The following is a 57,671-nucleotide window of genomic DNA, read 5'->3' on the forward strand; positions in this document are numbered from 1 at the left end:
TTGATATAAATATCAATTAACGTGTTAGTCACTCTTCAAGACTTTAACTTCAAATAATACTTTTTTGATAGTGTCTTGTGAGTGCCCACACAGATTGTCTGATAAATTGTTAAAGAGCGTTGCAACTTAATCTTTCGATGTCGACACCAAATTCTGTGAATCAGGTCGTTGTTGCGAGGTGTGTATATTACGTTTTTCTTTCAGAAAGTCAAGTAGTTATTTTCAACTTTATCTTTCTTTTTTCACCTCTTACTGTCATCGGGGTTATTTTTCAAACCTCACCACCGAAGCGGTTTGCCGTGTCAGTGGATGCGCATTATAGGGAGTCAGAAAATTCGCGCAATAGTTTTTTTGCATTTTTTAGTTCAACTGCTGCAATCCACAGCAAAATCCCCACTTATACTTTTTTATCCACAAATTTATCCACAGATAGAAAAATATTCAAAATTTAGCGCGCATTACGCAAACGTTTGCGCTACAATTAGCGCGAAAAATCAGCATTAATTTTATGTTTATGTTCTGAAATTGTTAGTGACTTATATATAGCTATTGAAGAAGTCTCAATATTCAGCTTTTATAGATAGCGATATAAGAAGAGCCTTAGGCTCTTTAACTCATTTGATACGCTCTAATTCTTTCTTATCCAAGGGATCTATTTCATGCAACTGCTTCGTCCAATTCGCCGTGCCCTGCTTAGTGTGTCTGATAAAACAGGGGTTGTTGAATTCGCTAAGGCGCTTTCTCACCGAGGAGTTGAGCTTCTCTCTACTGGTGGAACTGCAAAACTATTAGCAGAATCAGGCCTGAAGGTTACAGAGGTTTCGGATTACACGGGTTTTCCTGAAATGATGGACGGACGTGTTAAAACACTACATCCGAAAATTCATGGTGGGATCTTAGGTCGTCGTGGGACTGATGATGCCATCATGCAAGAACATAATATTGAACCCATCGATATGGTTGTCGTCAATTTATATCCTTTTGCACAAACTGTCGCGAAACCCAATTGTACATTAGAAGATGCTGTCGAAAATATCGATATTGGTGGCCCAACAATGGTGCGCTCCGCAGCAAAAAACCATAAAGATGTAGCAATTGTGGTTAACAGTAATGACTACCAAATTGTCATTGATGAAATGGATAACCATGATAACTCGCTGAATTGGTCAACTCGCTTTGACTTAGCGATTAAAGCTTTTGAACATACTGCTGCTTATGACAGTATGATTGCGAACTACTTTGGTGAACTTGTTGCCCCTTATTATGGTGACACCACTCAACCTTCTGGTCGCTTCCCTCGAACCTTGAATTTAAACTTTATTAAAAAACAAGATATGCGTTATGGCGAGAATAGTCATCAAGATGCCGCTTTCTATATAGAAGAAAATCCAAAAGAAGCGTCCATCGCAACGGCAACTCAAATTCAAGGCAAAGCATTATCCTACAATAATATTGCAGATACTGATGCTGCTCTTGAATGTGTAAAATCATTTGATGAAGCAGCTTGCGTGATCGTTAAGCACGCTAACCCTTGTGGTGTCGCTATTGGCAATAATATTTTTACTGCTTATGACCGAGCATTTAAAACTGACCCGACATCTGCATTTGGTGGAATTATTGCCTTTAACCGTCCACTAGATAAAAATACAGCCCAAGCTATAGTTGACCGTCAATTCGTTGAAGTCATTATTGCCCCTTCAGTTGATCAAGATGCATTACCTATACTGGAAACTAAGCAAAACGTTCGAGTTCTTATTTGCGGTAAATGGGAAAAACCTATCACAGGCTTAGATTTTAAACGTGCGAATGGCGGTTTACTGGTTCAAGATCGTGATTTAGGCATGGTAAAAGAAGATGAGTTACGCGTTGTCACTAAACGCCAGCCTACTGAGCGCGAAATGAAAGATGCTCTTTTTTGCTGGAAGGTTGCTAAATTTGTTAAATCAAATGCCATCGTATATTCGAAAAATGATATGACTATCGGTATCGGGGCTGGGCAAATGAGCCGTGTCTATTCCGCAAAAATTGCAGGTATTAAAGCCGCAGATGAAGGTTTAGAAGTTGCCGGCTGTGCAATGGCATCAGATGCATTCTTCCCTTTCCGTGATGGTATCGATGCGGCAGCAGCTGTTGGCGTGACTTGTGTTATCCAACCTGGCGGCTCTATTCGAGATAATGAAGTTATCGATGCGGCAAATGAACATGGCATCGCGATGATCTTTACCAATATGCGTCACTTCCGTCATTAATTATTAAAGGTGTATTGATGAATATATTAATTATTGGTGGCGGTGGTCGTGAACACGCACTAGCGTGGAAAGCCGCACAATCACCACTTGCAGATAAAGTTTATGTCGCGCCAGGTAATGCAGGAACGGCACTCGAGCCGACATTAGAAAATGTGGATATTGCAGCAACAGATATCGATGCATTACTTCAATTCGCAAAAGACAAACAAATTGATTTAACGATTGTTGGTCCTGAAGCACCATTAGTCATTGGTATTGTTAATCAATTCCAAAATGCAGGATTAACCATTTTTGGCCCGACTCAAGGTGCTGCTCAGCTTGAAGGCTCAAAAGCATTTACTAAAGACTTCCTAGATCGCCATAACATTCCAACGGCTGACTATCAAAATTTTACTGAGATTGAGCCAGCGCTCGCTTATTTAGATAAAGTTGGTGCTCCAATTGTTATCAAAGCCGATGGACTTGCGGCCGGTAAAGGCGTGATTGTCGCCATGACATTGCAAGAAGCTAAAAATGCCGTGCATGATATGCTTGCAGGTAATGCTTTTGGTGATGCAGGACATCGTATTGTAATCGAGGAATTTCTTGACGGTGAAGAAGCTAGTTTCATTGTCATGGTTGATGGTGAAAATGTCATTCCAATGGCAACCAGCCAAGATCATAAACGTGTTGGTGATGGTGATACAGGCCTTAATACCGGTGGTATGGGTGCATATTCACCTGCTCCTGTTGTTACAGATGAAGTTCATCAGAAAGTAATGCAACAAGTGATTTATCCAACGGTTAAAGGAATGGATAAAGAAGGAAACCGCTATCAAGGTTTTCTATATGCAGGTTTAATGATTGATAAATTAGGTAATCCTAAAGTTATCGAATTTAACTGCCGCTTTGGTGATCCTGAAACACAGCCAATTATGATGCGTTTACAATCTGATTTAGTCGCATTATGCCTTGCCGGTGCTAAAGGTGAACTTGCAGGAAAAGATTCACTTTGGGATGAGCGTCCTGCACTTGGTGTTGTTATTGCCGCAGGCGGCTACCCCGGCGATTATCATAATGGTGATATCATTTCAGGATTACCTACTGAAGAATTTACTGATAGTAAAGTTTTCCATGCAGGTACAACGATGAAAGATAGTGAGGTTGTCACTGCCGGTGGACGTGTCCTTTGTGTTACCGCACTCGGCGCTGATATCGCAAAAGCACAAGCTAAAGCTTATGAAGCTGCCAAAACTATTCATTGGGATAATAGCTTTTATCGTAATGACATCGGTTATCGCGCAATTTCTCGTATTAAATAGCCTTTAATTATCATGACACCGAAAGCTGATACATCGTTATCAGCTTTTTTATTCTCAATACTTGTGTTTGATTTTTGCCTCTACTCAGAGTCAGCGCTTCTAAGTATTTTGAATTACAACTAGACGGAAAAATTACTTACATCTAAGGTAAGCTACTGAAATCAATAACGTTGTAGTTTGGAAGGCGACGAGCGGTGAGGTTATAAGCTCTCTTTAGAAGGTTCCCAGCGACAAAAATCGGTATCAGCGACCATCAACAACTGGTTTCCCTCTGGAGACTCCAGCCAGGCGATATTCAACTGGTTATGCCAAATTTTTGATCGGCTCTGTAACCAATCCTCTGCATAAGACTCAAATTTCACCTCGCGTACATCGCCTTGGCAAGTTGTGACTTTACCTTGCTGCCAACGTCCTTGATAAAGTTCAACTTTACCCACAATTAATGCAGTATTTGTCTCAAGAATACGCTCAGCCTCAAAACGCCAGCGAGTAATTTCATCTTCTGTCAGTGGAATTTTATTATTTGCTTGCTCGCGCTGCATAAAAATAATGTCATTATTTTTATTGAAACGTAGCTGCTCCATAATATTCCCGTCACCTTGACTCATGATTTGGCTACGAATTTGCCAAAGTTTTCCCATTCGGTATTCGAAAAAATTAACAGAAGTATCTGTGCCTTTATAAGGGCTATAAACAACCATTAAGACGAGGGGTTCGCTTTTATCATTATTGAGTCGCCACATACGAATTACGCCATCATCGGCAATAAATCCGCTTGCACTGAACTCCGGGAGTTTAGGCGAATTAGAGGAGCAGGCGCTTAGCATTGAGAGAGCTCCCAATACCAGCAACCCTTTTCGAATAAACAAAAGGGGTAGTTTTGTACCCCCTCTGATAACTCTTGTATACAACGTACTTATTTTACTGCTTCTTTCAATGCTTTACCGGCAGAGAAAGCAGGTACAGTTGTAGCTGGAATTGTGATTTCTTCACGAGTCTGAGGGTTACGACCAGTACGTTCTGCACGATGGCTGACTTTGAAAGTACCGAAACCGACCAGTTGTACTTGCTCGCCTTTTTTCAGCGTGTCAGAAATAGCACTCAGAGTAGATTCTAATGCTGCTTTTGCCTGAACTTTGGTCAGGTCTGCTGATTCTGCGATAGCATCAACTAATTCAGTCTTATTCATAAATTATCCTTACACAGTGTGTTTATCGTTTGCAAAGCATCGAGTGCGTCGGATATGCCAAATTGACAGCCCTGATACACGCCCCCGATAGCCACTTCTTCTCGCCCCTAAATGTAGACTAGATTAGGGGCATATGTGAAGCCTTAGTACTCAGCATTACTGCGTCAAGTCACGCTTTCGTTAACGAAAGTATAAAAATCAGCCTAATGTAATGCCTATATTGCTAACCCCCGCTTCGCGAAGGTCAGATTTTAATCCTTTAATTAACTCTAAGTCTCGTTCTTCACAAGCTGCCAGTAAACGGAAAATATCCCATTGGATATCCCATTCCTCTTCAACAGAAGATAATTCTTTGAGCTCTTGCTCAGTCATTTCTCGCCCAGCTTGAGTCATTTCAAGCATAGCCACTGTACGGATGGATGTTTCGCTAACCGCTATTGCATGCTCTAATGTTTCACCACTCAATTTTGAGTGAATAACTTCGCCTAAAGCAACACATGCATCAATGGCAGGGTACACGCCATATATATCGAAATCATCCGCGACAGGAATAATTTCTTCTAATTTTTCTAACTGACTGTCAAAATTGACTTTGCTATCTTTTATGATCAAGGTTTCCCAAACTAAATCGAGTATAGAGCGGTAAACTTTTTCATGCGCAAATTCAGTTTGCTGGCAAAACATTTGAAAATTGGGATACATTCTTTCACACAGGCAAGCCATAAAAGTGACATGCTGCCAGCTTTCTAATTTTTCCAACCTCAAATGAATGGGATTTTTTAACATAATTTCTGACTCATCAATCTCAATACTTCGCAGTTTACCTGAAAATCCGCCAATGCCACATATTTTGCTGATAATTAGCCAATTTTCTTATTCATTCGCTTAAAAAATATGCGATTAGATGCAATTCCGTCAGCAAAACGGGTAGGTTCAGGTAGCCGATACCCTTGCAAGCACCGCGTTACCCACTCTAGCGACGACAATAAACTGACTTTATGTCCCGGAGAAATAAACAAAGGGTTACAGCGTTTTTTGCTACGCAGTACCCAGCCTAATTGATTTCCATTTTGCATTAGAGGTAGATAGCTACCTTGTTCTTCGGCGAGTACAACGTCATCACCACATAAACGACTTTTTGCGACGCCAATCGTTGGAACATTCGCTTGTAATCCAAAATGACAAGCAACACCAAAGCGCCTTGGGTGAGCAATACCTTGACCATCCACAAGAACCAAATCAGGCTTTTGTTTTATTTGTGTCCACGCCGCCATTAACCCAGGCACTTCTCGAAAGGAAAGTAACCCAGGAATATAAGGTAATTGAGTCGGGACTCGTGCTATCTGGTATTCAACTAATTCCAATTGTGGCCATGACAACACGACAATAGCAGCTCGAGTAATGCTACCTTGTTGTTCAAAACCCACATCAGCCCCGCCAATAAAGCGAGGCTGTTGGTATTCATCAGCTAAAATAACTTGTTCGGCTTGATGAATTTGTTCTTGCCGTAACAAGTGAGTATCTAAAACCATAATGTACCAATACTTAAGATACTTAATTATTACTAATGATAGATGATAATAGTGCACTTACAAGCTACGGTAAATACACCATCAGTTAAACCTGCCGGCTATTGATGATACTGTCGGGAGAAACGGTGAACGGCATCGATAAATACACCCGCATGCTCAGGCGCAACATCCTGATGAATGCCATGTCCTAAGTTAAATACATGGCCATCACCGCTACCGAAACCAGCAAGAATATTTTGTACTTCTTCTTCAATACGAGCTGGCGGCGCATATAACATCGATGGATCCATATTACCTTGTAATGCAACTTTATCACCAACGCGACGACGTGCATCTGCAATTTCAGTCGTCCAATCTAAACCTAATGCATCACAGCCAGTCGCAGCCATTTCTTCTAACCACTGACCGCCACCTTTAGTAAATAAGGTTACGGGTACGCGGCGACCCTCGTTTTCACGGATCAGCCCATCAATGATTTTCTGCATGTAATTCAATGAAAACTGTAAATAATCACGCTTAGTTAACACACCGCCCCAAGTATCGAAAATCATCAGGGATTGTGCACCAGCACGAATTTGTGCATTCAAATATAAAATAACGCTATCAGCCAGTTTATCGAGTAATAAATGCAGTGCAGCAGGGTCTTCATACATCATTTTTTTGATTTTAGTGAAGGCTTTGCTGCTGCCACCTTCAACCATATAAGTCGCTAATGTCCATGGACTACCTGAAAAACCAATCAACGGCACATCACCATTTATCGCTTTACGAATAGCCCTCACAGCATCCATTACGTAACCTAATTCCATTTCTGGATCAGGAATTGGAATGTTTTTGACATCCGCAAGGCAGCTTATTGGCTTTTGAAAACGCGGGCCTTCCCCAGTTTCAAAATAGAGACCAAGTCCCATTGCATCAGGAATGGTTAAGATATCAGAAAATAAAATAGCGGCATCTAATGGAAAGCGACGTAATGGTTGTAAAGTCACCTCACACGCCAACTCCGTATTTTTACACAGAGAAATAAAATCACCGGCTTGTGCCCGTGTTGCTTTGTATTCAGGCAAATAGCGGCCTGCTTGACGCATCATCCATACCGGGGTCACATCTACAGGTTGACGTAGCAACGCGCGTAGATAGCGGTCATTTTTTAACTCAGTCATTATTTACTCCATTATAATCAGTGGCCGCCGTAAATGGCTAAGGGCTAGTATTGTAGCATGTTAAAGACAACAATATCAGCGCGCCTATTGGCTTGCTTCATCTTCGCTATCACGACAAAGCACAACAGTATCTTCAATTAAACGCCTTGCTATAGTATCTCCTGGCGGAATTAAAGGCAGCTCATTGTAGTGATACCACTGGGCACTAATTAATTCGTTTGGATCAACTTTAATTTCCCCGCTGTCATAATCAGCAAGAAAGCCCATCATCAAAGAATGTGGAAATGGCCATGGCTGTGATGAAACATAGCGAATATTACGAATTTTAATATTACTTTCTTCCATCACTTCACGAGCAACCGCTTCTTCTAATGTCTCACCAACTTCCACAAATCCCGCTAATACTGTAAATAATGGATTTTGTGAATGACGACGATGTTGAGCCAATAAGATATGATCATCTCGCCGTATACCCACAATTATGCAAGGGGCAATTTGCGGATAATAACGTTCATGGCAATGGTCACAAAGACAAGCCCACTCCGTTTTACTATGACGCATTGACGTTCCACAATAACCACAATAACGATGTGAACGATAAAATTCAGCGAGTTGAACTCCTCGACCTGCAAGTCGAAAAAGTCCTTCATCTTGTGCCGCTACTAAACGAGGGGAAGCCATATCTGAAGGCATTTTTTCAGCAATAAGCCAAACTATCTCGCCTTGCCATTCCCCGATTGGGGTCGCTGTTTTACCAATAAGAGACAACTCTTTAGCTGTTCCTCTCGGAACATCCCCCTGAGGTAGCCACAACCGACCCGCAAAACAAATGAACCACCAACCACTTTCTGTTCCTGCTAATGTTAATTTAGTCATTTTCCATATCTTTTATCTGCATAAAATAATTACCTTTATACCCAAGATAGTCTTTTTACACACAATAATTCAAAAGATTAACGGGTTATATTTCGATGCTTTATTTGACAGTTTTTGTTCATTTTCATAAACAAAATGATACAGCTTTAAGTACAAATTATACAAAAAGCGTCATAAATCTTTCAACTGATTGTCATCTTATCAACTTAGCATGCTAATTAACCAATACGGCTCCTCAATAGTGAGAGAAAAGATGAAAGTTATCGTTCCTGCAATTTTAATATCTCTAACAACATCAAGCCTTACATTAGCAGCAGATGCTAATTTAACTAAATTAATTGATGCGGCAAAAAAAGAAGGGCAAGTATACAGTGTGGGAATGCCAGATTCATGGGCTAACTGGAAAGGAACTTGGCAGGATTTAGAAAACCAATATGGATTAAAACACCAAGATACCGATATGAGTTCGGCCCAAGAAATCGCAAAATTTGCAGCTGAGAAAAAAAATGCAACGGCAGATATTGGTGATGTTGGTGCCTCTTTTGGTCCCGTCGCTGTGCAAAAAGGGGTGACTCAACCTTATAAACCGACAACTTGGGAACAAATTCCTAATTGGGCAAAAGATAAAGATGGGCATTGGGCGCTAGCTTATACTGGGTCAATTGCTTTTATGATTAACAATGAGTTAGTCAAAGACGCACCAAAAAGTTGGGACGATTTACTCAAAGGTAAATATAAAGTCACCGTCGGTGACGTGGGTATAGCAGCACAAGCTAACAACGCTGTCCTTGCCGCTGCTTTTGCTCGTGGTGGTGATGAAAACAACCTCACGCCGGCCATTGAATTTTTTGCTGAACTCGCTAAACAAAAGCGCTTATCAGTAAACGATCCTACTGTCGCCAATATCGAAAAAGGTGAAGTTGAAGTCGGTATTTTATGGGACTTTAACGCACTGAATTATCGCGATCAGATCAACCGCGATCGTTTCACCGTTGTTATTCCATCAGATGGTTCGGTTATTTCAGGTTATACCACGATTATCAACAAATATGCCAAAAACCCAAATGCAGCTAAATTAGCTCGCGAATATATTTTCAGTGATAAAGGACAGTTAAATCTGGCGGAAGGTTATGCTCGCCCTATTCGTGCACAATATCTGACATTACCAGATTCAATTAAATCTAAATTACTCCCTGAAGCACAATATAAAAATGTTCATCCCATTAAAGATGCAGATGGTTGGGAAAAGTCATCTCGTACTTTGCCGAAAATGTGGCAACAGCAAGTTTTAATCCACCAGCAGTAATTAGGATTGATAATGTCTGAAAAGGTCATACTTGTTGTTCTAGACGGTTTAAGTTATTCAGTGGCCCATCATTGTATGGGCTATCTCAATGGCTTAATCAAGGCTGATAGTGCAACACTTTATAAAATGGAGTGTGAACTCCCCTCAATGTCTCGCCCTTTATATGAGTGCATACTGACAGGTATTTCACCCGTTAAAAGCGGCATTGTAAACAATGAAGTGGTTCGGTTATCCCATTTCGACAGTGTTTTTTCCTTAGCACGTAAAGCCGGAAAAATCACCGCAGCGGCGGCTTATTACTGGGTGAGCGAACTCTATAACCGAGCGCCTTTTGTGGCGACTCGTGACCGCTTTACTCATGATGAACAACTCGCTATTCAATATGGCTGTTTTTATCAAGCTGATAGCTATCCTGATGACCATTTATTTATTGATGCAGAATATTTACGCACTCAATATTCTCCTGACTTTTTACTCATTCATCCTATGAATATTGATGATGCAGGACATAAGTTTGGTTTTGATTCAGCGCAATATCGTAATACCGCTCGTAAAGCAGATATTATTTTGTCGAACTATATTCCGACATGGATTGAGCAAGGTTATCAAGTGATTATCACCAGTGATCACGGCATGAATAATGATCGCAGCCATGGTGGCATTTTACCAGAAGAATGCACTGTTCCGCTGTTCGTTATCGGAACACAGTTTTCACATGATCCCCAATGCGAGATGGAACAGACCGCAATTTGCGGAACCCTGTGTGCTTTACTCGGTGTGAACTATCCCGATAAATCCGTTTGTCATGAGTTACTGGTAGGAGGCAATTAATGGCCGACATTACCGCTCCTTGCGAACAAACAGCTCAACAACAAGGCAAAATAGCCATGTTAAAAAAACATTTGGCTCGCTTTCATTGGCAGGCGGCTTTATTAATGCTGCCTTTCATCACGCTATTTTGCCTATTTCAAATTGCGCCAATGATTTGGGTATTGATTAATAGTTTCATTTACGAAGAAGCGTGGTCAGTTGCCAATTATCTTGAAGTCTTCACCAATGATTTTTATCTACAAGCATTTGAAAATACATTATGGCTTTCAATTTTCTGTAGCGTGATTGGATTATTGATCTCTAGCGTGACGGCATTTTCTATTTATAAAATGCAAGGTAAAGTCCGCCGAATAATGATTTCTTTCACCACAATGACCAGTAACTTCAGTGGTGTTCCTCTCGCCTTTGCTTTTATTATTATTTTAGGCTTTAACGGTGCGATTACCTTGCAACTTAAAGCATGGGGGATTATTGAAGACTTTAATATTTATAGCGCCAATGGGTTGATGCTGCTGTATATCTATTTCCAAATACCGTTAGGAGTTTTATTACTTTACCCTGCATTTGATGCCCTAAAACCAGAGTGGGAAGAAGCTGCAAAAACGATGGGTGCTAGTAAACTAACATACTGGTTTAAGGTCGCTATTCCTGTCATCTCCCCTGCATTACTCGGTACTTTTATTATCTTAATCGCCAATGCGGTTGGGGCATACGCAAGTACCTACGCCTTGACTAGCGGTAATTACAATCTGGTTACTATCCGAATTGCCAGCTTAGTTTCTGGCGATCTATTCTTAGAACCGAATATGGCGGCGGCGCTATCTGTCTTGTTAATTGCTATTCTTGGTTTTATTACCGCTATTCACCATTGGTTATTAAAACGGAGCTACCATGCAAAGTAATAATGCAATCAGCCCAATGATAACTAAATCTAGTCAAGTTCCTAGCCTGTGGCTGCACAAATTAATTCTAATTAGTGTTGCAAGCCTACTAGCTTTACCCATTATCGCCACTTTTCTTTATTCTATTGCCAGCCAATGGGGGGCAACGGTTCTGCCAGACTCTTTATCAATAAAATGGTATTTGCAATTATGGCAAGATCCACGTTTTTTAATGGCTTTTGGTCGTTCATTGATTATCTGTTTTGGTACCCTACTCGTCAGTACGTTGATTATTCTCCCCATGACCTTTGCGGTATTTTATCGTTTTCCCAAACTAAAAAGTGTAATGGACTTATTGATTATTTTACCTTTTGCCATCCCGCCCGTAGTCTCTTCCGTTGGTTTATTACAAATATTTTCTGATGAACCGTTTATATTAGTCGGCACGCCATGGATTTTAATTGGCACCTATTTCACCATCACCTTACCCTTTATGTATCGTGCGCTGGCAAATAGCTTTCAAGGTATTAATTTACATGATTTGATGGATGCGGCTCATCTGCTAGGCGCCAGCACATTTAAAGCATTTATGCTGATTGTACTGCCCAATATTCGTAAAGGATTTCTTGTCTCATTATTAATTTCATTTTCATTTCTAATGGGTGAATTTGTTTTCGCCAATATATTGGTAGGAACCCGTTATGAAACACTGCAAATTTATCTCTTTAATATGCGCCAAACTAGCGGTCACTTTACCTCAGCGCTGGTAATGTCTTATTTCCTCTTTACGTTGCTGCTGACTTGGTTAGCAACTCGATTGAATCGTTCTGGAGATTAATGATGAGCTATGTCATTGCCGAAAATTTAAGTAAGTCCTTTGGTCAAAATCAGGTGTTTTCTGATATCCAGTTTACGATTGAAAAAGGCGAATTTATTACTTTGCTAGGTCCTAGTGGTTGTGGAAAATCAACGCTTTTACGCTGTATTGCAGGTCTTGAGCAACTAAATAGTGGTGAGCTCTATATTGATCGTGAAAATATTACCCATCAAGCTGCTCAGCAGCGTGGCGTAGGTATGGTATTTCAAAGTTATGCATTGTTCCCTAATATGACGGTGACCGAAAATATTGCCTTTGGCCTGAAGATGCGCAAAGTTGATAGTAAAGAAAGGGAAAAAGCAGTCACCGATGTGATTGAAATGGTTGAACTCCAAGGGAAAGAGCAGCAATATCCGCATCAATTGTCTGGTGGTCAGCGTCAACGAGTGGCACTAGCTCGCGCTTTGGTGATGAAGCCGCAAATATTATTGCTCGATGAGCCTTTATCAGCCCTTGATGCCCGTATTCGTAAACATTTACGTCAACAAATTCGTCATATTCAGCGTGAACTAAAACTGACAACTATTTTTGTCACTCATGATCAAGATGAAGCAATGATCATGTCAGATAGAATTTTTTTAATGAATAAAGGCTCGATTGTTCAAAGCGATACAGCAGAAAATATCTATACTCAACCGGCTAATGAGTTTGTAGCACGTTTTATGGGTAACTATAATCTCGTTACCGCAGAGAAAGCCAATGCCATGCTGGGACTAAATCTACAAGGTACCCTCGCGATCCGTCCCGAATCTATTTATGTAAAAGAAGCGGGACGTCAATATGCAGACCATATTTCGCATCCTGTTGATGCTATTATTATCGACCATCAATTACTGGGCAATATCATTCGTTATTCAGTCAATACGCCAGCAGGAAATATGACAGTTGACCTACTTAACCGCTCTTCAGAACGACTTTTTGAGCCCGGAACACGTCTTGAACTGATGTTTAATAAAAATGAAATTCGCGCCTTAAGCTAATTTAATCATGGAAAAATAAAAATGCAGAACAAATTAGCCATTTTTGATTTGGATGACACCTTAATTCAAGGAGATAGCAGCGTACTGTGGACTCAATATTTATGGGATAAAAAAATCATCAAAGACCCCCGTTTTGTCGAAGCTGATAAAACAATGATGGCGCAATACAATGCAGGATCTTTAGATATGGCAACATATTTGCGATTTAATTTGCAATCTCTTGCCAATATAAAAACAGAGCAAGTCGATCTGTGGCTCGATGATTTTATCGACACCATTATTATTCCGCGAATTTATCCCGAAGGATTAAGCACGATCGCCTCTTATCGATCTCAAAAGATCCCGATTATTGTGATCTCCGCAACCGTTTCATTTATTGTTAAAAAGATAGCAAACAAACTTAATGCTGACGTCGCCATGGGCATTGATATCAAGCAACAAAGTGGTTGCTACACTACTGAAATAGACGGTATTCCCACTTTCAAAGAAGGTAAAGTTAAGCGTCTAATGCATTGGGTAAGCCACCAACCCATCACCGATGCCTATATCTACTTTTACACCGACTCTGCCAACGACCTTCCCATGTGCTACTTTGCCGATGAAGTATTTATTATCAACGGCGACCCGCGCTTACAACAAGCCGCCCTAGAACACAATTGGCCACAATATACTTGGAGTTTGTAAGCCCAAACTTGTAATTTCGGTCTTAGTTTTGATCTTGGTTTTAACTAACCAATCTATCCAAAGGTTCCTCTAAATTATTCAAGTGAGAAGAAGGCGGAAAACGAGGGGAAAACGAGCCAATCTTTTCCAAGGTTCCTCTAAATTATTCAAGCGAGAAGAAGGCGGCAAGCGAGGATATCCCAAGGAGCATACATAAGTATGTGACTTGGGTAGCCGAGAGCGGCCAACGCACTTATCGCTTGAAGAATGACGAGGAAAAAGCTTGAGAATCACAGAAAGCCCTCTATACTGATTATTCTTGTCGGAGTGCCTAGTATGCATTTGCATCGGGCTGAGACCGTTAATTCGGGATCCGCGGAACCTGATCGGGTTAATACCCGCGAAGGGAACAAGAGTAATCACTCAGCGTATTAACCATCATTTTTGACTTAATCTCACCTAAAACCGGTGATTGAAAAACAAACGATATGGTGAATTACAACACAATACGCAACGTCTTATTATTACTCCTCCGAACTCCTGACAAGCAACTTTCTTACGATAAACCTGCTAATACGCACAACTTATAAATGCGTTATAGCCCGTGACGATGTCAGGAAATTGCTATGTCTAATAATACAAACTTACCTAACGCTATACCGACCACTGATGTTTCTCCAAAACCTGCGCCTGCCCGTACTCGTAAAGCACAACGAGATGCAGCTGAAGATTTTATCAATACCATTTCTGGAGTGTCGTTCCCTAATTCAAAACGCATTTACTTACAAGGTTCAAGGGATGATATTCAAATTCCAATGCGTGAAATTCAGCTCTCTCCCACGCTGATTGGGGGCGATAATGAGAATCCTCAATTCGAAGAAAATGAACCCATTCCTATCTATGATACGTCAGGGCCTTATGGTGACCCCGCTTGCGAGCTAAATGTGCATGCAGGATTGCAAAAAATTCGAGCACCTTGGATACAAGCACGCGCAGATATTGAACCCGTTAAAAATCTCAGTTCTGATTTCACCCAACAACGTTTAGCAGATGCAGGACTCGACCACCTACGTTTTAATAATCGCCCGCATCCATTAAAAGCGAAAAATACAAAGTGCGTCACTCAATTGCACTATGCACGTAAAGGGATCATAACCCCTGAAATGGAATTTATTGCCATTCGTGAAAATATGGGTCGCGAACGTATTCGTGGTGAAGTACTTCTGCAACAGCATCCAGGACAAGGCTTTGGCGCTAATTTACCAGACAATATTACCCCTGAATTTGTTCGCCAAGAAATCGCAGCAGGCCGTGCCATTATTCCTGCAAATATAAACCATCCTGAATCTGAACCGATGATTATTGGCCGCAACTTCTTAGTTAAAGTGAATGCCAATATCGGTAATTCATCAGTCACATCATCCATCGAAGAAGAAGTTGAGAAATTGATTTGGTCAACCCGTTGGGGTGCGGATACCGTCATGGATTTATCCACTGGTCGTTATATCCATGAAACTCGTGAATGGATTTTACGTAATAGCCCAGTACCAATCGGCACGGTACCTATTTACCAAGCACTAGAAAAAGTAAACGGTGTGGCTGAAAATCTCACATGGGAAATGTTCCGTGACACCTTGCTTGAACAAGCTGAACAAGGTGTTGACTACTTCACCATTCACGCAGGGGTTTTGTTACGTTACGTTCCCATGACCGCAAAACGCCTTACGGGTATTGTCTCTCGTGGTGGCTCTATCATGGCAAAATGGTGCCTTTCACATCATCAAGAAAACTTTCTATATGAACATTTTCGTGAAATTTGCGAACTCTGCGCTGCCTACGATGTATCACTGTCGCTAGGAGATGGTCTGCGTCCAGGTTCAATTCAAGATGCTAATGATGCAGCGCAATTTGCAGAATTACATACCCTAGGTGAATTGACTAAAATCGCATGGGAATATGACGTTCAAGTGATGATTGAAGGTCCAGGACATGTGCCAATGCAGATGATACGTCGCAATATGACGGAAGAATTAGAACATTGCCACGAAGCGCCATTTTATACATTAGGCCCTTTAACTACCGATATCGCACCGGGCTATGACCATTTCACTTCCGGTATTGGTGCTGCGATGATTGGTTGGTTTGGTTGCGCGATGTTGTGTTACGTCACCCCCAAAGAGCATTTAGGCTTACCAAATAAAGAAGATGTTAAACAAGGCCTTATCACATATAAAATTGCTGCTCACGCTGCGGATCTTGCTAAAGGGCACCCCGGTGCTCAAATTCGTGATAATGCAATGTCTAAGGCACGTTTTGAATTCCGTTGGGAAGATCAGTTCAACTTAGCATTAGACCCAGAAACGGCACGCAAATATCATGATGAAACTTTGCCCCAAGCCTCTGGGAAAATAGCTCATTTCTGTTCTATGTGCGGCCCTAAGTTCTGCTCAATGAAAATCTCACAAGAAGTCAGAGACTATGCTGCACAAAAAGAAATAGCAGCAAAAGAAGCGATTGAAAAAGAGAATGGAATGACGCAAATGTCAGAAGCTTTTCGAGCTCACGGTAGCGAGTTATACCATAGCGCAGAGGTCGTCAGTGATGAAAAAATTGCTTAATTTACCGGATACTCCATTTCCGGAGACTGAGCACTGCCTTGGTCTGTACCCTGTTGTCGACTCCGTAGAATGGATTGAACGCCTGCTTAATGCGGGAGTTTCCACTCTCCAACTGCGAATTAAAGACAAGACCGATAGCGAAGTTCGTGATGATATCCAAAAAGCCATCACGCTTGGCAAACAATACAACGCACGCATATTTATCAATGACTATTGGCGTCTAGCAGTCGAATTTGGTGCTTATGGCGTTCACCTTGGGCAAGAAGATTTGGAAACTACTGACTTACTTGCCATTCATCAAGCAGGTCTGCGCCTAGGTGTTTCAACCCATGATGAACGTGAGCTTGCCATCGCCAAATCGGTGCGCCCTTCTTATATTGCAATGGGGCATATTTTTCCGACAGAAACCAAAGAGATGCCATCATCACCTCAAGGACTTGAGACACTCAAAAAAATGGTGGCAGCCACCCCTGAATACCCCACTGTCGCCATTGGGGGGATTTCAATAGACAAAGTTCCTGCCGTGCTAGCAACTGGCGTCGGCAGTATCGCCCTTGTGAGTGCTATTACCAAAGCTGAAGATTGGCGAAAGGCAACAAAGGTGCTACTGGATTTAGTTGAAAACGATAATTCAAATTAACTAATTGATAATAATAGTATTAGCCATGTTTTATTAGTTCTGATAAACATGGCTTAATATGATTGTTCGAAGGAACCTATCATGTTGAGTGACCAAGAGTTCATGCGTTACAGCCGCCAGCTATTATTGGAAGACGTCAGCCCTGAAGGACAACTGCAACTCAAAAATAGCAAAGTGCTTATTGTGGGTCTAGGAGGATTAGGCTCACCCGCTAGTCTCTATTTAGCGGGGGCGGGTGTTGGTGAGATATGGCTTGCCGATCACGATGAATTGCATGTTTCAAATCTACAACGGCAAATGCTCTACAACACTGATGATATTTCAAAATCTAAAGCACAATTAGCCGCCCATCGACTTAACCAATTAAACCCGCTGATAAAAACACACGTTTTACAGAAAAAATTGGATATCGATACATTAATTCCGTTAGTCGCACAAGTCGATTTAGTCCTTGATTGCTGTGACAATATGGCAACTCGCCATGCTGTCAACATGGCTTGTGTTAAAACGAATAAAACCTTAATCAGCGGCAGTGCTGTCGGTTTTGGCGGGCAGCTCATGGTGTTTGAGCCGCCATTTAGCTCAGGCTGTTATGCCTGTCTTTATCCTGAAAATGAGGAGCCACAACGCAACTGCCGTACCGCGGGTGTTTTAGGTCCTGTCGTCGGCATCATTGGCACATTACAAGCACTCGAAGCGATTAAGTTGCTAGTCGGTCTGCCTTCTTCTCTTAGTGGTAAATTGCGTTTATTCGATGGAAAACAACAGCATTGGAATACATTGCAGCTCACCCCATCTATGCAGTGCTCTATCTGTCGAGAGGAAACATGCATATCATAATTAATGACCAACCGATGCAGTTTGCATCGCCAATGACGGTCACTCAATTGTTTATCACACTTGGTCGCCAAACATCAGGCTCAGCACTAGCAATAAACCAAATCGTCATTCCTAAGAGCCAGTGGGATAGTCATCTTATTAATGAAAAAGATAATATCTTGCTATTTCAAGCTATTGCAGGAGGCTAATCATGTTAAAAATTGCAGATTTCACATTTCAATCGCGTTTATTTACGGGCACAGGCAAATTTGCTAGTGCTAGTGTGATGCAAGAATCTATCAAAGCATCAGGCAGTCAATTAGTCACTATGGCCATGAAACGAATTGATTTACGAGGACAAGACGATGGTATTTTGCTGCCATTGCAAGAGCTCGGTATAAAATTATTGCCAAATACCTCTGGGGCAAAGAACGCGCAAGAAGCCATATTTGCCGCACGTCTTGCTCGTGAAGCACTAGGTACTCATTGGGTTAAGCTGGAAATTCATCCCGATATGCAATACTTATTGCCGGATCCGATTGAAACATTATTAGCAGCAGAACAACTCGTCAAGGAAGGTTTTGTGGTACTCCCCTATTGCAGTGCTGATCCAGTTTTATGTCGACGCTTAGAAGAAGTCGGTTGCGCCGCAGTTATGCCTCTGGGTGCACCAATTGGCACAAATAAAGGCTTAGTCACCAAAGAAATGCTACGAATTATTATCGAGCAAGCGCGTGTTCCCGTTATCGTTGATGCTGGTATTGGCGCACCAAGCCATGCAGTCGAAGCAATAGAAATGGGCGCAGATGCTGTCCTTGTTAATACCGCGATTGCTGTTGCTAAACAACCCATATTGATGGCTAAAGCTTTCAAAATGGCAGTTGAAGCGGCCGAACTTGCCTATCAAGGTGGTCTTGCAGCATCAAAACAACAAGCTCAAGCATCAAGCCCTTTAACGAATTTCTTAGGGGCGCTGCAATGAATGCCAGCTTCAGTGAACGCTTACAGGCGCTCAATTGGGACGATATTACCTTAAGTATTCATAGTAAAACCTCAAAAAATGTCACGGATGCCTTAGCAAGTGATACGTTAACACTCGACGATTTTATGGCGTTACTTTCCCCTGCCGCTCGCCCTTTTATCGAACAAATGGCACAAAAAGCACAAAAGCTCACAAGGCAACGATTTGGCCATGCTGTTGGTTTTTATGTTCCATTATATCTGTCAAATTTATGCGCAAACGATTGTACTTATTGTGGTTTTTCAATGAGCAATCGAATTAAACGTAAAACACTTAATGAGACTGAAATCATTAATGAATGCGAAACCATACGCAAGATAGGATTTGACAGTTTATTGCTCGTGACTGGCGAACATCAAAGCAAAGTGGGAATGGATTATTTTCGGCGCTATCTGCCGATTATTCGCCAATATTTTAGTTCGTTAATGATGGAAGTGCAGCCATTAAGCACAGACGAATATCGAGAATTAAAATCGCTAGGCCTTGATGGGGTAATGGTTTACCAAGAAACTTATCATGAACCCACCTATCAGCTTCATCATCTTAAAGGCAAAAAACAAGATTTTCATTGGCGATTAGCAACCCCCGAACGTTTAGGCCAAGCAGGTATTGATAAAATTGGTTTAGGTGCACTCATTGGGTTATCAAATAGCTGGCGAACTGACTGTTATATGGTTGCCGAACATCTGCTTTATCTACAGCAACATTATTGGCAAACGCGTTACTCTATTTCATTTCCTCGCCTGCGACCTTGTGCTGGTGGCATTGAACCTGCCTCTTTAATGAATGACATAGAACTGGTGCAACTGATTTGTGCTTTTCGCTTATTAGCACCAAATGTTGAACTGTCATTATCTACACGAGAATCACCTTATTTTCGTGACCATGTAGTACCTTTAGCGATTAATAATGTCAGTGCTGGTTCAAAAACACAGCCTGGAGGCTATGCAGACTCAACGGAAGAATTAGAACAATTCACACCTCATGATAATCGTAGTGCTGCGCAAGTTGCCCAAGCCTTGGTAAAATCAGGGCTACAACCCGTTTGGAAAGATTGGGATGGCTACTTAGGGCGCTAATATTAGGGGCTAATATTAGGGGCTAATTTAAAAAAAGATTAGCCCCTGATTTATTACTATTTGTGACGATGACTTGTTAAGTCCTGAGTATCTTTTTCATTAAATGAACAATAAAAATGTATTAATAGCTAAAAATAAACTTTATTTTTTAATAGGTAATTACGCATATATAAACAGATATAATAAAATATGACTTTAGTATTTTAGACTCTGCTGCAAATCGAGTTAGAATTATAAATAAAAATGCCAAAACACAAAATAAGTGTATTAACAATAGAATTTAAGATAAGAAGGGATAATAGGGAATGTTACATAAATACAGGATAAGATAAACATAACTAACTGTTTAATATCAATTAATTAACAACAAAAATCAATGTATAGCTAAGGTCAAATATTTTAGTTCATTAAGTAATTAAAACCACTATTAATTATTCATTTTATACACTCGGTAGCATTTCTTAAAAAAAATCAAAATATCTGATACTCGTCTTATTATTTTCCATGATAAAAGAATACTGTTGAAATGAGATTACATTCATAAACAAAACAAAAGTATAAAATATTCATCATTGCGATGCCGGAGAATAGAAAGAATGAATATCGTTGACCGTTTTATTTCTTATACCAAAGTTAACACCACCACCGATCGGGAAAAAGGCGCAGCAGGCATCATGCCATCATCAGAAGGCCAGCGCGTACTTGCACAAAAATTAGTTAAAGAACTCGAAGCATTAGGCATTGAAGATATTAAGTTACGCGACACCGCGATTGTCACGGCAACATTACCCTCTAACTTGGATTATGATGTGCCAACAGTGGCTTTCTTTGGCCACTTAGACACCAGTGCTGAACAAACTAATGACACTAAAGCGCAAATTCTACCTTATAACGGTGAAGATATTTGCATGAATAAAGCGCTAAATATCTACCTGCGTAAAAGCGAATTCCCTGAACTTGCTGACTATTTAGGTGACGATATCATCGTCACTGATGGTACGAGCTTACTCGGCGCAGATGATAAAGCCGCTATCGCATCGATTATGGATATGCTGCAATATTTCAAACAAAACCCAGAAATCAAACACGGTACAATTAAAATTGGCTTTGTTCCTGATGAAGAGCAAGGGCTTCGCGGTGCAAAAGTATTTGATGTTAAAGAATTTGGTGCAGATTTCGCTTATACATTAGACTGTTGTGGTATCGGCGAGCTGGTTTATGAGAACTGGAATGCAGGTGATGTAGAAGTTATTTTTACCGGTAAGTCGGCTCATCCTATGTCAGCAAAAGGAAAACTAAAAAATTCCCTTCTAATGGCACAAAAATTTATCGCAATGTTACCCGGCGGTGAAGCTCCTGAATATACAGATGGTCGCGAAGGCTATTACTGGGTTAAGCAGATGTCTGGCAATAGTGCACGCACGGTCTTAAAACTGGATGTCCGCGATTTTACTGAAGATGGTTACCGTACTCGCATGGCGTTTTTGAAAAAATTAGCAGATCACTGTGAAGATTTGTGGGGAGCAGAAAGCGTCACCTGTATCCTCGCAGACCGCTATTCAAACGTCTATAACAGTTTACAAGGTGAAAATCGCTATCCTATTGATATTGCAATTGATGCTTATCAAGCTTGTGGTATCACTCCTAAAGTTATTCCTATGCGTGGTGGCTATGATGGCGCAGCTCTATCACAAAATGGTTTACCTTGCCCGAATATCTTTACCGGTGCTCACAATTTCCATTCAATCTATGAATACCTACCAGTGAAATCTTTATATGCAGCCAGTGATGTATTGAAGCAAGTAGTACAAATCACCGCTGAACGCTTCAAACCAGGAGCTAAAGCATGATCCCAATTCTAACGGTTCTTATCATCGTTGTTTTGGTTGCACGTTTTATTCTAAAAGGATACAAAGCTGAACCCGTATTATTAATTGCGGGTTTGGCATTGATGATCTGTACCCTTGCCCTCGGTTGGGGTCCTATTCTTCCTAAAAATGTTGCAACCACGGGGATCACTTGGCTCGATCCTTTTGAAGTTATGCGCGATTTGTTCAGTAGCCGTGCCGCTGACCTTGGTTTAATGATCATGGCGCTGATGGGATTTGCTCAATATATGGATCATATCGGCGCTAATGAAGCCGTTGTCCGCGTTGCAACAAAACCATTGAAAAATATGCGTTCACCTTATGTACTGCTGTTTTTCTCATTCCTACTAGCCAGTGTTTTACAACTTGCGATTCCATCAGCAACTGGCCTCGCCGTCTTATTGATGGGCACCATGTTCCCTATCATGATTGGTCTTGGTTTATCGCCAGCTTCTGCGGCTGGGGTTATCGCGACCTCACTTGGTGTGGCTTATACGCCAACGGCAATTGATGCCATTCGTGGTGCAAAAGCAGTCGATATGTCAGTGGTTGAATATGTACTTTACTACCAAGGACCTGCGGCATTAGCAACTGTCCTTGTTGTCGGTATTACACATATTTTTTGGCAACGTCATTGTGACCGTAAGCAAGGGTTTATACCTGAAATAGGTAAAGCCGTTTCGTCTCACGAAAAAAATGACAACACCAAATCAGTGCCGGGATATTATGCACTACTTCCTATGTTACCGATTATCATGGCTGTCGGAACCTCAAATCTGTTCTTTGAGGGCATTCACTTAGACGTAGTTACGATTGTTCTAATCGCAATGACAATTTGTATGGTCATTGAAACAGTGAGAGTACGTAATTTCAAAATCGTTTGTAATGGCTTCCAAACCTTTTTAAATGGTATGGGTCACGCCTTTAGTAACGTTGTAGGATTATTGGTTGCTGCGGGTGTCTTCGCTCATGGTATTAAAGTCAGTGGCGCCATTGACCAATTAATTATCATGGCTGAATCTGTTGGCTTACCACCATTTGCTATGGCTTTAGTCTTTGCTGTTGTAACACTCGCTGCTGCTATTATCATGGGGTCGGGTAATGCGCCATTCCTAGCATTTGTCGAGTTGATCCCACAAATAGCTCACAGTATGGGTGTAAATCCAATCTCAATGATTCTACCTATGCAACAAGCATCACATATGGGTCGAGGAATGTCACCCGTCGCAGGGGTCATCATTGCGGTATCAAGTGGAGCTAAGTTACAACCGTTTGATGTTGTTAAGCGAACGGCTGTACCACTCATGGTCGGTTTCGTGGCTCACTGTGCGATTATCGGGATATTCTATTAACGTATTTAATCACTTAATATTCAAATAATCATGTAACTAAAAAGAGGGGAAATATTCCTCTCTTTTTAATTAAAGATTACTTTATTATATAATAACTATTCTTCTCAATGTTTACATTCACATAGTTTTGAAGTTTCATGGTGTTTATTGATTTCTTTTGGACAACAAGAATCAATTGTTTTATTAATTATTTCTGCCAATGTATTAACTGTTAATAAAATAGTAGGAAGATACTCACACACACTTGTACAATTTGATACTTCTGTATTTAAATCAGCAGGTGGATTCAAACTATCACAAAGTATCTCTTGTAAAACGAGTGCAAAATTTGCAATCCCTGTTGTATAAATATAAGAACGGCCACCCGTTTCCAATGCGAGCCGCTCATATTCTTTTGTAATTTTATCTCTCTCAGCTAATGTTGGGAAACGATCAATATTTGACGGATCATCATTTGGCGTCCCCTGATAGGTATATACTTTAACATGTGCATTTTGAGCAGCAAAAATAGCTTCATTATTTTTTAGTACTGCTGCATTCGTTAATATTCCACCACCACCCTCCATTCCTTCATCACCAAGGACAAAAATAGCTCTACGTGCACCATCACGCCAATCAAAGTAGTGACTCACATCAATAACTGCACGACATAAATCTTCTTTATTACCAGCATGGTCAATTCCATCAATCTCTTTAAATGGCAATCTCGCTTGTAAGCTACTTTGACTAATACCAAGCCCAGTAAGGTAATTGCTTACCGTTTGATCAAACTTTGTATTGTCCCACGTTCCTTGTATTCCCAAAAATGTTGCTCTAAGTTGTGAAGGGCAGCTAGCTGAGGCCTTCTCAATAGCGATATCGATTTGTTGGCTAAGATCTGTCGATTCATCCGACATTGAACCACTAGTATCAATAATAATAACAATATCAAGTGCTATTGGACCGCTACCTGTTACTATCTGAGATAGATTACTCACATTCATCAAGGTAGAAGTTATATCTGAGGAAGCGAAACCATCTTTATTATTATCAAATTCAAAATTATTTTCAGTCATCATTATTTCCCTTTATATTTTATCATTCCTAATATCTATAGATATATAAAATTAAATTTAAATATATTATTTAACCAGCCTGTGATTAATACTGGAGTCATTATTATTACTTCATTTCTCACTTACAAGCCTCCTTAATTAATAGAAAGAACTTATCTTTTTTATTAGGTTGGAAATTAAATAAAAATTTGAAATAATTAATCAGTTTATTATTTGAATAATATAAAAAAATGTAGTTTTATGAGAAAACTGAAAGAAATAAAGGAGATGGGATATAAATAACTAATTACTATTTCTAGCCATTCAATAAAATAATTATAAAAAAACTGGCGCCTTTCGGACGCCAGTTTTTATCAAGCTACTATAGTGAAATCAGTAATTACTTCTGATTACCACTTGAAAAGCCTGCATTTAACAGTTCAGCCAAGTTCGCTGTTGCTTCATCTGCGCTGACTTGTGGAGCTTCCACTACATCATTCAGATGACGACGACGAATACGTTCCTGATGGTAAGCAAAACCTGTACCAGCTGGAATCAGACGTCCAACAATAACGTTCTCTTTCAGACCGCGCAGTTCATCACGTTTACCTGCTACCGCAGCTTCTGTCAGTACGCGAGTTGTTTCTTGGAACGATGCTGCTGAGATAAAGGATTCTGTTGCCAGAGATGCTTTAGTAATACCCAACAAGTCACGAGCATAATTTGCTGTGATTTTACCATCGAGCTCAAGTTTACGGTTCGCAACTTTCACACGTGAGTACTCAATCTGCTCACCTTCGAGGAATTCAGAACTTCCTGCATCCGCGATAGTGACTTTACGCAGCATCTGACGCACGATAACTTCAATGTGTTTATCGTTTATCTTAACGCCTTGTAAGCGGTAAACTTCCTGAACTTCGTTAGTGATGTAACGAGTAACAGCATGAACACCACGTAGACGTAGAATATCATGCGGAGACTCTGGACCATCGGAAACTACGTCACCGCGTTCAACGATCTCACCTTCAAACACGTTGAGCTGACGCCATTTAGGGATCATCTCTTCGTACGGCTCAGAACCATCTAATGGAGTGATAACCAGACGACGCTTACCTTTGGTCTCTTTACCGAACGAGATTATCCCGCTGATTTCAGCAAGGATAGCAGGCTCTTTCGGACGACGAGCTTCAAACAAGTCAGCAACACGTGGTAGACCACCCGTGATATCTTTAGTACCCACAGATTCCTGTGGAATACGCGCTAAAGTATCACCCGCTTTGATAGCGATGCCATCATCTAACTGAACAATTGCTTTACCCGGTAAGAAGTACTGAGTAGGCATGTCTGTGTTAGGAATAAGAACATCATTACCATTTGCATCGATAACACGCAATGCAGGACGTAAATCCTTACCACTTGCTGTACGCTCAGCGCTATCCAGAACAACGATTGACGACAGACCTGTTAATTCATCAGTCTGGCGAGTCATTGACTGGCCATCAAGCATGTCAGAGAAACGGATAATACCGGTAACTTCACTGACAACTGGCATTGTATGCGGATCCCAGTTAGCAACGGTCTCGCCGCCAGCAACTGACGCGCCATCACCTTTAGTAAGGTGCGCACCATAAGGCACTTTGTAACTCTCTTTAGTACGACCGAATTCATCAATCAGACGCAATTCTGTATTACGAGAAGTAATAACCAGTTTACCTTCAGAGTTTGTTACATATTTCGCATTAAATAACTTCAGAGTACCGCTATTACGTACTTGAATGCTAGATTCTGCTGCCGCACGAGATGCCGCACCACCGATATGGAACGTACGCATCGTCAGCTGTGTACCTGGTTCACCGATTGACTGCGCGGCGATAACACCGATAGCTTCACCTTTATTAATGATATGACCACGAGCAAGGTCACGACCATAACAGTGAGCACACACACCAAAGTCAGTTTCACAACTTACAACAGAACGTACTTTAACGCTGTCAACCGAATTAGCTTCTAACAGGTCACACAGTTTTTCATGAAGTAGTGTATTACGAGGTACTAAGATATCTGCAGTACCTGGATTCAGGATATCTTCTGCAGTTACACGACCAAGTACACGTTCACGCAATGGTTCTTTAACGTCGCCACCCTCGATAACCGGAGTCATCAGGATACCTTCGTGAGTACCACAGTCGTCTTCAGTAACTACCAAGTCTTGTGCAACGTCAACTAAACGACGTGTCAAGTAACCGGAGTTTGCTGTTTTCAATGCTGTATCCGCAAGACCTTTACGAGCACCATGCGTAGAGATAAAGTACTGAAGAACGTTCAGACCTTCACGGAAGTTCGCCGTGATTGGTGTTTCGATGATTGAGCCATCTGGCTTAGCCATCAGACCACGCATACCTGCTAGCTGACGAATCTGAGCTGCAGAACCACGAGCACCGGAGTCGGCCATCATAAAGATACTGTTGAAAGAAACTTGTTGTTCTTCAATGCCATCACGGTTGATAACACTTTCAGTAGACAAGTTTTCCATCATCGCTTTAGCAACACGTTCGTTTGCTGCTGCCCAGATATCGATAACTTTGTTATAACGTTCGCCGGCTGTAACCAAACCAGACTGGAATTGTTCCTGAATTTCAGCAACTTCCGCTTCTGCTTCTGCGATAATTCCTGCTTTTTTCTCAGGAATAACCATGTCATCGATACCAACTGATGCACCAGAACGCGCAGCATAAGCAAAACCGGTATACATGATTTGGTCAGCAAAAATAACAGTCGGTTTCATACCGAGTACGCGGTAACAGGTATTGAGCATTTTAGAAATAGCTTTCTTACCTAGCGCTTGGTTAACCAGCTCAAAAGGTAGACCTTTTGGTACGATCATCCATAAAATCGCACGACCAACTGTGGTATCAACTAAACCAGTGTTAATCGTAATGTTACCTTCTGTATCTTTAACTTCTTCAGTAATACGAACTTTAACGCGAGCATGCAATGATGCATGACCTGAACGGTAAACACGCTCAGCTTCTTTAGGACCGGCTAATACCATGCCCTCGCCCTTCGCGTTTACGCAGTCACGAGTCATGTAGTAAAGACCCAATACAACGTCCTGTGAAGGAACGATGATAGGCTCACCACTTGCCGGTGACAGAATATTGTTTGTTGACATCATCAACGCACGTGCTTCTAACTGAGCTTCCAAAGTTAGAGGAACGTGTACCGCCATTTGGTCACCATCGAAGTCGGCGTTGTATGCCGCACAAACCAATGGGTGCAATTGGATAGCTTTACCTTCGATCAAAATTGGTTCGAAAGCTTGGATACCCAGACGGTGAAGTGTTGGTGCACGGTTCAGCATAACTGGGTGTTCGCGGATAACTTCATCCAAGATATCCCAAACAACCGCTTCTTCGCGCTCAACCATTTTCTTCGCAGCTTTAATGGTTGTTGCCAGACCACGTAATTCTAATTTGCCATAGATAAATGGTTTGAATAACTCAAGTGCCATTTTCTTAGGCAGACCGCACTGATGCAGACGTAGGTATGGACCTACGGTGATAACAGAACGACCTGAATAGTCAACACGCTTACCAAGTAAGTTCTGACGGAAACGACCTTGTTTACCTTTGATCATATCGGCCAAAGATTTCAGAGGGCGCTTGTTAGAACCTGTAATTGCACGACCACGACGACCGTTATCTAACAGTGCATCAACCGCTTCTTGCAACATACGTTTTTCGTTACGTACGATGATATCTGGCGCAGCCAGATCCAGAAGACGTTTCAGACGGTTATTACGGTTGATTACGCGACGATATAGATCGTTCAGATCTGACGTTGCGAAACGACCACCATCCAAAGGAACTAATGGACGTAAATCAGGTGGTAATACTGGTAGAACGTTTAAGATCATCCACTCTGGTTTATTACCAGATAGAATAAATGCTTCCAGTAGTTTGATACGTTTAGTCAGCTTTTTACGCTTAGTTTCAGAGTTAGTTTCATTCAACTCTTCACGTAGCGTTTCACACTCGTTCTCAAGATCGAGGTTTTTCAGCAGGCCTTGGATTGCTTCCGCACCCATTTTCGCATCAAATTCGTCACCGAACTCTTCCAACGCATCTAAGTATTGCTCTTCTGTCAGAATCTGTGCGCGTTCAAGGCTAGTCATTCCGCCTTCAACAACAACATAAGATTCAAAATACAGAACACGTTCGATATCACGCAGTGGCATATCAAGCAGCAAACCGATACGGGATGGTAATGATTTTAAGAACCAAATATGTGCAGTCGGTGATGCAAGTTCAATATGACCCATGCGCTCACGACGGACTTTGGTCTGTGTGACTTCAACGCCACACTTCTCACAAATCACACCACGGTGTTTTAAACGTTTGTACTTACCGCACAGACATTCATAATCTTTTACTGGCCCGAAAATACGTGCACAGAAAAGGCCGTCACGCTCAGGTTTGAACGTACGGTAGTTAATCGTTTCTGGCTTTTTAACTTCACCAAATGACCATGAACGGATCATGTCAGGTGATGCCAGAGCAATTTTGATCGCATCAAACTCTTCGGTCTTGGTTTGCGCTTTCAGAAACTTAATTAAGTCTTTCACTAAATAGCTCCTGTCGGAGTTAGACCTGTCAGGTGAGTGGTCAAGCCACTCTCCCCAAATCCCACTGCTTACATGAGCCGGAAGGCTGATAAATCAGACCTTCCGGCGCAAAACGAATTACTCGTCTTCCAGCTCGATGTTAATACCTAGTGAGCGGATTTCTTTCAGTAATACGTTGAAAGATTCCGGCATACCAGGTTCCATCTGATGGCTGCCATCGACGATGTTTTTATACATCTTCGTACGGCCGTTAACGTCATCCGATTTAACTGTAAGCATTTCTTGAAGAGTATAGGCTGCACCATATGCTTCCAGTGCCCACACTTCCATCTCCCCGAAACGCTGACCACCGAACTGCGCTTTACCACCCAGCGGTTGCTGAGTAACCAAGCTATAAGAACCAGTTGAACGGGCATGCATTTTATCATCAACTAAGTGGTTCAATTTCAGCATGTACATGTAACCAACGGTGACCTGACGCTCAAATTTCTCGCCAGTACGACCATCAAACAGTGAAATCTGACCTGAAGTTGGCAATCCGCCCAGTTTCAGTAATTCTTTAATTTCTTTCTCTTTTGCACCATCAAACACTGGTGTTGCAATTGGCATACCTTTTTTCAGGTTCTCAGCCAAACGCATAACGTCTTCATCAGAGAAAGTATTCAAATCAACTTTCTGACGCGGATCATCACCAAGATCATAAGCTTTTTGGATAAATTCACGCAGTTTAGCAATATCTTCTTGCTGCTTAAGCATAGCATTGATTTTGTCACCAATACCTTTAGCAGCCATACCTAAGTGCGTTTCCAAAATCTGACCGATGTTCATACGTGATGGTACGCCCAGTGGGTTCAGAACGATGTCAACTGGGTTACCGTTTTCATCGTAAGGCATGTCTTCAACTGGGTTGATTTTTGAGATAACACCTTTGTTACCATGGCGACCCGCCATTTTATCACCCGGTTGGATCTGACGTTTAACAGCCAGATAAACCTTAACAATTTTCAGTACACCCGGAGCTAGATCATCACCTTGGGTGATCTTACGACGTTTCGCATCAAGTTTTTTCTCAAACTCAGATTTCAATTCGTCATATTGCTCAGCTAACTGCTCTAACTGGTTCTGCTTCTCTTCATCAGCTAGAGACAACTCTAACCAACGATCGCGAGGCAGTTTATCCAATTTTTCAGCTTCAATTCCACCGTTAATCAGTACAGAACGAATACGAGCAAACAGAGCGCCTTCAAAAATACGTAGCTCTTCTGTTAAGTCTTTCTTCGCATCACGTAACTGAGTTTCTTCGATTTCAAGCGCACGTTTATCTTTCTCTACGCCATCACGAGTGAAGACCTGTACGTCAATAATTGTACCGGAAACACCGTTTGGAACACGTAAAGAAGAATCTTTAACGTCAGACGCTTTTTCACCGAAGATAGCACGCAGTAATTTCTCTTCTGGCGTTAATTGAGTCTCACCTTTAGGTGTTACTTTACCAACCAGAATGTCACCGCCTTTCACTTCAGCACCGATATAAACGATACCGGATTCATCAAGTTTAGAAAGTGCAGCTTCACCAACGTTTGGAATATCAGCAGTAATTTCTTCAGGCCCCAATTTAGTGTCACGAGACACACAAGAGAGTTCCTGAATATGAATAGTTGTAAAACGATCTTCTTGAACAACACGCTCGGAAACTAAGATGGAGTCTTCGAAGTTATAACCATTCCATGGCATAAATGCCACGCGCATATTTTGACCAAGTGCTAATTCACCAAGGTCTGTTGAAGGACCATCAGCTAACACATCACCACGTTCAACAGGCTCACCTAAAGATACACAAGGCATCTGATTAATACAGGTGTTCTGGTTAGAACGGGTATATTTAGTCAGGTTATAAATGTCAATTCCAGCTTCGCCTGGATGCATTTCGTCTTCGTTAACTTTAATTACGATACGAGAAGCATCAACGTACTGAACAGAACCGCCACGAGTTGCAACAGCAGTAACACCGGAGTCAACCGCAACTGCACGTTCCATACCTGTACCGACTAATGGTTTGTCTGCACGTAAAGTAGGAACCGCTTGACGTTGCATGTTCGCACCCATCAATGCACGGTTAGCATCATCGTGTTCAAGGAATGGGATGAGTGACGCACCAACAGAGACGATCTGTTGAGTCGAAACGTCCATATATTCAACTTGTTCGCGGCTAAATAAACTTGATTCACCACGGTTACGACAAGTAATTAGTTCTTCGATAAAGCTACCATCTTCACCTAAAACGGTGTTTGCCTGAGCAATGATGAAGTTACCTTCTTCAATCGCAGACAGATAGTGAATTTCATCAGTAACAAGACCATCACGAACTAAACGATAAGGTGTTTCTAGGAAACCATATTCATTGGTCTGTGCATAAACAGATAATGAGTTAATCAGACCGATGTTCGGGCCTTCAGGGGTTTCGATAGGGCAAACACGACCATAGTGAGTTGGATGTACGTCACGAACTTCAAAGCCCGCACGTTCACGAGTCAAACCACCTGGGCCTAACGCAGAGATACGACGTTTGTGCGTAATTTCAGATAATGGGTTGTTCTGGTCCATAAATTGAGACAATTGGCTGGAACCAAAGAACTCTTTTACTGCCGCTGAAATTGGCTTCGCATTAATCATATCCTGTGGCATCAATGCATCGAGGTCGCCCAGAGAAAGACGCTCTTTCACTGCACGTTCAACACGAACCAGACCAACGCGGAACTGATTTTCTGCCATCTCACCGACTGAACGAATACGGCGGTTACCTAAGTGGTCAATATCATCCACTTCACCCCTACCGTTACGAATATCAATGAGTTTTCTCATTACTTCAATGATATCGTCTTTGCTTAGGATGCCTGAACCTTCAATCTCTTCACGATTTAGTGAACGATTGAATTTCATACGGCCCACAGCAGAAAGATCGTAACGGTCTTCAGAGAAGAACAAGTTTTCGAACAGATTTTCAGCTGCTTCACGTGTTGGTGGCTCACCAGGACGCATCATACGGTAGATTTCTACCAGCGCACCTAAGCGGTCGTTTGTTGGATCGACACGGACAGTTTCAGACATATATGCGCCGTGATCTAAGTCATTCGTAAACAATGTTTCAATTGTTTTATGACCTGATTGGCTCAGACGTGCCAACATATCCAATGAAAGTTCCATATTCGCTGCACAAATCAGCTCACCAGTACTTTCATCAATGTAATCTTTTGCAACCACTTTACCCGCGATATATTCAACAGGAACTTCAATGCTGTTGACTTCTTCTTTCTCGAGTAAGCGGATATGACGAGCAGTGATACGACGGCCTTTTTCAACATAAACTTTGCCGTTTGCTTCAATATCAAAAGAAGCAGTTTCACCGCGTAGACGCTCAGGAACCAGCGTCATCATCAATTTGTTATCACGAATTTGGAATACAGTTTTATCGAAGAACAAGTTCAAGATGTCTTCGGTACTGTAATTCATTGCACGCAGAATAATAGTCGCTGGTAATTTACGGCGACGGTCGATACGTACAAATAAATTATCTTTCGGGTCAAATTCGAAATCAAGCCATGAGCCACGGTAAGGGATGATACGTGCGTTATAAAGCACTTTACCTGAAGAGTGAGTCTTCCCTTTATCGCTATCAAAGAATACGCCTGGGCTACGGTGCAACTGAGAAACAATAACACGCTCAGTACCGTTGATAACAAAAGTTCCGTTTTCAGTCATGAGTGGAATTTCACCCATGTAAACTTCTTGTTCTTTGATATCTTTAACGGTGCCTTCCGGTGCTTCACGCTCATAAACGATGAGACGTAACTTCACACGCAGAGGTGCAGAATAAGTAATACCGCGAATTTGACATTCTTTAACATCAAAAACAGGCTCACCTAAACGATAGCTGACATATTGTAGTTCAGCATTACCACTGTAGCTCTGAATTGGAAACACAGAACGGAAAGCTGCTTCCAGCCCATTCTGGCCATCAGGATCTTGCTCGATAAACTTCTGGAACGAGTCAAGTTGGATAGAAAGGAGATAAGGTATGTCCAAAACTTGTGGACGTTTACCAAAATCCTTACGAATACGTTTTTTCTCGGTATAGGAGTAAACCATAGGTTTCCTCAGCTCGTTGATCAGTGACCCAAGTTGTTCTTCCTAAAATAGTCAGGACAGAACCGCAACGCGTTTTTTAGAAATGGAAAATGAATACTTTCCTGAATACTTATTACTATCACTCTTAAACCATTTCATTGCATTGCTTTTGCTACCGAGCTGCCCGAGCGGGTCGTAGCTAAGAAATACAGTATATTAAGTCGTCAATAGAAAGAAGTATTGGGGGGGTTGTTAACATCAAAATTGCGTGAAAAGCTGTTAACACCCATCACGCTTTACAGCGTAAAAAGGCTGGTGATTAAAAATCACCAGCCAACAACCTAATGAGTTAGGCTGCGAAGTCAAAGCTGAAATTATTTAATTTCAACTTCAGCGCCTGCTTCCACAAGAGCTTTCTTCAGAGTTTCAGCTTCATCTTTATTAGCGCCTTCTTTAATAGCCGCTGGTGCAGATTCAACTAAATCTTTAGCTTCTTTCAAGCCAAGGCCAGTTGCGCCGCGAACTGCTTTGATTACTGAAACTTTGTTAGGACCGACAGCGGTAAGCATAACATCGAATTCAGTTTTTTCTTCAGCAGCTTCAGCAGGACCCGCAGCAACAGCAACAGCTGCAGCAGCAGAAACGCCGAATTTTTCTTCCATCATAGTAATCAGTTCAACAACGTCCATTACAGACATTTCAGCAACTGCATCAAGGATTTGGTCTTTAGTGATAGACATAACAAGTGTTCCTAAAATTCAGAAATAGTTTATACGTTAACAAGCAACGAAGGAAAGGGCTTATGCAGCTTCTTTCTGATCGCGCAGAGCAGCCAGTGTGCGAACCAATTTGCCTGCAGAGGCTTCTTTCATGGTTGCCATCAGGCGTGCGATTGCTTCATCGTAAGTTGGGAGTGTTGCCAGACGATCAATATCTTGACCCTGGATTAACTCACCTTCAAAGGCCGCAGCTTTAATCTCAAATGCTGGATTCGCTTTCGCGAACTCTTTGAACAGACGAGCAGCAGCGCCCGGGTGTTCATTAGAGAAAGCAATCAAGGTTGGACCAACAAACGCGTCTTTCAGGACTTCATAAGAAGTACCTTGAACAGCTAGACGGATCAACGTGTTACGAACAACACGAATATAAACGCCAGCTTCGCGACCTGCTTTACGCAGTTCAGTCATTTTTGCTACAGTTACGCCGCGTGAATCAGCAACAACTGCAGAAAGCGCGCCTTTGGCTACTTCGCTGACTTCAGCAACAATCGCTTGTTTGTCTTGAAGATTTAGTGCCATTAGCTTCTTGCTCCTGGATTAACCGGGAAAACCCGGGGACTCACATCACTCATACACAACATTGTGTCTAAGCGTAAATCACGGTGAGCAGAAGTCAGAATAAAATTCTAGGTATCTCTGTCACCGTCTACGCAGGTAAGATTAAGTAGTAGTTATACACCTGAACTACACCTGCGGTCTTGGACGGGGTCTGGAAAAGGCCAGACTCCATACCGAATTTGTGGTTTGTTGAGTATATTACCCAAAGGCTCAAACACCCAACAAACTCAAGGCGTCAAATTTTATACAAATTTGACGCAAAGGTAAAGCTTAATAACCAAATAGCCTAAGAAGGCTCAGTTATTAAATTGTCGCTGACAGACCAGATTGGTCAACAGCAACACCTGCACCCATTGTAGTAGACAGGCTAACTTTCTTGATAAAAACACCTTTAGCAGAAGCTGGTTTTGCTTTTTTCAGCGCAATCAACAGTGACTCTAGGTTTTCTTTCAATTGGTTAGAATCGAAATCAACTTTACCGATAGTGGTATGGATGATTCCGTTTTTGTCATTACGGTAACGAACTTGACCTGCTTTAGCATTTTGAACAGCTTCAGCAACGTTAGGCGTTACAGTACCTACTTTCGGGTTTGGCATCAGACCACGTGGGCCTAGGATTTGACCTAATTGGCCAACAACGCGCATTGCATCAGGAGAAGCAATAACAACGTCAAAATCCATTTCGCCAGCTTTGATTTTATCAGCCAAATCTTCCATACCTACCAGTTCAGCACCTGCAGCTTTTGCAGCTTCAGCGTTTGCGCCTTGTGCAAATACAGCAACGCGAACAGAACGGCCAGTACCGTGTGGCAATACAGTCGCGCCACGAACGTTTTGGTCTGATTTACGAGCATCGATGCCTAGATTAACAGCAACATCAACGCTTTCTACGAATTTAGCAGTTGCTAATTCTTTCAGCAGTGAAAGGGCTTCATTGATGTCGTATTGTTTAGTAACATCAACTTTTTCACGGATATTGCGCATGCGCTTATTCAGTTTAGCCATTGATTAATCCTCCACTACCAGGCCCATGGAACGAGCAGTACCTTCAATTGAACGCATCATAGCGTCAACATCAGAACCAGTCATGTCCGCAGCTTTAGTTTCCGCAATTTCACGGATCTGAGCAGAGGTCACTTTACCTACTTTATCTTTATTCGGTTTGCCCGAACCAGATTTAACACCAGCTGCTTTTTTCAGCAATACTGCTGCAGGAGGAGTTTTAGTAATAAAAGTGAATGAACGGTCTGCATAAACAGTAATAACAACAGGAGTTGGTAGGCCTTTTTCTAGACCTTCTGTTTTTGCGTTAAACGCTTTACAGAATTCCATGATGTTAACACCTTGCTGACCCAATGCTGGACCAACAGGAGGGCTTGGGTTAGCCATACCAGCTGCAACTTGCAGCTTAACGTAGGCTTGGACTTTCTTAGCCATGAATATTTCCTCTAAATGGGTAGTAACGCCTTACTAAATAAGGCTCCCCGTTGCATTAACATGCCCCGCAAAATAATTTGCCAGGCATAAAATATTTTTTGCCAAATAAAAAACTAAGGCGCGAAATTATATTCAAATTTCACGCCCTTTGCAAGCCTGTTCTTTGGTCTTTTAATAACCAACTTATTTTTAAGCTGTTTTTTAGTGCTATGCTTTTTCTACTTGACCAAAATCCAGTTCGACTGGTGTAGCACGACCAAAAATAGAAACAGAGACTTTTAAGCGGCTTTTTTCGTAATCAATTTCTTCAACGACACCATTAAAGTCAGCAAACGGACCTTCACTAACACGAACCATTTCACCCGGCTCAAATAGTGTTTTAGGACGTGGTTTATCGCCCACTTGTTGTAAGCGATTCATAATCGCATCAACTTCTTTGTCGCTAATTGGCGCTGGACGATCTGATGTTCCGCCGATAAAGCCCATTACACGAGGGACACTGCGCACTAAGTGCCAAGAGTCATCATTCATGGTCATTTGGACTAAAACATAGCCTGGAAAGAATTTACGTTCACTCTTACGACGTTGGCCACCACGAATTTCAACAACTTCTTCAGTTGGGACCATAACTTCGCCAAAAGAGTCTTCCATGGCATGTAATTTGATGTATTCACGTAAAGACTGTGCTACGCGACCTTCAAAACCAGAGAATGCCTGAACGACATACCAGCGCTTTTTAGGTGAATCTGACATTTAGAATAACCTCAGGCTTGTAATAAATGAAACTAAACGCACTAGGATACCATCTAATCCCCACAGTATTAACGACATAACAGCCGTTACTGCAGCAACAATTAATGTAGTTTGTAATGTTTCCTGGCGAGTAGGCCAAATAACTTTTTTCATCTCAATGCGAGCTTCGCGCGCAAATGTCAGTGTTGCTTTACCCTTTGTTGTCCACAAAGCGATAGCACCAGCTGCAGCGACAACGGCGACAACGGCAAAAGCACGCAGCGCGAGATTATATTGACGGAAGTAGTAGTTACCCACTATCGCAATGATTAGTAAGCCACAGACAACCACCCATTTGAAGATGTCTGCACTGCGTCCATTTCCTTGAGCTTCGCTATTCGTACTCATAATTCAACCTGTTACCATGAAGTATGTATAAAGCCCGCTTGCCTTACAAAGGTAAAACAACCAGACCAAACCAATAGAATATGCCAACATATCCCTTAATTCACTACAGCTAAGCCTGCAAAATCTGAAAGGAATACGATAACAAATACCTACGAAGTAGAAACCATACCTCAAAAATAATAGCGGTAGGCATTATCTATTTCTTCGCAGAAAATTCAGCATGCTCAGTTAATTTTTGACTCGCCTATTATGAAATAAAATTTCTTTTCGTGGCAGCGGTAAAATATACCATATCTTCCGAGCAAAACCTTTATAAATCTCATATAACTGTACAAAGCAATAAGTACTGTTATTAATTCGTGATTTGAGAGCCTATCTCACCAATAATTATAACAATGATTGATGAGATAGGTTCTTAAATTTTACAACGTATAAAAAGGGCATCTATTTGATGCCCTTTTTACTAACGTAGTTCTTTCTTATTCAGAAAGAGCGATATTATGCAATAACTTTTGCAACAACACCGGCACCTACAGTACGACCACCTTCACGGATTGCGAAACGCAAACCATCATCCATCGCGATTGGGTGAATCAATGTCACGATCATGTTGATGTTGTCGCCTGGCATTACCATCTCTACGCCTTCTGGCAGTTCGATAGTACCGGTTACGTCAGTTGTACGGAAGTAGAACTGTGGACGGTAACCTTTGAAGAATGGAGTATGACGACCACCTTCATCTTTGCTCAGGATATACACTTCTGATTCGAATTGTGTATGTGGCTTGATTGAACCTGGTTTTGCCAGTACTTGTCCACGTTGAATTTCTTCACGTTTAGTACCACGCAGTAAAACACCCACGTTCTCACCAGCACGACCTTCGTCAAGCAGTTTACGGAACATTTCAACGCCAGTACAAGTTGTTTTAACTGTTGCTTGAATACCAACAATCTCAACTTCTTCACCAACTTTAACGATACCACGCTCAACACGGCCTGTTACTACTGTACCACGACCTGAGATTGAGAATACGTCTTCAATTGGCAGCAGGAATGGTTTGTCAATTGCACGCTCTGGTTCTGGGATATAGCTATCCAAGAAACCAGCTAGTTCAACAATTTTCGCTTCCCACTCTGGAACACCTTCCAGTGCTTTCAGTGCAGAACCACGGATAACTGGAGTGTCATCACCAGGGAAATCGTACTGAGAAAGAAGTTCACGAACTTCCATTTCAACGAGTTCTAACAGTTCTTCGTCGTCTACCATGTCACATTTGTTCAGGAACACGATGATGTAAGGAACACCAACTTGGCGACCTAACAGGATGTGTTCACGCGTTTGTGGCATTGGGCCATCAGTCGCAGCAACAACCAGAATTGCACCGTCCATCTGCGCAGCACCAGTGATCATGTTTTTAACATAGTCGGCGTGACCTGGGCAGTCTACGTGTGCGTAGTGACGAGCTGGAGTGTCATATTCTACGTGTGAAGTAGAGATAGTGATACCACGTGCTTTTTCTTCTGGTGCGTTATCGATTTGATCGAATGCACGAGCAGAACCGCCGTAAGTTTTTGCTAGAACAGTAGTGATAGCTGCTGTCAGAGTAGTTTTACCATGGTCAACGTGGCCGATTGTACCAACGTTAACGTGCGGTTTTGAACGTTCAAATTTTTCTTTAGACACGACTCTATTCCTTATGGAGTTCCCTCTTTACTATAAAGAAGGAACTTAAATTAAAGTAGTTAAATCGATAAAAATCGATTATCTAGCGTTACGAGCTTCGATTACAGCTTGTGCAACGTTGTTTGGCGCTTCACTGTACTTCAAGAACTCCATAGAGTATGAAGCACGACCTTGTGTCTGAGAACGCAGGTCAGTAGCATAACCGAACATTTCTGACAATGGTACTTGTGCACGGACGATTTTACCAGTAGCTAGGTCATCCATACCTTCAATAATACCACGACGACGGTTAAGGTCACCAATTACATCACCCATGTAGTCTTCTGGTGTTTCCACCTCAACTTTCATGATTGGCTCAAGCAGAACAGGTTTAGCTCTTTTGAAGCCTTCTTTAAATGCCAGCGATGCTGCCAATTTAAATGCCAATTCAGATGAGTCAACATCATGGTATGAACCGTAATGCAGACGAACACCCAATTTAACTACTGGGTAACCCGCTAACGGGCCTGATTTCAACTGCTCTTGGATACCTTTATCAACCGCAGGGATGAATTCTGTAGGAATTACACCACCTTTGATTTCATTGATGAACTCATAGTTCATCTCTGCACCGTCTTTGTCTTTCTTGTCCAGTGGGAAAATGTCAATTACGACATGACCGAACTGACCACGACCACCAGACTGTTTAGCGTGCTTACCTTCAACATCCTTCGCTTCGATCTGGATAGTTTCACGATAAGCAACCTGAGGTTTACCAACGTTCGCTTCAACTTTAAATTCACGACGCATACGGTCAACCAGAACGTCTAAGTGCAACTCACCCATACCTGCGATGATAGTCTGATTAGTTTCTTCATCACTAGATACACGGAAAGATGGATCTTCTTGAGCTAAACGGCCCAGAGCAATACCCATTCTTTCTTGGTCAGCTTTTGTTTTTGGTTCAATTGCTACAGAGATAACTGGCTCTGGGAATTCCATACGCTCCAGAATAATTGGCGCGTCAATTGAACACAGAGTATCACCTGTAGTGACATCTTTAAGACCAATTGCAGCCGCGATGTCACCAGCGCGAACTTCTTTGATCTCTTCACGTTTATTAGCGTGCATCTGAACGATACGACCAAAACGCTCTTTTCTTGATTTTACTGGGTTCAGTACAGTATCACCTGAATTAACAACACCGGAATACACACGGAAGAATGTCAGGTTACCAACGAACGGGTCAGTTGCAATCTTAAATGCTAAAGCAGAGAACGGCTCTTCATCACTAGCGTGACGTTCTGCCGGAGTATCTTTACCATCATCCAGAATACCGTTAATTGCCGATACATCTGTAGGTGCTGGTAAGAAATCAATTACTGCATCTAGCATCGCCTGAACACCTTTGTTCTTAAATGCAGAACCACAGGTAACCAGGATAATTTCGCTAGCAAGAACGCGTTGACGAAGAGCAGTTTTAATTTCAGCTTCAGTTAAATCTTCACCGCCCAGATATTTTTCCATCAGTTCTTCTGATGCTTCTGCTGCGGATTCAACTAAGTTGTTGTGCCATTCTTCTGCCAATTCTTGCATGTCAGCAGGGATTTCTTCGTATTCGAAGCTAATACCCTGATCTTCATCACTCCACCTGATCGCTTTCATTTTGATCAAGTCAACAACACCAGTAAACGCTTCTTCTGCGCCAACAGGTAATTGAATTGGAACTGCATTAGCAGCTAAACGTGTTTTTAATTGCTCAACAACACGTAAGTAGTTCGCACCCATACGGTCCATTTTATTAACGAACGCAATACGTGGAACTTTATATTTGTTAGCCTGACGCCATACTGTCTCAGACTGTGGCTGAACACCACCAACCGCACAGTAAACCATTACTGCGCCATCAAGCACACGCATAGAACGTTCAACTTCGATTGTGAAGTCAACGTGACCTGGGGTGTCGATGATGTTTACACGGTGTGGCTCATACTGTTTTGCCATACCAGACCAGAATGCAGTAGTCGCTGCAGATGTGATAGTAATACCACGCTCTTGCTCCTGCTCCATCCAGTCCATTGTTGCAGAACCTTCGTGAGTTTCACCAATTTTATGGTTTACACCTGTATAAAACAGAATACGTTCAGTCGTTGTCGTTTTACCGGCGTCGATGTGCGCACTGATACCGATATTACGATAACGTGCTATGGGCGTTTGACGGGCCATGTTTTCCTCTCTCGTGAGCGTTCAATTCATCATATAAAGGGCAGCAAATAGCTACCCTGAGATACACCACTAACCTTTGGAACTTACCAACGGTAGTGAGCGAACGCTTTGTTAGCTTCTGCCATACGGTGAACGTCTTCACGTTTCTTAACAGATGAACCTTTGTTCTCTGCAGCATCACCTAGTTCATTTGCTAGGCGAAGTGCCATTGACTTATCACCGCGTTTACGAGCAGCGTCAACGATCCAACGCATTGCCAGAGCATTACGACGAACCGGGCGAACTTCAACAGGAACCTGATAAGTTGAACCACCAACACGGCGAGATTTAACTTCCACAGTCGGACGCACGTTATCCAGTGCTAATTCGAATGCATCAAGCGCAGTCTTGCCAGAACGCTGAGCCAATGTCTCAAGTGCGTTATATACAATTGCTTCAGCAGTAGATTTCTTCCCGTCTACCATCAGGATATTTACAAATTTGGCCAGTAATTCTGATCCGAACTTAGGATCTGGCAGAATTTTACGTTGACCTATTACGCGACGACGTGGCATGGATATTACTCCGTTGTTAATTCAGGTTTGTCCAAAACTCTACGAGTTTATTTTGACATTAAGATTAAAAATGTTTGGCCTTACTTAACGGGTATCCATTAAGCCTTAGGCTTTTTAGCGCCGTATTTAGAACGTGCTTGTTTGCGGTCTTTAACACCTGAACAGTCAAGTGCACCGCGAACGGTGTGATAACGCACACCTGGCAAGTCTTTAACACGACCACCACGGATAAGAATTACGGAGTGTTCCTGCAAATTGTGGCCTTCACCACCAATGTAGGAAGAAACTTCATAACCATTAGTTAAACGAACGCGGCATACTTTACGTAATGCTGAGTTTGGTTTTTTAGGTGTGGTTGTATATACACGAGTACATACACCACGTTTTTGCGGGCAAGCTTCCAGCGCTGGAACGTTGCTTTTCACAACTTTCGAGCTACGGGATTTGCGTACCAGCTGATTAATAGTTGCCATTATTAAAAAAGCTCCTGATTTTTTGCTTCGTAAACACGGATTTCGACCTCGTTCGCCAACATGACGATACACGAGGACGCGAAATTTTATGGCTGACTGGCTCAGGTGTCAAGAAATATACAACTTTTAATGCCTTTATAGCGAAAAATGTTGCTTATGTGCTGCCGTTAGCCTCACAAAACCTTGATATGTGACTAACGAAACAGTATTTGAAATGATATTTTGCAGTCCACGAGCATTAACATCTGCATCCAAGACATAAATTTGAGCCCCTGTGTTTTGTAAATCGCAAAGATACTTCGATTGCTCAACGGCTGCAATAACGCCATCTTGCATCAACAAAACAACATCTTGGTGAGTGATTAAACGCAGTATGGCAGGAAAATCACACTTAAACGGGGATGTAGCTATAGTATAAAGCATAGAAAAAATCCTGCTAGAGGTCAAAATCCAAATATCTGATTAAATTTTTATGACGGATTTAAAACTTCAGTACCACATCACAAGCAGCCATTTTTTCTCTAATTTGGGCTGCGTTTAGAATTTGAGGAGAAACGACCCAATTGCTGTGTTCACTGATACCTCGTTCTTGTAATGAGTCAGCGCACAGATAAATCTTATCAATGTCATACAGAGGTAGTATTTTAAATGTCGAAATATAATCTCTGGCTAAAATTTCATTCGTTTTTTGATTCGCCAGTATTTGGCACACACCATCAGAGATAAAAAACACACTAATTTCTTCAGTAATAGCAGACGTTGCCAATAAAGCATCTAGCCCTTCTCGCCCACTTGCATTACCGTGTGGCATTGTTGTAAAGACAAAAGCACATTTTTTCACTCGACACCTTAAATTACAACTTACTAATTACATTGATTATACGATGACTTAAAATTGTATCGTTCTGTCGGTTGTCATCATAGCTTCTGCTAGGCTTCCCAGTCCACTCATCATGAAGCCATCACTTAAATTACTGGCTGATAAAGACAGCATTTCAGCCTGTTCAGTATCGGCAACACCCCGGCGCAATGCAGCAGAAACGCAAATGTGCATTTCACAATCAGCGCGCTTTGCAAGCGCTTGCCAACCTTGAACTAAATTAAATTCGTCAGTTGCTGGTGAAGTGAGGCTATTGGCATTTAGAACACCATCGCTATAAAAAAACAATGTTTTCAGGCGATGCCCTTCCTCAAGAAGAGCATTAGCAAATTGATAGGCACTCGCCGCTTGCTGAGTGCCATACGCAGGCCCCGTGATTAACAAACAATATGTTAGTTGAGTGCTATTATTCATTCTTGAATTGACGGATATACAAGTAAACAGTGTGCTTAGAAATATTCAAACGATCAGCCACTTGGTTAATCGCATCTTTAATATCAAATATCCCTTTTTCATATAGATTTAACACAACTTGTTTATTTTTCGCATTGTTTGAAACGTTGCGATCCCCACCCACTTCTTCAATAGTATATTCCAATGTTTGAGCAACAAGGTCATCAACGGACGAAGCGAAATTAACATCTGATGTAATTTCTTGTTTTTCTTCTGGCACAAAAGATTTAATAATTTCTGAAAATGGAACATCCAAATTCATATTAATACAGAGAAGACCAATAACACGTTGTTTTTTATTACGAATAGCAATAGTTACCGATTTCATTAAATCGCCACTTTTTGCTTTAGTAAAATAGGCCTTGGAAGCATTCGAATCTTCATCTGCCATATCATGAAGCATTCTTAATGCGAGGTCGGTAATTGGCGAGCCTATTTGACGACCTGTATGCTGACCATTAGCTATTCTCACCGCTGAACGTTGTAGATCTTCCAACGAATGAAGAACAATTTCACAATGCCCACCAATGAGCATGGCGAGACCATCAACCGCAGCTTCATAGGATTTTAAGATTTCGTGGTCGGTTTCAGTGAACGGTTGGTTATCTAATATATTAATATCGCTGAGATCATGTGGTTGTATAGAATCTGACATTTTAAACATTGTCCTTCTAATATAAAAAATTCATCAAGTTGACTAATGAGGCATTCATTATTCGACTAATTTGCCTTCATTGAATCGTGCATAGTCAACAAACGTGATGATAAAGAATAAAATTGAATACATTGAAGTTAAAACTACGAAGCGTCGCAGTCAAGTGAATGAATGCAAGAGAGTATGTTTTATCACAAGTTTTAAACAAATTAAGCTGTTTTTTATACAATGTGAAAATAATGAGATTATGCGAGGAGCACGATTAAATCCATCGTTCTACTCATAATATGTAAGATATAAAAATTAATATACTAGAAACGAATAGACTTAAAATAAAGATTTAGCCTTCGAGCGACCTTCAATTTTTATCGATATTAAAATAATAGAATCTAATGACAAAAACCCAGATTAGCTCTGGGTTTCAGCATATATGACAATCTAAAAAGCTTATTTGCTTGCTGGTTTGATATCTAATAATTCAACATCAAATACTAAAGTAGAGTTTGCAGGGATACCTGGAACACCATTTTCGCCATAAGCTAAGTCAGCTGGGATAACTAACTGAATTTTTCCGCCTTTTTTCACATTTGCCAGACCTTCAGTCCAGCCTTTGATCACTGAGTTCAATGGAATTGTCAGTGGTTCATTACGTGAATATGAGCTATCAAATTCAGTACCGTCAATCAATGCACCTTTGTAATGAACCACAACGGTTTCATCTGCTTTAGGTTTTGCGCCAGTACCTTCTTTTTCGATTTTATACAATAAGCCTGATTTGGTTTTAACTACGCCTTTTTCTTTAGCATATTTTTCGCGATACTCAGCACCTTTTTTCTCATTCGTTGCTGATTCATCTTTCATTTTTTTCTCAGCGGCTTGTTTCACTTGCCCTTCGAATTGGCGAAGCGTTTCTTCAACTTCTGCATCACTCATTTTGCTTTTACTGTTAAATGCATCTTGAACACCAGCCAGTAATTGAGCTTTATCAAGATCAATGCCAATTGTTTTTTGTTCTTCAAGTGAGTTTTGCATATAGCGACCTAAAGAGGCACCTAATGCGTATGCATTACGTTCTTCAGCATTTTTAAATGCACTATTTTCTGCTTGTGCTTTGGTTTCTGCGGCCATTACTTGTGGTGCTGCAAAAGTAAGTGCTAATGTTGTCGCTAGAAGGCTTGCCTTAAACAATGATTTCATCCTGATCTCCGATGATTTTTATTCGAGTATTTAATATTCGAGTATTTAATTTTATTGGTACCCCCCTAATTATACTTAGAGGTCAGCTACCATTAGTATAGATAATTATAAGAACTTCTTAGACAACATTAACAAAAAGAGGTTTCAACGCATATCTCTTTAACTAAAACTTATCTATTGATTTGTAATGTTCGGTTATTATGATGTTTTTTTATAACAATAAACCACAAGGAGCGTCTAAAATGGACTCATCTGACACTTTTGAACAGCGCCTAGAGCTTTTAGAAAGTAAAATTGCCTTTCAAGAATTAGCGCTTGAGCAACTCAATCAGGTTATTACTGAACAACAAATGCAAATGAGCCGAATGCAAGAACACTTACGTGTTGTAACTGATAGACTAAAATCTTCTCAGTCATCCTTGCTTGCAAGGCCTGAAGAGGAAACACCGCCACCTCATTATTAATTTAATGGGGTGATAGTCATTCACTCGTTAAATTGCAAAATCGTCTGGTATTTCTAAGTATTATAATTGTAGATGAAAAAAGGAAAGCCGAGGCTTTCCTTTTCTCTAAACAAAAACTAAACCCTAGCGAATCGCTAAGGATTAGTGACAGCCGCAGCCGCCTTGTTTTTTACCGTGACCTTCGCCACCGCAACCACCTTCTGAACCGTGGTCGTGACCGTGGCCACCGCCGCCACAACAACCGCCTTCTGAACCGTGGTCATGACCATGACCACCACCGCCACAACAACCACCTTCGTGATCGTGATCATGGTCGTGGCCGTCAGCGCCATGTACGTGGCCATGTGCAATTTCTTCTTCTGTTGCTTCACGGATAGCCATGACTTCAACATTAAATTTCAGATTTTGACCTGCTAACATGTGGTTACCGTCAACGATAACTTCATCGCCTTCAATCCCTGTAATTTCAACAGGAACTGGACCCATGTCAGTATCAGCTAAGAAACGCATACCAACTTCTAACTCTTCAACACCCATAAAGACATCTTTAGGGACACGTTGAACTAAGTTTTCATCATATTGGCCATAGGCATCATCGGATGCAACTTCAACATCAAAATGTTCGCCAACAGCACGACCTTCTAATGCTTTTTCCAGACCAGAAATTAAAGAACCACGGCCGTGTAAGTAGTCCATTGGCGCACTTGCTGGCGACTCATCAACTAAAACACCATCTTCTGTTCTTACCTGATAAGCTAAGCTGATTACCAAGTCTTTTGCTACTTTCATGACATCTCCTACATACCCGAGAAGGGAAAAATTTTGCTATATTGTACCGGAAAACAATTGTGCTGTATTGAGATTTGACAAAATTCTCTTACTCTGGTGTAAAAATACCAATGACTTTTTCTTGTTTTCTGACATGCTCCGTTGCGCCCTCATCAGCTTGTCTTTGCTGATCGCCACAATTAACACATTCAACAACATCAATTTTATCTTCTCGCCACATCATCAACGTATCTTGTGACTGGCATTTAGGGCAGGTTGCTCCTGCAATAAAACGTTTACGTGTTGAAGCCATTTTTATACCCTTGCGGTTTACTATTCGCGTTATTTCTCGTTATTCCAGCTATGTGGCTGTCGGTGTTCCCTTAACATTTCTTTTTCGAAGAGCTCATTTAATTCACGACGCGCCTCTTTGATACGAGAAATTTGCCCACTGTCACTATTTTCATTCTCAGGAATAATATCTCTTAGCATACGCATATCAAGGCGACGAAAATGCTGTTTCGCCCGATAAGCCTTATGAGGATGCATACCAATACTAACTAATGCCTTACTACCCAGCTCAAGTGCGCTCGAGAAGGTTTCACGACTAAAATCTTTTACACCGCTTTGTAATAGTTCATGCGCTTCAAGTCGCCCTTTAGCGCGAGCAATAATATGCAAGTTAGGGAAATTTTCCTGACATATTTGTACTATTTCCATCACTTCTTCGGGTTCATCACTCGTTATAACAATCGCCTTCGCTTTATCTGCGCCCGCTGAGCGTAATAATTGTAACTCTCGTGCATCACCATAATAAACGGTATAGCCATAACGTCGCATCGTACTGATTGCCGTAACATCTTGTTCGAGAACAGTAATTTTCACTTTATTCGCCATAAGTAAGCGGCCAACCACTTGTCCCATACGCCCAAATCCGACCAAAATGACGTGAGGATCATTATCTTCAACAAACGGTTTTTCACTCGATGATGATTGTTGATTATAACGATGGTTGAGATAAGCATCTATTAGTTGCATCACAAGAGGCGTAGTCATCATCGAAAGTGTGACCACCACTAATAACAGGTCCATTTGCATTTCGTCGATCACTTTAGCTCCTGATGCGGTTGCTAAAATAACAAATGCGAACTCCCCGCCTTGACTCAGTACCCCTGAAAATTGCGCTCTTGCACCACTGCGTAATCGGGCTGCCAAGCTGAGACAATAAAGTACTAACGCCTTCACCGACACGAGCACAGCGACCGCAATCAAAACTTGAGGTAAGTATGACCAAAGTATCTGTAAATTTAATGACATCCCTACTGAAATAAAAAATAATCCGAGTAATAGTCCTTTAAAAGGCTCAATATTAATTTCAAGTTCATGACGAAACTCGGTCTCTGCTAACATTACACCCGCCATAAAAGTGCCTAACGCCATGGAAAAACCAAGGCTTTCCATAATGAGCGCAGACCCAAGTACGACAAGTAGCGCCGCCGCCGTAAAAATTTCATGCACTCCAGATTTAGCCGCTAATCGAAATAATGGGCGTAGCAAATAGCGTCCGACAATCCATAAGCCTGCAAACGCAATCACTTTTAAGCCAATTTTATACCAATCACTGCTACCTGTATCGCCCGCGAGTAAAGGGATCAGCGCCATAATTGGGATGACAGCCATATCCTGAAAGAGTAAAACTGAAAAGCCAAGCTGCCCACTTTCTTTATTGGACATGCCTTTTTCATTCATCAACTGCAATGCCATCGCCGTCGATGACATTGCCATGCCAAGGCCACCGACAACCGCAGCTTGCCATGAAAATTTAGCCAACAATAATAACCCGGCCATGATTGCAGCAGTGACTACTACTTGAGCCGTACCCACACCGAAAATGGAGCGTCTGAGTTCCCAAAGTTTAGACGGTTTAAGTTCTAACCCAATCAAAAACATCAGAAAAACTACACCCATCTCGGAGAAATGCAAAATATCATCAACGTTATGAATAAAGCCAAGAACAAACGGACCAATCACAATACCAGCAAGTAAATAACCCAGTACCGCTCCCAAACGGATTTTCTGGGCGATGGGCACCATCACCACGCCCGCACAAAGAAATAAAATGATGGATTCAAATAAATTCAGTTGTTCCATCAGGACAATCCCCCAGGGCTTAACGGTTGCTGCATCCATTGGCGATAGCCGTCAATGTGCTGCTGAAAATGCGCTGTAGACTGTCTGCGCGCGGCATAAATAATATTGGGCTCTAACCATTGCATATCACACATTGCTGCGGTTAATTCAAATGGGCGCAGTATTTCAGTTAATGGGTATCGATTAAAACCATCGTGCTGATAAGCATCTTGGGATTCACCCGTCGTAATAATAGAACGCCAATATTTGCCTTTTAATTTTTGATACCCCATATCGGTCGCAAAACGACGAGTTAATACCCGGTCAAACCACTCTTTTAAAAGAGCAGGACAACTATAAGTATAGAGAGGATGTTGAAAAACAATCACGTCGTGCAAGCAAAGAAGCTTTTGCTCAGCGGTAACATCAATAAAATAATCAGGATAAATTGCATATAAATCATGAACAGTCACGTGGTCAAGACCGCTCAAGGAATCCAGTAATGCTCGATTTGCAACAGACTCATCAGAGTCTGGGTGAGCGTAGACCACCAATACTTTCGGCGGATTTGACATCTTTCCCTCCTCAAAGGCGTGTCAGACGGATCATTTTCCGTTACCATGCAGCCTGCTAAACATATTCAGTTTTACGCTCAATAAATTTAGGTGATTTGCTTTTCAACTCGCACCTGATATTTTGAGGGTATTCATTATTTAATTTAACATATTTTCAATAGACGGTTGCTATGATTGTTTTCTCTTCACTACAAATTCGCCGAGGTGTACGTGTTCTGCTGGACAATGCAACCGCGACTATCAATCCGGGTCAAAAGGTCGGGTTAGTTGGTAAAAACGGCTGCGGAAAATCGACACTGCTTGCGCTTTTAAAAGGCGAATTACAAGCTGAAGCGGGTTCTGCAACCTTCCCTAGCACGTGGTCATTAGCTTGGGTTAATCAAGAAACCCCAGCACTTGATGTTCCCGCCCTCGAGTATGTTATCGATGGCGATCGCGAATATCGTTCACTTGAGAAAAAACTACAGCAGGCCAATGAAAAAAATGATGGCCATGCCATTGCAACTGTTCATGGTCAACTAGATGCCATTGATGCGTGGACAATCCGTTCAAGAGCGTCAAGCTTGCTGCATGGTCTGGGTTTTAGCCAAGCACAATTAGAATCACCCGTTAAGTCATTCTCTGGTGGATGGCGCATGCGTTTAAACCTTGCGCAAGCCCTATTGTGTCGCTCTGATTTATTGTTACTCGATGAACCTACTAACCACCTTGATTTAGATGCCGTAATTTGGCTTGAAAAATGGTTAAAAAGCTATACAGGTACGTTGATTCTAATTTCTCATGATAGGGATTTTCTTGATCCTATTATTGATAAAGTGCTGCACATTGAGCAAGAAAGTATGTTCGAATATACGGGCAATTATTCTTCGTTTGAACGCCAGCGTGCGACCAAGTTATCTCAACAACAAGCTTTGTATGAAAGCCAACAAACTAAAGCTGCGCACTTACAAAGCTATATTGACCGTTTTAGAGCGCAAGCGACTAAAGCAAAACAAGCACAAAGCCGAATTAAAATGCTCGAAAAAATGGAGATGGTTTCTCCTGCGCTTGTGGATAATCCATTTCATTTTACCTTTCGAAAACCAGAAAGCTTGCCTAATCCATTACTAAAAATGGAGAAAGTCAGTGCCGGTTATGGTGAGAAAATAATACTAGATTCAATTAAATTAAATTTAGTACCGGGCTCTCGTATTGGTTTACTCGGACGAAATGGTGCCGGTAAATCAACGCTAATAAAACTGCTTGCCGGTGATTTACAGCCATTACACGGCGTTGTCTCCCTAGCAAAAGGCATTAAACTAGGCTATTTCGCCCAGCACCAACTTGAATACTTGCATCCTGAAGAGTCACCTTTGCAGCACCTTGCTAGATTAGCGCCAAAAGAAACAGAGCAGCAGTTGCGTGATTATTTAGGCGGATTCGGTTTTAAGGGCGACCAAGTTACCGATCCGACTCTACGTTTTTCCGGTGGTGAAAAAGCACGTTTAGTTTTGGCACTTGTAGTTTGGCAGCGACCAAATTTACTGTTACTCGATGAACCAACTAACCACTTAGATTTAGAAATGCGTCAGGCACTTACCGAGGCCTTGATGGATTTTGAGGGTGCTTTGGTTGTGGTATCTCATGATAGGCATCTATTGCGCTCAACCACGGATGAGTTCTATTTAGTTCACGGTGGTATGGTTGAGCAATTTGATGGTGATTTAGAAGATTACCAGCAGTGGCTCGCGGAACAAAATAAAATAGACCTTCAGCAAGCCCGTGATATTCAAGATAAAGATAAACCCGTAAGTGTTTCGACTGTGACGGCTCAAGATAAAAAAGATCAGAAACGTCGCGAAGCTGAATTCCGTCAAGCCACTCAACCTATTCGTAAAAAAGTGACTGAGCTTGAAAAGAAAATGGAAAAACATTCAGCAGTTCTCGCTGAATTAGAAAGTCAGCTTTCTGATGCCACCATTTATGAACAAGCTAAAAAAGCAGAACTAGCAGATTGTTTGAAAAAACAAATTGAACATAAATCTGCACTTGAAGAAGTAGAAATGGAATGGATGGAGTTACAAGAACAGCTCGAGGAAATGACGACGAGCTTCGATACTAATGCTTAACTAATTAAAGAGCCAGAGCAAATTGATCTGGCTCTTTTTATTCTATTCGCTAGCCGTCTTAACGCACATCACATAGTACATCCCATCAATTATTTCAGTGCCTTCGGTTTCATGTTCAAAACCTGGAAATTCACTATCCCAAGCCTGAAGGCTACGTAAATAACCAATATGTGGGCTATGTTTATCACCAAAACTTTCACCTGATAACAACATTGGAATACCCGGTGGATAGGGAATAATTGAGTTTGCAGCAATTCTCCCCGCAAGTTTGTCTAAAGGAACTGCTTCGACACGATTAGCCACAATTTCTTGATAAGCGGCTCGGGGACTCATCATCACTGGCGGTAATTCAGAATAAGCTTGGTTCAATTGGCTACCGGGGTTATTTTTTTGTAAGTAAGCGAACATTTTATCGCCAAGATCACGTAACCCCATTTCACCATAGACTTCAACAGCACTCTCAACCACTTCAGGCAATACTTTTTTCAATGGTGTGTTGTTATCATAATTACGTTTAAACGATAGCAACGCATTGACCAAGGTGCCCCATTTACCTTTGGTGATCCCCATTGAAAATAAAAACATAATTTGGAAATCAGTAGTACGGGTCGGAACAATACCATAATGATTAAGCCACGCAGTAACTAATGCAGCAGGAACGCCAGTGTCTAATAATTTACCATCATCACCCATTCCTGGAGACAAGATACTCACTTTTATGGGGTCTAGCATCGCCCAGTTAGCCGGAATATCTTTAAAACCATGCCATTTATCAGCAGGATCCATCACCCAACAACTTTGCTCTTTCATCAATAATTCAACAGGTGCGTCTTCAAATGCATAACGTTTTCCCGTTGCTGGATCTTTCACCATTTCTTGATTCCATGGTTTAAAAAACCATTCATCATCATTGATAAATTCTTTATATAAATAGGCCAAAGATTGGCGAAAATCGATAGATTCACGAATTACTTCATCCGTAAGTGAACGCCCACTATTACCGTCCATCATATCTGCCGCGATATCATTTGACGCGCAAATAGCATACAGAGGAGAAGTGGTTGCATGCATATGGTAGGCTTGATTAAATCGATTGAAATCTATCGCGTTACGGCCATTTCTTACATGAATAAAAGAAGCTTGTGATAATGCATTCAATAGTTTATGAGTGGAGTGAGTGGCAAAAATAGTAGGTTCATCATCACTTCGAGCTTCATCTCGCATTGCAAAATGATCGTGATAAATAGGATTAAAGCGTGCGTAACCGTACCATGCTTCATCGAAATGAATTCTATCCAATGATTTATCTAGCAAATTTTGCACTTTGCGTGCGTTATAGCAAACTCCGTCATAGGTACAGTTTGTCACTACACTATAAGCGGGTTTCTGTCCGAGCTTATCTGCGGTTAACGGGTTTTGTGCAATTTTAGCTGCGATCGATTCAGGAGACATTTCTTGTGGGTAAATCGGGCCAATAATTCCGTATCGATTACGACTTGGGATCATATAAACTGGTTTTGCCCCAGTTAAAATTAGCCCTTGTTCAATAGATTTATGACAATTGCGGTCAATGATCACCACATCATCATCGGTCATACAGGCTTGCATGATAGTTCGATTAGAACCCGATGTCCCCACAACGACTGAGTAAGATTGATCAGCCCCGAAAATACGCGCAGCATTTTTTTCACACTCACCAAAAGCACCGGTATGATCGAGCAGTGAACCAACCGCAACACGTTCTATACCAATATCAGTGCGAAATAAATTTTCACCAAAAAAATCATGATAAATACGGCCTGCTGGCGTTTTAGTAAATCCAACACCGCCCTGATGACCGGGTGCTGCCCACGAATATTCATGAACATCACTATATTTAATCAAACTTTTCATTAATGGTGGTAATAATTGAGCGCGGTAACGCTGAATAGCGGCCAGAACGCGGCCTGCAATAAAATCGGCAGAATCTTCTAAAATCCACGCAAATTCATCAACTTGTTCCATCATTTTGCGGTCAAAAGCCACCAAAGCTTCTTCACGGTCGCTCAGTAAAAATACCGGAACATCTTCTTGTCTGCGATGTAATTGAGTAATTAACTGATTAGCTTGAACTTGCTCGCCTTTATCGGACATATCTCGTCCATATAATAAGCAATCAATACTGGTATTTGAGCGAATATAAGCGAGCCCATCTTCAAAATCTCGAATGATAACGGTTTCCACATGTTCATCATTTAATTCGCTAGCGAGTCTTGCAACCGCATGGCTAATAACAGAATCATCATCCGTTAGTTCCGTATAGACTATCAGTGCTCGCATTAATCATTCCTCATTTAACTATTTGAAATTTAAATCCTTACCGTATCAGTATTAACGTAAGTAAGGTTATTTTGCAAAATTATAAGTCGTCATAAGCCAGATATAGCACATTATTTTATAGCAAACCTATTCATCTAACCGATTAATTACAATTCTTGCATTCATAACCAATGATTTCGCTTTAGCTTCACGTCTTTGTAATAACGCCATAAATAGTAAGTCAGTTAAGGTATTTTGTGCCGTTCTCGACGAGATAGACGAACTGCGCCATTCATTTTCTTCGGCAATACTTTCTAAAATATAATCAGATAATTGTGCAAGCGGAGACTGACGAGAGCGGGTAATCGCCACCACGCAAGCACCTTGCTTACGCGCAATATTTGCCGCTGTTAGCATGTCTTTACGTTTACCTGAAAAAGAAATAACAATTTGTGTATCATTCGGATTTAACGTCAAGGCTGCCGCGATTTGGACGTGATGGTCAGATTCAACTAATGTGGTAATACCTATTTTTTGTAATTTATAACTCAAATCTTTTGCTGTTAGTCCTGATCCACCAATACCAACAATTTGAACTCTGTTTGATTTATCAATGATATCGACAATCTTTTCGAACTGTTTAAAATCAATGTGCTTTGTGGTTTCTGTAATGGAATGATTTTTTTCCATTGCCAGTTTTTGTGCCACCACCATCAAATTATCTTCTTGTGCAATTCGATTATGTAACGCGATATGAGGATTAGCTTCATTTAGTTGTTGGCGACCAATAATCTCGCTGAGTGCAAGTTTAAGTGCGGGATATCCCTTCACCCCAACTTTTTGACTAAACTTAACAATAGCAGACTGACTGATATCCAGTATCTCTGCCAATTGTTGTGACGACAAATTCAAGACTTCTTCTGGTTTCTCAATAATAAATTGTGCAATTTTACGCTGATTTTCAGCTAATCGCGGCAATAAGTAAGTAATGGTATCGAGTAATGTCATTCAAGCTCCTTATTGTTTATACATAATTATTGTTGAAAATAAAAAATAAATTATTCCTTTAATAACAAGCTCATTACTTATTTAAAATCATTCATATTCAATAAGTAACAAAAAAAATCACCATTACTATTTAAAAAATATTCTTCCATACTGACAAATCAGAATAGATAGCACCGTGATCGAAATCACACCAAAGGAATAAATAATTCCTTAATATTGCCACATTAATAGATTTAGGAGCAATTTTTTATGACCATTGATTTAAGTAAGATGGTAACTGAGAGCCGTAATCAGGCGAGCACCAATATTGACCAACTTTCCACTCTTGAGATGCTGCAAGTTATCAATAATGAAGATAAGCAAGTTCCTCTCGCCGTTGAAAAAGTATTACCTGAAATTGCTCAGCTCGTTGATAAAGTCGCCGACGCCTTTTTAAACGGTGGCAGACTAATTTATTCAGGTGCTGGTACTTCTGGTCGTTTAGGTATATTAGATGCGAGTGAGTGCCCACCAACGTTTGGTACGCCTCATGAACAAGTCATTGGTTTAATCGCAGGTGGTCATCAAGCTATTTTTCGTGCTGTAGAAAATGCCGAAGATAAACCCGAAATGGGCGTGCAAGACCTAAAAGATATCCATTTTAGCAATAAAGATATTTTAGTCGGCATTGCCGCAAGTGGGCGCACACCTTATGTTTTAGGCGCTATGGCCTACGCTCGCTCAATTGGCGCAATCACTGCATCAATTAGTTGTAATCCAAACAGTCCGGTTTCTAATGCCGCAGATATCGCCATTACACCGGTAGTTGGTGCTGAAGTTGTCACAGGTTCATCACGAATGAAAGCCGGCACCGCACAAAAATTGGTACTGAACATGATTACTACCGGTGCCATGATCCGCATTGGAAAAGTATTTGGTAATTTGATGGTCGATGTTGAAGCCACTAATGCCAAATTAATTGAGAGACAAACTAAGATTGTGATGGAGGCAACTGAATGTGATAGAGAAGCTGCTGAATCTGCATTACAACAATGTGATAGACACTGTAAAACAGCAATTTTAATGATCTTATCAGGCTTAAATGCAGATGAGGCACGCCAATTGCTCAGTAACAACAAAGGTTTTATTCGTACTGCACTCAATATTGCTAAATCCACCGCCTAACGTGCGCAATGAGATGAGATAAAAAGCATGGCTAAAATAACAAAAGAAATGATGCTGCAGATCCTGCAACTAGTTGGTGGTAGTCATAATATCAAGCAATGCGGTAATTGCATGACTCGCTTACGTTTGACATTAAACAATGACCAACTTGTCGATAAAGCTGCAATAAAACAGGTTCCTGGTGTACTCGGTGTAATTGAAAGTGATGAACAATTACAAATCGTACTCGGCCCAGGAAAAGCACAAACTGCCGCTGACCTAATGAATCATATCATTGAAAATGATGAAGATGCTGATATCGCGTCGTCAGCTCCAACACAAGATCTTAATGAGATAGCCTCAGCAAACAAACAACAATTAAAAAAGAAACAAACAAGTGCAGTTCATCGTTTTCTATCCAAATTTGCGACTATTTTTACGCCATTGATCCCCGGTTTTATCGGCGCAGGTTTGCTTATGGGGCTCGCTTCGCTGTTAAGCTTACTCCTCGCAAATGAGAATCTATTTCCGCCCGACTCCCAACAACTTGGTTGGCTAAAAAGCTTAATCGCTTATATGGCCGTATTCGGGAAGGGATTGTTTACCTTTATGGGTATTCTCATTGGCTATAATGCACAAAAAGCTTTTGGTGGTAGCGGTGTTAATGGTGCCATTATTGCCGCATTATTTCTGTTAGGTTATGACCCAGCGGCAACTAAAGGCTTCTACTCCGGTATGACAGACTTCTTTGGCTGGTATATCGACCCAAGAGGCAACATTATTGGTATTTTGATTGCCTGTATTTTCGGCGCTTGGGTTGAAAAACAAGTACGTAAAATTATCCCAGCTAATCTTGATATTATTCTGACATCAACTATTACATTACTAATAGTTGGAGCCGCGACATTTATTTTCATCATGCCAATTGGTGTTTGGTTATTTAACGGCATGTCATGGCTATTCATGCATTTAAATGGTAATCCAATAGGTACTGCACTTCTTGCTGGTTTGTTCTTAATTGCAGTAATGTTTGGTGTTCACCAAGGTTTTATCCCTGTCTATGTAGCGCTTGTCGAAACCCAAGGGTTTAACTCACTATTCCCGATACTTGCCATGGCAGGTGCTGGACAAGTAGGCGCTGCACTTGCGCTTTATATGAAAGCTAAAAAAGGCTCAGTGATCCGCAGCCAAATTAGTGGTGCACTTTTCCCAGGGTTCTTAGGTATTGGTGAACCATTAATTTATGGTGTTACATTGCCTCGTGTTAAACCATTTATCACAGCGTGTTTAGGTGGTGCTGCCGGTGGTTTCTTTATCGGTTTAATTGCTTGGATGGGCTTACCTGTTGGGCTTAACACTATATTTGGCCCTTCTGGACTGATTGCAATTCCATTAATGACTTCAGCACAAGGTGTGCTTGCAGGTATGGCAGTCTATGTTGGCGGTATTTTAGTGGCCTATGCCTGCGGATTTTTATTCACCTATTTATTTGGTAGTAAGAATATCGATTTAGATTAATTCGTAAAATGTTTTTAACTAAAGGCAGCTATTACGCTGCCTTTTTAGATTTTATTCATTCACATTGACCGCATAATGACTTAGGTATATTTCAGCCTACTGTTACCATTCTATTCCAACCAAATCAACGGAACACACAGTGCAGTTAATAATCCCATCACCAAATTAAAAATAAACCATGCACGGCGACTGCGTAAAAACAGTCCGATTAAAGAACCAAACCCCATCCATATCAGCCCAGCAACAAAATTTACAATAATAAATGCAATACTCATTATGATAATTGACTCAGTAAAAAGCTCGCCCGGTAAGCTGAAACTCCCCACTGCGCCTAAACCCATCATCCATGCTTTTGGGTTTAAAAACTGCAATAATCCCCCTTGATACCAAGTTACGCTTTTTACTGCTTCGCTATTTGTCTTAAGTGGTGCATAATTCGCAGTTGCTGTTTTCCATGCTAGCCATAACAAATAAATGCTACCAGCTACTTTTAATATCACATGAATGGCTGGATATAACAGCAAAAGCGCTGCAATACCAAATGCAGACAAATAAAGTATGGATTGCATGCCAAGCATAATTCCTAGCAATAATGCGATACTACGACGAAAACCCGA

51 protein-coding genes and 1 riboswitch (1 of these 52 running past the window's edge) are annotated in these 57,671 nt (G+C 41.3%); of the genes, 20 read left to right on the forward strand and 31 right to left on the reverse strand.

Translation table 11 applies throughout. From position 1 onward, the window contains the following. The first annotated feature begins 659 nt into the window (after window positions 1-659). Together purH and purD are read left to right on the forward strand one after the other, a co-directional pair. On the forward strand, window positions 660-2,249 hold the full coding sequence (gene purH / locus AAZR93_RS14685) for a bifunctional phosphoribosylaminoimidazolecarboxamide formyltransferase/IMP cyclohydrolase (RefSeq protein WP_434720251.1): 1,590 nt from the start codon (window positions 660-662) through the stop codon (window positions 2,247-2,249). 17 nt (window positions 2,250-2,266) lie between these two features. After that, window positions 2,267-3,550 carry a phosphoribosylamine--glycine ligase gene (gene purD, locus AAZR93_RS14690; RefSeq protein ID WP_434720252.1) on the forward strand — a complete coding sequence of 428 codons (1,284 nt, stop codon included), beginning with the start codon at window positions 2,267-2,269 and terminating at the stop codon, window positions 3,548-3,550. Between the two features lie 200 nt (window positions 3,551-3,750). On the opposite strand, the gene AAZR93_RS14695 is transcribed toward purD, so the two are convergent. From AAZR93_RS14695 to nudC, 6 genes are all read right to left on the reverse strand, one after another. Then, complete coding sequence (locus AAZR93_RS14695) at window positions 3,751-4,377, reverse strand: DUF1481 domain-containing protein (protein ID WP_434720253.1); 627 nt, start codon at window positions 4,375-4,377, stop codon at window positions 3,751-3,753. An 89-nt stretch (window positions 4,378-4,466) separates the two neighbouring features. Next, window positions 4,467-4,739, reverse strand: a complete 273-nt coding sequence (locus AAZR93_RS14700; RefSeq protein WP_294104492.1) for an HU family DNA-binding protein — start codon at window positions 4,737-4,739, stop codon at window positions 4,467-4,469. A 198-nt stretch (window positions 4,740-4,937) separates the two neighbouring features. Continuing rightward, on the reverse strand, window positions 4,938-5,525 hold the full coding sequence (locus AAZR93_RS14705; RefSeq protein ID WP_434720254.1) for a YjaG family protein: 588 nt from the start codon (window positions 5,523-5,525) through the stop codon (window positions 4,938-4,940). A 74-nt stretch (window positions 5,526-5,599) separates the two neighbouring features. Beyond that, a complete protein-coding gene (gene nfi / locus AAZR93_RS14710) occupies window positions 5,600-6,271 on the reverse strand; it encodes a deoxyribonuclease V (protein WP_294104488.1) in 672 nt (223 codons plus the stop codon). Window positions 6,272-6,369: 98 nt separating this feature from the next. Further along, complete coding sequence (gene hemE, locus AAZR93_RS14715; RefSeq protein WP_434720255.1) at window positions 6,370-7,434, reverse strand: uroporphyrinogen decarboxylase; 1,065 nt, start codon at window positions 7,432-7,434, stop codon at window positions 6,370-6,372. Between the two features lie 84 nt (window positions 7,435-7,518). Continuing rightward, window positions 7,519-8,310, reverse strand: a complete 792-nt coding sequence (gene nudC, locus AAZR93_RS14720; RefSeq protein ID WP_294104484.1) for an NAD(+) diphosphatase — start codon at window positions 8,308-8,310, stop codon at window positions 7,519-7,521. A 253-nt stretch (window positions 8,311-8,563) separates the two neighbouring features. On the opposite strand from nudC, the gene AAZR93_RS14725 reads away from it, so the two are divergent. The 14 genes from AAZR93_RS14725 (at window position 8,564) to dcuC (ending at window position 23,245) form a co-directional block, all read left to right on the forward strand. Continuing rightward, window positions 8,564-9,616, forward strand: coding sequence for an ABC transporter substrate-binding protein (locus AAZR93_RS14725; RefSeq protein ID WP_434720256.1), 1,053 nt, complete (start codon window positions 8,564-8,566; stop codon window positions 9,614-9,616). Between the two features lie 12 nt (window positions 9,617-9,628). Then, window positions 9,629-10,447 (forward strand): alkaline phosphatase family protein, encoded by an 819-nt coding sequence (locus tag AAZR93_RS14730; protein ID WP_294104480.1) that lies wholly within the window; start codon window positions 9,629-9,631, stop codon window positions 10,445-10,447. Next, complete coding sequence (locus AAZR93_RS14735; RefSeq protein WP_294104476.1) at window positions 10,447-11,349, forward strand: ABC transporter permease; 903 nt, start codon at window positions 10,447-10,449, stop codon at window positions 11,347-11,349. Before AAZR93_RS14730 ends, AAZR93_RS14735 begins: the two co-directional genes overlap by 1 nt. 16 nt (window positions 11,350-11,365) lie before the next feature. Further along, window positions 11,366-12,166 carry an ABC transporter permease gene (locus AAZR93_RS14740; protein ID WP_434720424.1) on the forward strand — a complete coding sequence of 267 codons (801 nt, stop codon included), beginning with the start codon at window positions 11,366-11,368 and terminating at the stop codon, window positions 12,164-12,166. Between the two features lie 2 nt (window positions 12,167-12,168). After that, on the forward strand, window positions 12,169-13,185 hold the full coding sequence (locus AAZR93_RS14745; RefSeq protein WP_434720425.1) for an ABC transporter ATP-binding protein: 1,017 nt from the start codon (window positions 12,169-12,171) through the stop codon (window positions 13,183-13,185). Window positions 13,186-13,206: 21 nt separating this feature from the next. Then, entirely contained in the window at window positions 13,207-13,869 is a 663-nt protein-coding gene (locus AAZR93_RS14750; protein WP_434720257.1) for an HAD family hydrolase, read from the forward strand. A gap of 292 nt (window positions 13,870-14,161) precedes the next feature. After that, window positions 14,162-14,274, forward strand: a riboswitch (TPP riboswitch). A 200-nt stretch (window positions 14,275-14,474) separates the two neighbouring features. Further along, window positions 14,475-16,466 (forward strand): phosphomethylpyrimidine synthase ThiC, encoded by a 1,992-nt coding sequence (gene thiC / locus AAZR93_RS14755; protein ID WP_434720258.1) that lies wholly within the window; start codon window positions 14,475-14,477, stop codon window positions 16,464-16,466. Continuing rightward, complete coding sequence (gene thiE / locus AAZR93_RS14760; RefSeq protein WP_434720259.1) at window positions 16,450-17,106, forward strand: thiamine phosphate synthase; 657 nt, start codon at window positions 16,450-16,452, stop codon at window positions 17,104-17,106. Before thiC ends, thiE begins: the two co-directional genes overlap by 17 nt. 81 nt (window positions 17,107-17,187) lie before the next feature. Next, window positions 17,188-17,946: a HesA/MoeB/ThiF family protein gene (locus AAZR93_RS14765; protein WP_434720260.1), complete on the forward strand. Its 759-nt coding sequence runs from the start codon at window positions 17,188-17,190 to the stop codon at window positions 17,944-17,946. After that, window positions 17,934-18,134 (forward strand): sulfur carrier protein ThiS, encoded by a 201-nt coding sequence (gene thiS, locus AAZR93_RS14770; protein WP_294104467.1) that lies wholly within the window; start codon window positions 17,934-17,936, stop codon window positions 18,132-18,134. Before AAZR93_RS14765 ends, thiS begins: the two co-directional genes overlap by 13 nt. A gap of 2 nt (window positions 18,135-18,136) precedes the next feature. After that, on the forward strand, window positions 18,137-18,907 hold the full coding sequence (locus tag AAZR93_RS14775) for a thiazole synthase (protein ID WP_434720261.1): 771 nt from the start codon (window positions 18,137-18,139) through the stop codon (window positions 18,905-18,907). Continuing rightward, window positions 18,904-20,025 (forward strand): 2-iminoacetate synthase ThiH, encoded by a 1,122-nt coding sequence (thiH, locus tag AAZR93_RS14780; protein ID WP_434720262.1) that lies wholly within the window; start codon window positions 18,904-18,906, stop codon window positions 20,023-20,025. Before AAZR93_RS14775 ends, thiH begins: the two co-directional genes overlap by 4 nt. A 596-nt stretch (window positions 20,026-20,621) precedes the next feature. Continuing rightward, on the forward strand, window positions 20,622-21,875 hold the full coding sequence (pepT, locus tag AAZR93_RS14785) for a peptidase T (protein WP_434720263.1): 1,254 nt from the start codon (window positions 20,622-20,624) through the stop codon (window positions 21,873-21,875). Then, window positions 21,872-23,245 carry a C4-dicarboxylate transporter DcuC gene (gene dcuC / locus AAZR93_RS14790; RefSeq protein WP_434720264.1) on the forward strand — a complete coding sequence of 458 codons (1,374 nt, stop codon included), beginning with the start codon at window positions 21,872-21,874 and terminating at the stop codon, window positions 23,243-23,245. Before pepT ends, dcuC begins: the two co-directional genes overlap by 4 nt. A gap of 104 nt (window positions 23,246-23,349) precedes the next feature. Here dcuC and AAZR93_RS14795 read toward each other — a convergent pair whose 3' ends face one another. The 18 genes from AAZR93_RS14795 to fkpA all read right to left on the reverse strand — a co-directional run bounded on the left by AAZR93_RS14795 (window position 23,350) and on the right by fkpA (window position 45,042). Next, on the reverse strand, window positions 23,350-24,300 hold the full coding sequence (locus tag AAZR93_RS14795; RefSeq protein WP_434720426.1) for a VWA domain-containing protein: 951 nt from the start codon (window positions 24,298-24,300) through the stop codon (window positions 23,350-23,352). 379 nt (window positions 24,301-24,679) lie between these two features. Then, on the reverse strand, window positions 24,680-28,903 hold the full coding sequence (rpoC, locus tag AAZR93_RS14800) for a DNA-directed RNA polymerase subunit beta' (RefSeq protein ID WP_294104456.1): 4,224 nt from the start codon (window positions 28,901-28,903) through the stop codon (window positions 24,680-24,682). A gap of 117 nt (window positions 28,904-29,020) precedes the next feature. Beyond that, window positions 29,021-33,049 (reverse strand): DNA-directed RNA polymerase subunit beta, encoded by a 4,029-nt coding sequence (rpoB, locus tag AAZR93_RS14805; RefSeq protein ID WP_434720265.1) that lies wholly within the window; start codon window positions 33,047-33,049, stop codon window positions 29,021-29,023. Between the two features lie 353 nt (window positions 33,050-33,402). Next, window positions 33,403-33,768, reverse strand: coding sequence for a 50S ribosomal protein L7/L12 (gene rplL, locus AAZR93_RS14810; protein ID WP_294104452.1), 366 nt, complete (start codon window positions 33,766-33,768; stop codon window positions 33,403-33,405). A gap of 60 nt (window positions 33,769-33,828) precedes the next feature. Further along, window positions 33,829-34,326: a 50S ribosomal protein L10 gene (gene rplJ, locus AAZR93_RS14815; protein WP_294104450.1), complete on the reverse strand. Its 498-nt coding sequence runs from the start codon at window positions 34,324-34,326 to the stop codon at window positions 33,829-33,831. 342 nt (window positions 34,327-34,668) lie between these two features. Beyond that, window positions 34,669-35,370 carry a 50S ribosomal protein L1 gene (gene rplA / locus AAZR93_RS14820; protein ID WP_294104448.1) on the reverse strand — a complete coding sequence of 234 codons (702 nt, stop codon included), beginning with the start codon at window positions 35,368-35,370 and terminating at the stop codon, window positions 34,669-34,671. Between the two features lie 3 nt (window positions 35,371-35,373). Continuing rightward, a complete protein-coding gene (gene rplK, locus AAZR93_RS14825; RefSeq protein ID WP_294104446.1) occupies window positions 35,374-35,802 on the reverse strand; it encodes a 50S ribosomal protein L11 in 429 nt (142 codons plus the stop codon). Window positions 35,803-36,009: 207 nt separating this feature from the next. Next, window positions 36,010-36,555: a transcription termination/antitermination protein NusG gene (gene nusG / locus AAZR93_RS14830; protein ID WP_294104444.1), complete on the reverse strand. Its 546-nt coding sequence runs from the start codon at window positions 36,553-36,555 to the stop codon at window positions 36,010-36,012. After that, entirely contained in the window at window positions 36,556-36,942 is a 387-nt protein-coding gene (gene secE / locus AAZR93_RS14835; protein WP_294104442.1) for a preprotein translocase subunit SecE, read from the reverse strand. A gap of 498 nt (window positions 36,943-37,440) precedes the next feature. Beyond that, on the reverse strand, window positions 37,441-38,625 hold the full coding sequence (gene tuf / locus AAZR93_RS14840; RefSeq protein ID WP_294103340.1) for an elongation factor Tu: 1,185 nt from the start codon (window positions 38,623-38,625) through the stop codon (window positions 37,441-37,443). Between the two features lie 78 nt (window positions 38,626-38,703). Next, on the reverse strand, window positions 38,704-40,830 hold the full coding sequence (gene fusA, locus AAZR93_RS14845) for an elongation factor G (protein WP_294111159.1): 2,127 nt from the start codon (window positions 40,828-40,830) through the stop codon (window positions 38,704-38,706). Between the two features lie 83 nt (window positions 40,831-40,913). Further along, window positions 40,914-41,384, reverse strand: a complete 471-nt coding sequence (rpsG, locus tag AAZR93_RS14850) for a 30S ribosomal protein S7 (RefSeq protein WP_294111157.1) — start codon at window positions 41,382-41,384, stop codon at window positions 40,914-40,916. Between the two features lie 98 nt (window positions 41,385-41,482). Next, complete coding sequence (rpsL, locus tag AAZR93_RS14855; protein WP_004923923.1) at window positions 41,483-41,857, reverse strand: 30S ribosomal protein S12; 375 nt, start codon at window positions 41,855-41,857, stop codon at window positions 41,483-41,485. A 135-nt stretch (window positions 41,858-41,992) separates the two neighbouring features. Next, entirely contained in the window at window positions 41,993-42,280 is a 288-nt protein-coding gene (tusB, locus tag AAZR93_RS14860) for a sulfurtransferase complex subunit TusB (RefSeq protein WP_294111056.1), read from the reverse strand. Between the two features lie 58 nt (window positions 42,281-42,338). After that, entirely contained in the window at window positions 42,339-42,698 is a 360-nt protein-coding gene (gene tusC, locus AAZR93_RS14865) for a sulfurtransferase complex subunit TusC (protein WP_294111053.1), read from the reverse strand. Between the two features lie 48 nt (window positions 42,699-42,746). Then, window positions 42,747-43,151, reverse strand: a complete 405-nt coding sequence (gene tusD / locus AAZR93_RS14870; RefSeq protein WP_434720266.1) for a sulfurtransferase complex subunit TusD — start codon at window positions 43,149-43,151, stop codon at window positions 42,747-42,749. Beyond that, complete coding sequence (locus AAZR93_RS14875) at window positions 43,144-43,845, reverse strand: helix-turn-helix transcriptional regulator (protein WP_294111047.1); 702 nt, start codon at window positions 43,843-43,845, stop codon at window positions 43,144-43,146. The genes tusD and AAZR93_RS14875 overlap by 8 nt, the downstream gene beginning before the upstream one ends. 447 nt (window positions 43,846-44,292) lie before the next feature. Then, window positions 44,293-45,042, reverse strand: a complete 750-nt coding sequence (gene fkpA / locus AAZR93_RS14880) for an FKBP-type peptidyl-prolyl cis-trans isomerase (protein ID WP_294111044.1) — start codon at window positions 45,040-45,042, stop codon at window positions 44,293-44,295. A gap of 242 nt (window positions 45,043-45,284) precedes the next feature. On the opposite strand from fkpA, the gene AAZR93_RS14885 reads away from it, so the two are divergent. Further along, entirely contained in the window at window positions 45,285-45,506 is a 222-nt protein-coding gene (locus tag AAZR93_RS14885) for a SlyX family protein (protein WP_294111042.1), read from the forward strand. Window positions 45,507-45,647: 141 nt separating this feature from the next. On the opposite strand, the gene slyD is transcribed toward AAZR93_RS14885, so the two are convergent. From slyD to kefG, 4 genes are all read right to left on the reverse strand, one after another. Beyond that, window positions 45,648-46,295, reverse strand: coding sequence for a peptidylprolyl isomerase (slyD, locus tag AAZR93_RS14890; RefSeq protein ID WP_294111039.1), 648 nt, complete (start codon window positions 46,293-46,295; stop codon window positions 45,648-45,650). An 88-nt stretch (window positions 46,296-46,383) separates the two neighbouring features. Then, window positions 46,384-46,587, reverse strand: coding sequence for a YheV family putative zinc ribbon protein (locus AAZR93_RS14895; RefSeq protein ID WP_294111036.1), 204 nt, complete (start codon window positions 46,585-46,587; stop codon window positions 46,384-46,386). 29 nt (window positions 46,588-46,616) lie between these two features. Further along, window positions 46,617-48,425 (reverse strand): glutathione-regulated potassium-efflux system protein KefB, encoded by a 1,809-nt coding sequence (gene kefB, locus AAZR93_RS14900; RefSeq protein ID WP_294111031.1) that lies wholly within the window; start codon window positions 48,423-48,425, stop codon window positions 46,617-46,619. Then, window positions 48,425-48,979, reverse strand: coding sequence for a glutathione-regulated potassium-efflux system ancillary protein KefG (kefG, locus tag AAZR93_RS14905; RefSeq protein ID WP_336431082.1), 555 nt, complete (start codon window positions 48,977-48,979; stop codon window positions 48,425-48,427). Before kefG ends, kefB begins: the two co-directional genes overlap by 1 nt. 170 nt (window positions 48,980-49,149) lie before the next feature. Here kefG and AAZR93_RS14910 point away from each other — a divergent pair, with 170 nt between their 5' ends. Then, the gene (locus tag AAZR93_RS14910; protein WP_294111028.1) at window positions 49,150-51,087 is read left to right on the forward strand and encodes an ABC transporter ATP-binding protein; all 1,938 of its coding nucleotides are present in this window, start codon (window positions 49,150-49,152) and stop codon (window positions 51,085-51,087) included. Window positions 51,088-51,129: 42 nt separating this feature from the next. Here AAZR93_RS14910 and adiA read toward each other — a convergent pair whose 3' ends face one another. Further along, window positions 51,130-53,406, reverse strand: coding sequence for an arginine decarboxylase (gene adiA, locus AAZR93_RS14915; protein ID WP_434720267.1), 2,277 nt, complete (start codon window positions 53,404-53,406; stop codon window positions 51,130-51,132). 126 nt (window positions 53,407-53,532) lie between these two features. Next, entirely contained in the window at window positions 53,533-54,393 is an 861-nt protein-coding gene (locus tag AAZR93_RS14920) for a MurR/RpiR family transcriptional regulator (protein ID WP_294111021.1), read from the reverse strand. A 249-nt stretch (window positions 54,394-54,642) separates the two neighbouring features. Here AAZR93_RS14920 and murQ point away from each other — a divergent pair, with 249 nt between their 5' ends. Both murQ and murP read left to right on the forward strand, forming a co-directional pair. Continuing rightward, a complete protein-coding gene (gene murQ / locus AAZR93_RS14925; RefSeq protein WP_294111018.1) occupies window positions 54,643-55,557 on the forward strand; it encodes an N-acetylmuramic acid 6-phosphate etherase in 915 nt (304 codons plus the stop codon). Between the two features lie 27 nt (window positions 55,558-55,584). Next, window positions 55,585-57,054, forward strand: coding sequence for a PTS N-acetylmuramic acid transporter subunit IIBC (gene murP / locus AAZR93_RS14930; protein ID WP_294111015.1), 1,470 nt, complete (start codon window positions 55,585-55,587; stop codon window positions 57,052-57,054). Window positions 57,055-57,164: 110 nt separating this feature from the next. Here the strand turns inward: murP and AAZR93_RS14935 are convergent, their stop codons facing one another. Then, a protein-coding gene (locus tag AAZR93_RS14935) for a LysE family translocator (protein WP_294111012.1) crosses the window boundary here: on the reverse strand, window positions 57,165-57,671 show its 3' portion. Its footprint extends 99 nt past the window's final position; the window shows 507 of its 606 coding nt (coding positions 100-606); its start codon lies beyond the right edge, outside the window; it ends in the stop codon at window positions 57,165-57,167.

This window comes from Providencia sp. Je.9.19 (assembly GCF_051129765.1).
GTDB lineage: Bacteria > Pseudomonadota > Gammaproteobacteria > Enterobacterales > Enterobacteriaceae > Providencia.

Excerpts from the sequence above, each read along its gene's own strand:
- pepT (WP_434720263.1), top strand. The coding sequence starts at position 20,622 with ATGAATATCGTTGACCGTTTTATTTCTTATACCAAAGTTAACACCACC.
- AAZR93_RS14895 (WP_294111036.1), bottom strand. The coding sequence starts at position 46,587 with ATGGCTTCAACACGTAAACGTTTTATTGCAGGAGCAACCTGCCCTAAA.
- AAZR93_RS14750 (WP_434720257.1), top strand. The coding sequence starts at position 13,207 with ATGCAGAACAAATTAGCCATTTTTGATTTGGATGACACCTTAATTCAA.
- adiA (WP_434720267.1), bottom strand. The coding sequence starts at position 53,406 with ATGCGAGCACTGATAGTCTATACGGAACTAACGGATGATGATTCTGTT.
- AAZR93_RS14725 (WP_434720256.1), top strand. The coding sequence starts at position 8,564 with ATGAAAGTTATCGTTCCTGCAATTTTAATATCTCTAACAACATCAAGC.
- thiE (WP_434720259.1), top strand. The coding sequence starts at position 16,450 with ATGAAAAAATTGCTTAATTTACCGGATACTCCATTTCCGGAGACTGAG.
- AAZR93_RS14735 (WP_294104476.1), top strand. The coding sequence starts at position 10,447 with ATGGCCGACATTACCGCTCCTTGCGAACAAACAGCTCAACAACAAGGC.
- fkpA (WP_294111044.1), bottom strand. The coding sequence starts at position 45,042 with ATGAAATCATTGTTTAAGGCAAGCCTTCTAGCGACAACATTAGCACTT.
- fusA (WP_294111159.1), bottom strand. The coding sequence starts at position 40,830 with ATGGCCCGTCAAACGCCCATAGCACGTTATCGTAATATCGGTATCAGT.
- AAZR93_RS14885 (WP_294111042.1), top strand. The coding sequence starts at position 45,285 with ATGGACTCATCTGACACTTTTGAACAGCGCCTAGAGCTTTTAGAAAGT.
- AAZR93_RS14740 (WP_434720424.1), top strand. The coding sequence starts at position 11,366 with ATGATAACTAAATCTAGTCAAGTTCCTAGCCTGTGGCTGCACAAATTA.
- AAZR93_RS14910 (WP_294111028.1), top strand. The coding sequence starts at position 49,150 with ATGATTGTTTTCTCTTCACTACAAATTCGCCGAGGTGTACGTGTTCTG.
- purD (WP_434720252.1), top strand. The coding sequence starts at position 2,267 with ATGAATATATTAATTATTGGTGGCGGTGGTCGTGAACACGCACTAGCG.
- thiS (WP_294104467.1), top strand. The coding sequence starts at position 17,934 with ATGCATATCATAATTAATGACCAACCGATGCAGTTTGCATCGCCAATG.
- AAZR93_RS14730 (WP_294104480.1), top strand. The coding sequence starts at position 9,629 with ATGTCTGAAAAGGTCATACTTGTTGTTCTAGACGGTTTAAGTTATTCA.
- thiH (WP_434720262.1), top strand. The coding sequence starts at position 18,904 with ATGAATGCCAGCTTCAGTGAACGCTTACAGGCGCTCAATTGGGACGAT.
- thiC (WP_434720258.1), top strand. The coding sequence starts at position 14,475 with ATGTCTAATAATACAAACTTACCTAACGCTATACCGACCACTGATGTT.
- hemE (WP_434720255.1), bottom strand. The coding sequence starts at position 7,434 with ATGACTGAGTTAAAAAATGACCGCTATCTACGCGCGTTGCTACGTCAA.
- AAZR93_RS14775 (WP_434720261.1), top strand. The coding sequence starts at position 18,137 with ATGTTAAAAATTGCAGATTTCACATTTCAATCGCGTTTATTTACGGGC.
- AAZR93_RS14695 (WP_434720253.1), bottom strand. The coding sequence starts at position 4,377 with ATGCTAAGCGCCTGCTCCTCTAATTCGCCTAAACTCCCGGAGTTCAGT.
- rplJ (WP_294104450.1), bottom strand. The coding sequence starts at position 34,326 with ATGGCACTAAATCTTCAAGACAAACAAGCGATTGTTGCTGAAGTCAGC.
- AAZR93_RS14705 (WP_434720254.1), bottom strand. The coding sequence starts at position 5,525 with ATGTTAAAAAATCCCATTCATTTGAGGTTGGAAAAATTAGAAAGCTGG.
- AAZR93_RS14700 (WP_294104492.1), bottom strand. The coding sequence starts at position 4,739 with ATGAATAAGACTGAATTAGTTGATGCTATCGCAGAATCAGCAGACCTG.
- AAZR93_RS14875 (WP_294111047.1), bottom strand. The coding sequence starts at position 43,845 with ATGTCAGATTCTATACAACCACATGATCTCAGCGATATTAATATATTA.
- AAZR93_RS14920 (WP_294111021.1), bottom strand. The coding sequence starts at position 54,393 with ATGACATTACTCGATACCATTACTTACTTATTGCCGCGATTAGCTGAA.
- slyD (WP_294111039.1), bottom strand. The coding sequence starts at position 46,295 with ATGAAAGTAGCAAAAGACTTGGTAATCAGCTTAGCTTATCAGGTAAGA.
- murQ (WP_294111018.1), top strand. The coding sequence starts at position 54,643 with ATGACCATTGATTTAAGTAAGATGGTAACTGAGAGCCGTAATCAGGCG.
- rplK (WP_294104446.1), bottom strand. The coding sequence starts at position 35,802 with ATGGCTAAGAAAGTCCAAGCCTACGTTAAGCTGCAAGTTGCAGCTGGT.
- rpsG (WP_294111157.1), bottom strand. The coding sequence starts at position 41,384 with ATGCCACGTCGTCGCGTAATAGGTCAACGTAAAATTCTGCCAGATCCT.
- AAZR93_RS14765 (WP_434720260.1), top strand. The coding sequence starts at position 17,188 with ATGTTGAGTGACCAAGAGTTCATGCGTTACAGCCGCCAGCTATTATTG.
- kefB (WP_294111031.1), bottom strand. The coding sequence starts at position 48,425 with ATGGAACAACTGAATTTATTTGAATCCATCATTTTATTTCTTTGTGCG.
- murP (WP_294111015.1), top strand. The coding sequence starts at position 55,585 with ATGGCTAAAATAACAAAAGAAATGATGCTGCAGATCCTGCAACTAGTT.
- rpsL (WP_004923923.1), bottom strand. The coding sequence starts at position 41,857 with ATGGCAACTATTAATCAGCTGGTACGCAAATCCCGTAGCTCGAAAGTT.
- AAZR93_RS14745 (WP_434720425.1), top strand. The coding sequence starts at position 12,169 with ATGAGCTATGTCATTGCCGAAAATTTAAGTAAGTCCTTTGGTCAAAAT.
- secE (WP_294104442.1), bottom strand. The coding sequence starts at position 36,942 with ATGAGTACGAATAGCGAAGCTCAAGGAAATGGACGCAGTGCAGACATC.
- kefG (WP_336431082.1), bottom strand. The coding sequence starts at position 48,979 with ATGTCAAATCCGCCGAAAGTATTGGTGGTCTACGCTCACCCAGACTCT.
- dcuC (WP_434720264.1), top strand. The coding sequence starts at position 21,872 with ATGATCCCAATTCTAACGGTTCTTATCATCGTTGTTTTGGTTGCACGT.
- rpoB (WP_434720265.1), bottom strand. The coding sequence starts at position 33,049 with ATGGTTTACTCCTATACCGAGAAAAAACGTATTCGTAAGGATTTTGGT.
- purH (WP_434720251.1), top strand. The coding sequence starts at position 660 with ATGCAACTGCTTCGTCCAATTCGCCGTGCCCTGCTTAGTGTGTCTGAT.
- tusD (WP_434720266.1), bottom strand. The coding sequence starts at position 43,151 with ATGAATAATAGCACTCAACTAACATATTGTTTGTTAATCACGGGGCCT.
- nusG (WP_294104444.1), bottom strand. The coding sequence starts at position 36,555 with ATGTCAGATTCACCTAAAAAGCGCTGGTATGTCGTTCAGGCATTCTCT.
- tusB (WP_294111056.1), bottom strand. The coding sequence starts at position 42,280 with ATGCTTTATACTATAGCTACATCCCCGTTTAAGTGTGATTTTCCTGCC.
- AAZR93_RS14795 (WP_434720426.1), bottom strand. The coding sequence starts at position 24,300 with ATGACTGAAAATAATTTTGAATTTGATAATAATAAAGATGGTTTCGCT.
- nfi (WP_294104488.1), bottom strand. The coding sequence starts at position 6,271 with ATGGTTTTAGATACTCACTTGTTACGGCAAGAACAAATTCATCAAGCC.
- rplL (WP_294104452.1), bottom strand. The coding sequence starts at position 33,768 with ATGTCTATCACTAAAGACCAAATCCTTGATGCAGTTGCTGAAATGTCT.
- rplA (WP_294104448.1), bottom strand. The coding sequence starts at position 35,370 with ATGGCTAAACTGAATAAGCGCATGCGCAATATCCGTGAAAAAGTTGAT.
- nudC (WP_294104484.1), bottom strand. The coding sequence starts at position 8,310 with ATGACTAAATTAACATTAGCAGGAACAGAAAGTGGTTGGTGGTTCATT.